This is a genomic window from Lysinibacillus sp. NPDC097162 (genome assembly GCF_044762185.1).
Classification (GTDB): domain Bacteria; phylum Bacillota; class Bacilli; order Bacillales_A; family Planococcaceae; genus Lysinibacillus.
Map to the genome: position 1 here is coordinate 172,310 of NZ_JBIWDT010000006.1, position 54,252 is coordinate 226,561.

Below are 54,252 nucleotides of genomic sequence, written 5' to 3' on the forward strand. Positions count from 1 at the left end.
GTCCAATGACAATTCCTAGTATGATAGAAACCACCGTCAGCTCTAATGTTAATAGCATTGCTTTGAAAAATATTCCTTTTGTTTCCATTAGTATGTTAAAAAAATGCGAAAAACTTGGCAAAGTACTACTTCCTTTCTTTCTATAGCATTGATTTATTCTGGTTTTTCGGTAATGTCCTCACCAAAATATTTGATACTGATTTGAGTCAGTGTCCCATTTTCCCGGAGGTGTTCCAAAGATTCATTTACTCGCTTCAATAGTTTTGGATTATCCTGGGGCAGCACAATCGCCTGTTCACTGCGATTAATTAATTGCTGTCCTTTAATCTTAAATCCTTCTTTTTCAGCTGTTTTTCCTGTAACAAAATCTGTAATGACCGCATCGTGACGTCCGGTGCTCAACGCCTTTAAAGCTGTAATATCGCTGTCATATGTTTTTACATTGTCTGTATACTCGGAAGCTGTATCGGCATATGTCGATCCTTTTGCAACAGCTACTTCCTTTCCCTTTAAATCTTCGACAGTCTTAATTTTACTGTCAGGTCTGGTGAAAATTTTCGGTCCAGAATAGTAATACGGTGTAGAGAAAGAAACATGTTTACTTCGCTGCGGGTTAATCGTGTGGCTCGCAACCGCTGCATCCGCTCGGCCTGTTTTTACCCCTTCTACAATCCCTTTGAACTTGATTCGTTTCTGAACCGGCTCAAGGCCCATTTCCTTTGCAATCGCTTCCCCAACCTCAATATCAAAGCCCGACATTGTGAGATCGTCATTCATATAACTAAATGGCTTAAATTCACCAGAAGTAGCAAAAACAAATTGGTTTTTATTTATCAGTTCAGAACCATCCTCAAGCTGCTTCTTCTCTGTACAACCAGACAAAAAGCAGACTACGATTATACTAAAGACCAATAGTAACTTTTTATTCAACAACATGTTGGCTATGACTCCTTTTCCCTTTCGATTATTCCTACAATGCCTGTTACTATGTAACTTGCTTATGATAGTTAATACCCTGTCCACTCCTGATAAAACAAAAAAGTGTCAAGCACTGTTAATAGTACCCGACACTTTTGAAACATTTTTAATTTATATACATCTCTTTCAAGTGTTCTCTCTCCTCAAATATTGATGCTTTTTAGACGTTAAAAAAAGATTATTCATTGGTGAATTTAATATAACATTTCTCATCAATATAAACTGACTGTTCAAATACTTTGTTTATATAATTGCCCAAATGCTTTAGTACTCACTATGGAAGACAATTTTATAAGCAAATGGTGTGGTACAAATATGTCTTTGAATCGTTAAACCTTCTTCTCTACAACTGTCTACTAAAAAAAACAGCACCAATATAAAATTGATACTGCCTTAATTAACCACACTTACTTGTGATATGGTTCACCGTTGCACCTTTAATGGAGGTTATTAATTTTCTAAGTCGCTGCTGAGGAAGCAGCTGCGTCAGCCTTCACACAATCAATTGCAACAACGAATGCAATAATGATTTCCTCCATCTCCTCATCCAATATTTGAACTTTATAGCTATCTCCCCAAGTGAACCATTCCTTGTTCACTTTACCGATGACTTCACCATGCTGTAAGACCTGAAACTCCATATCCCACCAGTTACCGTGTATCTCCATGTCTGCCCCATCAATCGTATAGCGTGCTTTAAAGAAAGAAAACTCTTTCTTAATCGTTAACACCTCTCGACCATTTACCTCAATAAAAAACTTCGGTAAAAAGCTGAACACCTTTTTCGTAATAAGGGCTACTTCATCTCTTGTTTTATTCATAATGGAGAAAGTCTTTGGAATTTGCATAAAACTACCTTCTACGTAATAAACATCCTTTTCCTGCTGATCCTTTATTGTGAATTTGCCACTTAGACTGAATACCTTTTGCTTTATATAAAGTTGCTTCATTCTATACCTCCTTCGAAATAGCATATCAATATAGCGCAGATTTCATCATAGCTATTAATAATTATCAAAATAGTTTATTGAAAGACTTATAAATTTATTTATTCAGAGCATCAAATGTCAATACCTTACAACACTAAAGAAGCGTTTCATCTTTTCATATATAAGTAAATTTTATAAAAAAAGTAGTTCCTTCAGATCCTGTTTGAAATTCAATTTTTGCGTTATGACGGGCAGCAATTGCATAGCAGATACCTAGACCTAAGCCAGTGCCATTATCTTTGGTCGTGTAAAATGGAGTACCCAATTTCTCTACTATCGCAGGACTGATACCTTCTCCTTGATCCTGTACTGCAAGAATTACACAATTCCCATCCCCTTTGTAGGTACTGATGGATAGAACCTTACCTATGTTCATTGATTCTAAGCCATTACGGTATAGATTTATTATCAATTGTCGTATTTCGTTACGATTTAAAAGTAAATCTGGAATGTCATTCAGATTAAATTGAATAATTTTATTTTGATTAAATGCATCTATCTCTATTAAAGGCGTAATATCGCGAATAATAGAATTTAAATCTAACATCTGTAAATCGGATGTCTTAGTATTACCTATAGAAAGAAATTCAGTAATAATAGAATTAGCACGGTCAAGCTCTTCGATCATGACATTAAAGTAATCATTATGTTTTTCGAATTCGCTCTCTTTTTTTAATAGCTGCAAAAATCCTCGTACTGTTGTCATAGGATTTCTAATCTCATGGCTAATACCTGCTGCCATCTGACCTATTAAGTCTAGGTTTGATAATCTTTTCAATTCCTTCTCATATTTCTTTTTTTCAGTTATGTTTTTTAAAAGGCAACAGATTCCCTCATCATATGGGTACGCAACTGCTTCGTACCAATAATCACCATAAGCTGAGGTCATTTCGAAATGTACTGCTATTCGCTCTGACATCGCACGATGAAATTCTTTATACATGACCGTATCTACACATTTCGGGAAAATTCCCCATATATTTTGTCCTAATACATCCTTTGCCGTTTTCCTTTGCGGCAAATATTGATGTTTATTCATGTAAAGAAATTCCCACTCTTTGTTCAATGCAAAGAATCCATCCGTTATACTTTCAATAACACTTGTAACCTTTTCATTAGCAGCAGCTAGTTCCCTTGTTCGCTCTTCTACCATATTTTCAAGTTGGTCCATATATAACAAGTTTGAAATTGTAGGCGCTGTGGCTTCAACTATCGATTTTGCTAATTGAATTTGAGATTCATGGAAATTACATGTTTCCCCTCCTAAATTGACAACTGTTAAAACCCCTAATACTTCCCCCATTGAAATCAGTGGCATCATAAAAAGACTCATACTATCTATATTTGGAGTGAGAATTATACTTTTTGTTTCAATAATCTGTTGAATCATAGCTTCGTAGCTTTGGTTCATTCCTATGCTTTTTAGATTCTCCATCCAATCGGCTTCTGTCCAATCACAGTCTGTATTAAATTTCATGAATGTCATTGTGTTTTTTCCCAATGGATCCAGGAGGTGGGCTGCACTTTTTTCGCTACCTAAAACCTTTCCTAAGTAGTAAAAACATTTATCAAGACTTTTCTGCACGGAGGAACACATCGACAAATCACGTGTAACATTGAGTAACAATTGTTTTTCTGCAATAAGGTTTTCCTTTTGCTTTAAATTATTTGCGTTTTGAATTGCAACTGCAGCCATATTTACATATGCTTCAACACTCTGAATTTCTGATTCTGTTAAATTCATCGGTGTTCCATAATCAAATAAAAAAACTAAACCAAATATCTCTTGCTCATATGAAATAGGCAGTGCTAATAAGGATTTAATTTTGAAGGCTTCTACCGATCTCGGGTCCGGCCGATTATCCTTTGAGGTATCAGAGATATAGATGGTTTTTTTAGTTTCAATAACCTCTTTGGCCAGTAAGTCTGTTTCAACATCAATTACCTGTGTATCGAGGGTTATGCCATTCATATCTTCTGGCTTTCCCACAAATCCTCTAAATGTTCCATCTTTTTCTGGTAAATAAATACCCACCGAGTTACATTGCACGATTTCCTCGGAAATTGCCTGCGTTACACGCTGTAAAACTTCACGTAGTTCTAACTTTGTATTAATTACTTTGGTTATACTCGCGAGCCTAGAATATCTCGTCTGTTCACTTAACATTCACAATGTCTCCAATCAAAACCTACTAAAAGTAAAAGTATAATTTCTAGCTAACAGTCTAGTTCTAAATTAGTTTATATTATATCTGTATCCTATTATACATGGAAAACCTCTATTACTTATGATACGGTTTACCGTGATAGCGCTAGTTTGTTTCGACCCGATGATAGGAACGACCATAAGGCTTCTAATAACTCCAATTCGCTTTTGTTAGTTCCTGCTATTATTCCATTGCCAGTCACCTTCAATTACTCTATCCCCTCAATAGCTACATTCTCCGAATGATTTTTATTGTCATTTGTTCCCTTTCAGCTGCAATATTTAACACTCGCGCCAAGACAAATTTAAAAATATAAGAAACATTTTGATTCATAAATCTACTATATTCCCATTTTATTCTTAAACTCAGTTTTGAGAAAAAGGACTATCCAACAAATTCTTAAATGGAAACAGGTATACTTTTTTAGTTGGTGATGGATTGTAGCGAAGGCAGTTTTTTCTATACTCAACTGGACATAAACCATCCAGTTTTTCTTTTATTCTTTTTTTATTATAGTATCCAATGTAATCATTTAATTGCTTTAATCGTATGGCTTTTCCAAATATTGTATGATTAAATCTAAGCTCGGACTTTTAGAAATTGAATAACCAACGATTTCTCGATGAAAGACATCAAAAAACGCAGATAAATAGCGTTTGACTTAGGAGAAGTTCCCTTCAAAAACCGCACTTACTTATGATACGGTTCACCCTTCATAATTCTAAAGCTTCGGTAAATTTGTTCAATCAATACGAGCTTCATCAACTGGTGTGGCAATGTCATCTTGCCAAATGATTGTTTTTCGTCAGCTCGTTTGAGGACATCGTCGTGCAAGCCGAGGGAACCGCCTATAACAAAGGCAATTTTACTTTTTCCATAGGTCATTAATGATTCGATATCTGCTGCCATTTCTTCAGAAGATTTCATTTTGCCGTTTATCGCAAGGGCAATAACGTATGTGTCTGGGCTAAGTTTGGAAAGGATGCGCTCGCCTTCTTTTTTCTTCACAATTTCCATTTCTGCATCACTTAGCTGCTCAGGTGCTTTTTCATCAGGTACTTCAATTACGTCCATTTTTGCGTAGCCACCTAGGCGTTTTACGTATTCGTCGATCCCCATTTTTAAGTACTTTTCTTTAAGTTTTCCGACTGATACAATTGTTATATTCACACGTTATCCACCTTTACATTTCATTTACAAACAAATTATCCACAAAAGTTATCAACATATCCACAAGCATTTTCTATATATTGTGTAAAGTTATTTACTTGATACAATATATTCTGCTGACTGTTCACAGTAACTACATTTTGTGGATAACTTTTTTTCCTCTTCTACTTTATCCATAATTGGGAATACTTTTTGCTCCGCGACAAACATGTCTAAAGCGTGATCTATATGCTTTTCACAACTGTATTTTTCCATTTAATAGTCTCTCCTTATTTTCCGAAATTTCCACAAACTTATTCACAATTCCGTCTATGTTATCCACAACCTATTGTAACAAAGGAATAGCGAGTAGGGAAGGAAGGCTTTATACCGCTACTCGCTGTGTAAAGTTGTTATTCACAAATTTCTAGTTATCCACACCTGTATTTAATTTATTTCCTAATCGTTAGGGAGCTTTTTATCCTGATTTATTTAAAAAAATCGGTAGTAGATTATACATCTACTACCGATACTGTCATTACAATGAATCGCTATTTGTTAATGTTAATGTTACATCAACTAATTTACCTTGGCGATAAACTTTCATTGTTAATTTATCTCCGATTTTTTTATCGTTATACAAGTGTTTACGTAAATCAATTGATGTTTCGATTTTTTCTCCATCCATTTCAACAATAATATCGTATTGTTGCACGCCCGCTTTTGAAGCTGGTGAGTTGCCCATAACATCTGTAATGACAACGCCTGTTGTGATGTCTTTAGGCAGTTTTAATGTTTGTTGTTGATAGAATGCTGGTACGTCTGTTAAATCAACTAATGTAATACCCATTGTTGGACGTTTCATTTCTCCGTTGCGTTCTAGTTCCTCAATAATTGGTATTGCTGAGTTAATTGGAATCGAGAAGCCTAAACCTTCAACAGATGATTCAGCAATTTTCATGGAGTTAATGCCTACTAATTCACCAGCTATGTTCACTAGTGCACCACCACTATTACCAGGGTTAATAGCCGCATCTGTTTGCAATACTTCTTGTTGCCAATCTGCTACTTTGTCGCCATTTAAATCAACTGGTACAGAACGATCTTTCCCTGAAACAACACCTGTTGTAACAGAGCCATAAAATTCTAATCCTAGTGGATTCCCGATAGCAATAACTGTTTCCCCTTGTTTTAGTACATCTGAGTTACCAAATGTCGCAACTGTTTTAACATTTTTCGAACTGATTGAAATAACTGCTAAATCTGTCCAAACATCGCTACCGACTAATTGTGCCTCTTCTTTTGAGCCATCTTGCATTGTTACTTCTAATTGTTTTGCCCCTTCAATTACGTGGTTATTTGTTACGATAAAGGCTTTATCACCCTCTATCTTATAAATAACACCTGAGCCACTTCCTGTTTCTGTATCTTGTGTCGTTTGCTGATTCCAAAAACCGCCGCTTGCGACTTCTTGAATATTGGTAATCCCTACAACAGCACCTGATGCTTTATCGACTGCACTTATGACATCGTTCTTTACTTCTGTAGCTACTTGGTTGATGGTTGTATCATTTTTGCCAGTACTACTTGTTGTTGTCCCCGGCATTTGATTAACAAGTCCAGGAAGCATTAGCCAAACGAGTAAAGCACCGATGATTACGCCAACTAGTCCACTAAAGAAATAGCCCCCTTTACCGCCACCGCTTCCGTTGCCTCCACCTTTCTTTTTCGAACGCTTCTCTTGCATTTCTTTTTCCTCACGTTCAAGTCTCTCTTGTAGAGGTGATTTCTGGATTTCATCATTATTTAGAAAATCACTGTTTTTATCATCTTCATTAAAATAACTCATGTTCCTCATCCTTTCGTGCGACTGCTCTATCTATTAATTCTTGCCTTTATCATACGATTCAAACATTAAAATTACATGAAAAATAAATAAAATGGGTATAAAAAATAGCTGTTCAATGCATTAATAATAAATGCAATTGAACAGCTTATCTTTTTAACTATATAGACTCTATTTATTTTTGCAGATAAACAAGCAAGAAATCTCTCATAGCCTTTATGCTAACTCGATACTCACTCTTGTCCTATTTTTAAACCGTTACTAGCTTTGTCGGCTCCTCAGCATCCGTATCTAATAAACGGACATACTCACCTGCAATAATCCCACAAGATTGCAACGTTTGCGAAACGCTCATGCGCGCAAGCTCTTTCATATTATTATCTTTACTTAAATGTGATAAGTAAATATTCGTTGGCTTTTCAAACACAACCTCGCTCATCGCAATAGCTGCATCTTCATTTGATACATGTCCTACATCACTCAAAATACGACGCTTTATGGACCAAGGATAACGTCCCATTTGTAGCATATTGACATCATGATTACTTTCGAACACAAAGGAATCTGCGCCGCGAATAATACCCTTCATACGGTCGCTAACATAGCCTGTATCGGTAATAATCACGAGTTTACGACCATTCTCATGAAATGTATAAAACATCGGATCTGCTGCATCGTGGGAAACGGCAAATGATTCAATTGATAGTGTGCCAAAATGCTTCACCGTCTCCATTTCAAACTCAAAACGTTGCTCTACAGGAATATCTCCTACGAGTCCGTCCATTGCCTGCCACGTTTTTGCATTCGCATATATCGGTACATTATATTTACGCGCTAATACGCCAATTCCTTTAATATGATCACTATGTTCGTGAGTAACTAAAATGCCACTTAGCTGTTTCATATTGCGGTCGATTTTTGCAAAGAGCTGCTCCATCTTTTTTCCACTAAAGCCAGCGTCGACAATAAATGCATGATTATCGTTCTCTACATAAATCGAATTGCCTGTACTGCCACTTGCTAAAACACTAAATCGCATCATTAAACTCCCCAGTCTTCTTCTTCAACCTCTTGCTTTTCCTCTTGTATTTCAATAATCTTACCTTCCACAGCATCGACAAAATACTCTTCAATTTCACCGTCTGATAATTTTACGCGTACTTCCCATGTTGGCAATAATACTTGTGTTTGAGTTAAATAAACAAGTGTTGAATAGCCTAGCTGCATATGCTCAATACGTGAATCTGGCTTTAAAAGCCCTTTTGCATATAATGCCTGAATCACCTGAATCGGCGGAAGTACACTTTCTTGTTGCTCCACTTCCTCAATATTATCAAGCATCGTTTGCTCATACATGGTTACTTCATTGTCCGCATTCCATTGTATTTTTAACAGACCACTCTTATTGTAATAGAGCATTCGATTATTTGTTTTTTGAAAGAAGATGGCTATACGTTCATCACGATTGACCTTCCATAATCCGTAGGAACCACCTTCTTTAATATTTGTCTGCACAAACTCTGTGAAGCTTGCATCATCATTCACATTTCTCAATTTCACAGGACTTAGTAAAATTACCCGCGCCTCTTTTGGATCGGTAGTATTTGCTTGATGATTTGGATCGGTAAAATCAGCAGCCGTAAACGTATGAACTTTACCTGAAATATACGTAGCTGATTCGACGCCACTCGGCAGGACACCATATGTAATATTGTCCTCTTTCAAACGAGCATCTGTCGTTTTCTCACCTGGAACCTCAACGCTTTGTGCCTCATTGTAACGATTCACATACAATGAGTATAAGAAAATATTTAAAATTAAAAAGACGACGATAAAAATGGATTTTGTTCTATTCCAATCCATTTTTTACACCCCCAAGCATTTCAGGTGTCAGTAAAATCCATGAACCATTTCGGATAATAAACCAGCTCGGTTCTAACGTAAATAATCTTAGATTTTCATCTTGCGTTAAATAATATCCAACGGCAATTTCATCGATATCTGATAATACAATATTATTTAGCTTATGAATTTTTTCAACTATTTCCGCTCCAGATGGCAGTTCTTTAATCTCTTTTTCCGATATGTCTAAAGAAAAATAAGGACGTTTATAACGGAAAATGCGGTTATCTCCCCATACCGTTGAAATACGAGTTGTCGCTTGATCACTATAGACAGGGAACCCTTGTAAATAAAGCTGATAATCTATTTGATTTTTACTCGGATTGCTTGATACATATCGGTAATCCGCTGTGAAGCCCCCATGTTCATTAATAAATTCAAAGCTATCCTGGAAGAGCTTCGATGGCTCAATTCGTTCGCTACTTTCTGCAGCTGGATATACATATGTTAATGATTTAGCCCTTGTGTCGACCGTCATAAGAGACAATCCATCTGTATATTTTTCAAATGTCGCACTTTCAACATTGCGTTGTACAACGTTTGGCTCTGAGAATAAGACATTTTTAAATAGCTCTGGTGATAGTTCATTCATATAATACGTATATTTTACAGACTCAATTTTATCGCTAGGAACGTAAAGGGAAGTATAGCCATCACGCTCTACTTCTTTATACGCACTTTGCAATTTTGACGGTTCAATAATATCTTTAGCAAATTCATTGGCATTTGTAATACTTACATGTGAGCGTAACAGTGATTTATTAGAGCTACTAACGAAATACATCTGTACTTCTTTATTCGAGTAATTGGTCCAATCTATAATAATACGATTGAAAGTTGTCTCTGGTAACTCTTTTTCATCAAAATTGAAAATTGTATTAAGCTCTGAGAAAGGTATTTCTCCAGCGAAAAACACAGTCATACGATTATTAGTACGTATCATTTCATTGATATAGGTTGGTGAAATATTATTATTCACTCGAACTAGATCAAGAATGTTCCAGCCATCAAAGATATTCATAATATCTTTCATTGTGCCATTTGATACTGTACCTGTTAATTCATCGTCATTGCTATAAATTGCTTTATACGGCTTTATGACGTCTTCCACTTTCTTTTGTGTGCCAATTAAAATTTCCTTGCCCTCTGTTTGCTCAATTACTTTGTAATCAGGAGTATAGGTCCAAATAATGAAGGTTAGCACAACACTTAGCATGACGAGTAGAAATAAAACAATCGATTTTACCGGTTCTATATATTTCATCCCCACTCACCTGCCTCGTCAAAATCATCTAATTCAAATGGTAGTGTAAAGAAGACTGTTGTACCATATCCTTCTTCACTCTCAGCCCAAATCTTCCCACCATGCGCTTCAATCATTTCCCGTGCAATGGCTAATCCAAGGCCTGTACCCCCCATAGAGCGTGCTCTTGCGCGATCAACTCTATAAAAACGATCAAAAATTCGACCTACATTTTCTTTTGGAATACCCATCCCATCGTCTGAAATCATTACCTTGAGCATATTTCCTTGTACAGTAAAACCAAAACGGACATTACCGCCATCTGGAGAATATTTAATGGCATTCGAAATAACATTGTCAATTACTTGCGTCACCTTATCCGTATCAATTTCAACGTAATACGATGTCTCCGGAAGTAATCGTTCAAATGTTACATTTTCTGATTTAGACATTTCAAAGCGATCAATAATTCGATTAAAGAATGAATTAAATAACACAATGTCCTTATTCAATTTATAATTACTACTATCCATTCGAGATAATTGAAGTAGGTCATTCACTAAACGAATCATACGCTCGGTCTCCGTTTGGGTAACGTTTAAAAATGTTGGTGCAATATTGTCATCCTTCCATGCACCATCCATTAATGCCTCCAAATAACTATGCATCGTTGTTAATGGTGTACGAAGCTCATGTGATACATTTGATACAAACTCTCTACGTTCCATTTCGATCTTTTCCTGCTCTGTAATATCATGAAGGACCGTAATTAAACCATTAATAAACCCTGTTTCTTTTTGAATAACCGAAAAATTAGCACGTAAAATATACGGAGCCTCTGACGTACTAAAATCCAAGTTAATTGCATCATTCATATGGATTAAATCTTCAAAGCTATATTCCTGATCAATTCCTAAAACGGATGCGATAGGACGTCCTAACGTAATATCTCTTGAAATATGCAATAACTCTAATGCTGGATCATTAATAAGGATAATACGTCCTTTGCGATCTGTTGCAATAACGCCATCGGTCATATTACTAAGAACAGAATCGAGTTTTCGCCGTTCTGCCTCTGTCGTTGATTGAGACTCTTGCAAACGATTGGTCAGATGGTTAAAGGTCGTGGCAAGCTGCCCAATCTCATCTGTTCCGTAAACCCGTACTTTGCGAGAAAAGTTTCCTTTCGCCATTGCTTGCGCTTGTTTACGCATATCAGCAATAGGTTGCGTAATTGTACGTGCCACTAAAATGCCTAAGAAAATAGTAACTACTAACGATACGGCTGTACCACCTAGGAAAATACGGTTAATATCATTCATCTGTTCAAAAACAGACTCGATATTTGCTTCAATATAAAGCACCCCGATAATTTCATCGTCAGGGCCTGCTCCATCACGGATTGGCGTTGCTAGCACCCATACTCGGTTTCTTGTTTTATTATCCAGTTTTATAATATCAAATAATGTTTCTGCTGATATCGCTCGCCGGACGAGGTCTGTATTCGAACGCTGTCCAATTAAACTTTGATTATCTACTTCTGAAGTTGCAAGTATACGCTGTCTACTATCAATTACGCGAATTTCTAAAATATCACCTGTCGATACATCCTTCAATCCTGTTGAAAATTCCTTTACGATGGATTTTAGACTTTCCTCAAGTGAAGGCATACTTTCATCGCGTTCTTTCAAAATTTCTTCACGAATGCTATATTGCATCAAATCTACACGCTGAAAAATAGACTCTTGAAAATTACTTTTCAAATTCCGCTCTAATTCCTTTGCGAAATAGATGCCTATAATTTGTAATGCTAACATGATCAACAAAATATAAATTAATACAAGCTTGACATGAATTGATTTAAAGAAGCTTACTTTCTGCATTTCCTTTACTCCTGTTCAGGATTTCGTAAATAATACCCTACACCACGTCGAGTGACAATCCATGCCGGATGACTTGGATTATCCTCTATTTTTTCACGAAGTCGACGAATCGTTACATCGACTGTACGTACATCACCAAAATAATCGTAGCCCCATACTGTTTGTAAAAGATGCTCACGAGTCATCACTTGACCAATATGTTTACCTAAATAATGTAGCAATTCAAACTCTCGATGTGTTAGCTCAATTGCTTCATCACGCTTCATCACTTGATAAGCGTCAGGCTGGATAACAAGAGATCCTACTACAATTTCATTTGATGCTTCTTCTTCTTCCTCAGCTGCAGGAGCCACTACTTGAAGGCGACGCATATTAGCCTTTACACGTGCAATAAGTTCACGCGTACTAAATGGCTTCGTTACATAATCATCCGCGCCCATTTCTAAGCCTAACACCTTATCAATCTCTGAACCTTTAGCTGTTAGCATAATAATAGGGAAATCATATTTTTTTCGAATTTCTCTACAAACTTCCATACCATCTCTTTTTGGTAGCATTATATCTAATAGCATTAAATCTGGTTGCTCTTCCTCAACCTTTTCTAATGCTTCATCTCCATCATAAGCACAAATTACTTTGTAGCCTTCTTTAATTAAATTAAACTGTAAAATATCTGCGATTGGTTTCTCATCGTCAACAACTAAAATTGTTTTGCTCATACATTCTCTCCCTTTCGCTATTCATCTATTCTAAACAATGTGTATTTGTAAAGTTACTACTCTTAACTCTAACATGCTTTTAGCTTCCATGCATTATTCATGTCCAGTTTCCCTATTTCGACAATTATTTCTCGGGAAATAACTTAACTTTTATGCTTACTATACAAAAAGGCAGCCCACTATTTGGACTGCCATTTACAAAAGATCAATTACGCCTCAGCGTATTTGTATCCAGATTTAAGCTACTTAAAAAGCTCCTCATAAAAATCTGTGACATCCGCTAGGGCCTTTAACTTGATACAGCTTGGGGTTAAATCCCCACTGAATTCAATGCATCTCTGGCATCCTCTACTTAATAGAAGTAAAGGATGTTTGCTGAAGCAATTTAATTACTGACCTACATATGATAATGGATTGACAAGCTCTCCATTTTTCTCAACTTCAAAGTGTAAATGTGTACCTGTTGAATTTCCTGTAGAGCCCATAATCCCAATAACCGAACCTTTTTCAACTACTTGTCCAACGCTAACTTTTATAGAAGATAAATGTCCATAAAGCGTCGTATAGCCATTTTTATGATTAATAACAATGCGATTACCATAGCTGCCAGAAACACCAGCTGCTACAACTACACCATTATCTGAAGCTAGTATATTGTAGTTACTAGGACGAGCAATATCAATCCCACGATGGTTGGCACCCCAACGTTGCCCCATTCCACTTGAAATATAGCCCCCTACTGTTGGCCATGAAAACTCTCCCGTTCCACGAGATGAGATAACTTTTGTTCCTACAACTTCAATTTGATCTACTGGCTGTTGTAGTACTTTTTCTTCTAAAGCTACTTTTGACGTTCTTGTTCCATTTTCAGCAGTGATTAAGTAAGAAGTTTCTTTTTTACCGTTAACACCTTGCTGTTTTACAACTGTTTCACCTTTGTACATCGTAGGATCTTCTTCAGTTATTTTTTTATATGGAATTGTATCTGTAATTTTCTTTTCTTGTTTTACTTCTATCGCTACAAATGGTTTCGCAACTGTAACATTCAATGCTTGTCCAATTTGTAATACTGTATCAACTGTAAGACCAGGATTTAATGCAATTAATTCAGCCGTTGTTAAGTCATGTTTTTTAGCGACTGCTCCTAATACATCACCTGATTGAATTTGATATTCCTCTTGCTTAAGGGAGCCTGTCATTAAATACTTAACTGCCTCTTCAGGTGATACAACAGCATCTGGAGCTACCTTTTGTGTTACCCCAGAAATGCCTTGTTTAAACGTAATATTTAAAAGGCGTGATTCACCAGACTGTAAAGCTGGTAAATTATTTATAGATTGCTGGTTAGCAAGCGAGTCTAACTCTTGTTGTGAAACATATTGTAGCTTTAACATACGAATTGTTTCTTCGTAGGCATCCGCATCTTTTAAATAGGCGATTGGCTTATTATCTACTAATAATGCAAAGGCAGGCGATTGAGCTACTAATGATTGCTCAAGCTTCGCTAAAGTTTCTGCGTCCTTTGTTTCATTACTAAACACTTGCTCTGGTATTATTTTCACCGCTGAGTTAGCATCAATTAATAAGTCTTTATACTGATTACTTGCTTGTTGTTCTTTTGAAACAATAATTTCATGAACAGCTTTGTCATCAGATACAGCACCCATATATTCATTATCTACATATACATGATAGATTTTATTTAATGCTTCTTTATGATTATTTTCTTTTGTAAAGCCCACGTTTATTGCGAAACTTGCCATTAAAACTGCAATAATTGATACTTTCTTAAAAGAAGAAAAATTGTAGGTGAATCGATTGCTTCCTTCTTTTTTATTCCAAGACGAACTCATTCAATAAAGCCCCTTCCAACTTTAACCTAACATAGGTTTAATTACCCACAAAGAATTTTGCACCACTATAATGTACCATAAAGAAAATGTTGTTTGAATAATTTATCCTTTTTGTAATGAAAATGTATTATTTCTCTACTAATTGTTACATAATACCTATAATTTACAGTACTCATTCCTACTCCTCTTTTTTAAAAATTAAGAAATATTATCCTTAATTTTTTATTTCAAAACAGATTTAGAACTTATTACTTTTTAGTTTTTAAATATTTCGATAAAATAGAGTAAGAGACTAGTTGATTGGAGCGATTGAATTGAGTGATTCACAGACCTCATTGAAGGTAGCGAAAGCAAAACAACAAAAAAAGAATACAGTGCGGAAAATTACCACCAGAACGATTATGGTTGCAATAGGTGCTATCATTATGGCAGTAGGACTTGAGCTATTTTTAGTACCCAACCATATTATGGATGGTGGCATCGTTGGTGTTTCCATTATCGCCTCACATTTATTAAGCTTACCCCTAGGCATATTCATCTTCGTTTTAAACTTACCTTTTATCTTTTTAGGATATAAACAGATTGGTAAAACATTTGCACTTTCTACAGGGCTCGGCATTACAGTGCTCTCTGGAACAACAATCTTCTTACATAATCTTCAGCCATTTACAACAGACACATTACTCGCCACAGTATTTGGTGGTATTATTTTGGGCATTGGTGTTGGTATCGTTATACGTTATGGTGGTTCTTTAGACGGTACTGAAATTTTAGCCATTTTATTTAACCGAAAATCCCCCTTCTCGGTCGGAGAAATTATTATGTTCTTTAACCTTCTTATTTTCACAATTGCAGGTTTTGTTTTTACGTGGGAGCAGGCAATGTACTCTATCATGGCCTATTATATTGCCTACAAAATGATAGATATTGTGATACAAGGGATGGAAGAATCAAAATCTGTATATATTATTAGCGATGAAATTGATGAAATTGGGCAAACAATTATGGATCGGCTTGGTCGTGGGGTTACGTTTCTACATGGTGAAGGAGCCTATACTGGGAATGACAAAAAAGTTATTTTTACAGTCATTACGCGATTAGAAGAATCAAAATTAAAATCAATTGTCGCTGAAATTGACGACCATGCATTCCTTGCAATAGGGAATATTGCAGAAGTAAAAGGTGGTCGCTTCAAGAAGAAGGACATTCACTAAAAAAGAGCAGCTCGGACAAAAGAGAAAAAGGTGTTAGATTGATTACAATCAATCTAACACCTTTTTGCTTTGCCGTTGATGTTCGCTACGGCGGTTGCTTTCCGCGGGCACATCGTAAGCCGCAACCGTCGCTGTCGCGCCGCCTGTTACGTCTTACGTATTGTGCTGTTCCCGCAGGAGTCACCGCCTCCGCTACCATCAACTAGTGCTCTCTTCTAATTTTTCATTTATTACAATAGCAAGTATAACTAAGGTTTCATACATTTTAAATTGTGAGGAAATACGAACACCTTTGTTCCTTTTTTAAAATTTGTACATGCCTCTTTTTTATACTTCCCAAATATCTACTAACACATTTGTTTGTTCACGACCAGGGCCGACAGAGAAAGTAGCAATTTGAATGCCCGTTAATTCACTTACACGTTCAACGTAACGGCGTGCATTCTCTGGTAGCTCTTCTAATGTACGGCAGCTTGTAATATCTTCTGACCAGCCTGGTAGCTCTTCATAGATAGGTTCACATTGTTCAATTATATGAAGATTCGCTGGGTACTCCGTAATTGTTTCATCTTTATATTTATAAGCAGTACAAATTTTTACTGTCTCTAAGCCAGATAAAACATCAATTGAGTTAAGTGATAGATGTGTAATACCACTTACACGACGTGAATGGCGAACTACAACCGTATCAAACCAGCCAACACGGCGAGGGCGTCCAGTCGTTGTACCGTATTCGCGACCAACTTCACGGATTTGTTGACCAACATCATCAAATAATTCAGTTGGGAACGGGCCATCTCCTACACGTGAAGTATAGGCTTTACATACACCAATAACACTTGATACTTTAGATGGGCCAATACCTGCACCAATCGCTACACCACCAGCAACAGGGTTTGAAGAAGTAACAAATGGATAAGTTCCTTGATCGACATCAAGTAAAATACCTTGTGCGCCTTCAAATAATACTTTGCCACCCTCATCTAACACATCATTTAAAATTTTTGAAGTATCAGTAACATATTTTGCGATTTCTTGTCCGTAACCATAAAACTCTTCGAAAATATCTTCGAATGTTACACCTTCAACTTCATAAAACTTCTCAAACAATTTATTTTTAATTGCTAAATTATGACGTAGTTTTTCTTCAAATACTTCTTTATCTAATAAATCAGCCATGCGGATACCGATACGTGCCACTTTATCTTGATAGCAAGGACCAATTCCTTTACACGTTGTACCGATTTTATTTTCGCCACGGCTTTCTTCATCTGCGATATCTTGTTTAATATGATATGGAAAAATGACATGGGCACGATTTGAAATACGAAGATTATCCGTATTAATGCCTCGCTCTTGAAGTCCTTTTAGCTCTGTTACAAGCGACTTCGGATTAATAACCATCCCATTCCCCATTACAGAAGTTTTTTCTTTGTAGAAAATACCTGATGGGATTAAATGGAGTTTATATGTTTCTCCACCAATTTTAATGGTATGTCCTGCATTATCGCCACCTGCAAAGCGAGCGATTGCATCTGCCTTTTGTGAAAGAAAATCTGTAATTTTACCTTTTCCTTCGTCTCCCCACTGTGTTCCTACAACTACAACTGATGTCATAATCAGCACCTCCGTTAGATACGTATTGTATCTCATTAATCAAGCCGTAAATTATTGTAACAATGATAGAAACGACTCGTCAACAAAAAACAGTTAAAAATACGAACATAAAATCAATTACTATGATTTAACGTTCGTGTTTAATGACGGAATGGTATGAATATTATCTCTATTTTAGATAAATATTACTAATCACGTGGAGGTGGTGGTGGCATTTGTGACCAATCCACGTTTATAAATTTATTGAATTCCTTTTTAAAAGCAAGTGTAACTGTTCCAGTTGGACCGTTACGTTGTTTAGCAATTATAATTTCAATCATATTTTTACTCTCGGACTCTTTATCGTAATAATCATCACGATATAAGAAGGCAACAATATCGGCATCCTGCTCAATACTTCCTGATTCACGTAAGTCACTCATCATTGGTCGCTTATCCTGACGTTGTTCCACGCCACGTGATAACTGTGATAATGCAATAACAGGTACCTTTAATTCACGCGCTAATTGTTTTAACGAACGTGAGATTTCTGATACTTCTTGTTGACGGTTTTCACCTGGCTTACCACTACCTTGAATAAGCTGTAAGTAATCGATTAGAATCATTCCAAGTCCATGCTCTTGTGCTAAACGTCTACACTTTGCTCTAATTTCATTGATACGTACACCTGGTGTGTCATCAATAAAAATACCCGAATTCGATAAACTTCCCATTGCCATCGTTAGTTTACCCCAATCTTCGGTTGTTAAAGCACCTGTACGTAAAACTTGTGCATCAATATTTCCTTCCGCACATAGCATACGCATGATTAGTTGCTCTGCACCCATCTCTAATGAGAAGATGGCAACATTTTCACGTGCTTGTACAGCAACACTCTGTGCAACATTTAGCGCAAAAGCTGTTTTCCCTACAGAAGGTCGTGCCGCGACTATAATTAAGTCATTGCGTTGGAAGCCAGCTGTAATATGGTCTAAATCACGGAATCCTGTTGGAATACCCGTTACATCACCTTTACGTGATTGAAGCTGTTCAATATTATCGAATGTCTCTACTAAAACGTCTTTTACATGTTTAAAGTCGCCAGCATTTTTGCGGTTGGCGACCTCCATCATTTTCTTCTCTGCCTCGCCAAGTAATGCCTCTACCTCATCCTCACGTGTGTAGCCATCTTCTACAATTTTTGTAGCTACACGGATTAAACGACGTAAGAGCGCTTTTTCCTCAACGATTTTTGCATAGTGAGCAACGTTTGCTGCCGTAGGGACAGCATTGGCGAGCTCTAGTAAATACGATAGCCCGCCAACATCCTCAATCTCTTTTTTTGCTGATAATTCCTCAGTAACTGTTACAACATCTATCGCTTTTCCTAGATCACTTAAACGCAGCATCGTTTCAAAAATCTTCTTATGTGCGTTTTGGTAAAAATCATCGGCTAGCAATATTTCTGATGCCGTGATTAATGCCTGTGGTTCTAGAAAAATCGCACCGATAACCGATTGCTCCGCTTCCCGGTTATGCGGTGGAACGCGGTCTATCATCGGTTCGTTCATGGATAGTCGCCCCTTATTCTTCCGTTACTTGTACTTTTAATGTTGCTGATACTTCGTGATGTAGTTTTACAGGTACATTTGTAAAGCCTAGTGCACGGATTCCTTCAGGTAAAGTCATTTTACGTTTATCTATTTTAATGCCATGTACTTTTTGAAGTGCTTCAGCAATTTGTTTTGTAGAAACCGAACCAAATAGGCGACCGCCATCACCTGATTTTGCTTTTAGCTCAACAGTTAATGCTTCTAGCTTTTCTTTTAAAGCTTTTGCTTCTGCTAATTCTGCTGCTGCATTTTTTTGTTCTAATTTCTTTTGGCCTTCTAATTGACTCATTGCTTGGGCATTCGCTTCTGCAGCATAGCCGTTTTTAATTAGGAAGTTTTGTGCATAGCCATCTGCTACATTTTTTATTTCCCCTTTTTTTCCTTTACCTTTAACATCTTTTAAAAATACTACTTTCATAATTCAGAACTCCCTTCGAGTACCTCATATATGGCCTCTTCTAAATATTTTTTTACTTCATCAATGGAAAGTGCTTCTATTTGGCAAGCTGCATTCGTTAAATGCCCGCCACCGCCAAGCCTTTCCATGATAAGCTGTACATTTACTTCCCCTAGCGACCTTGCACTAATACCGATTTTACCGTCAGCACGATGCGCAATGACGAAGGATGCGTTAACGTCTTTCATCGTAAGTAAAATATCAGCCGTTTGTGCGATTAATACGGAATCATAAATTTTCGATTCTTCACCTACAGCTACTGCTACGCCAGGCTTCACGAATTTTACCGTTTGCACAATTCTTGAACGTTCGATGTACGTAATGATGTCTTCCTTTAATAACCGCTGCACTAACACTGTATCGGCACCATTTGTTCGTAAATATGAAGCTGCCTCAAAAGTACGTGCACCTGTACGAAGTGTAAAACTTTTTGTATCAACAATAATCCCCGCTAATAATGCTGTCGCCTCTAACATATTAATTTTTGCTCGCTTTGGCTGATACTCTAGCAATTCAGTTACAAGCTCTGCTGTGGACGAAGCATACGGCTCCATATAAACGAGTGTCGGATTTTCAATAAAGTCTTCGCTACGACGATGATGGTCGATAACTACTACCTTTTCCGCAAGCTTTAATAAGTATGGATCGATTACTAAATTAGGCTTATGTGTATCCACAATAATCAGTAACGATTTTTCAGTCATTTTCGCTGCAACTTCTTCTGGCGTTAAGAAATGCTCATAGAAGTCAGATTTACTTTCAATTTCATGCATTAAACGTGTTACGCTACCGTTTAATTCATCAAAATTAATAACTACATAGCCCTTTACATCATTCATTTGTGCCATTTTGCGGACCCCGACAGATGCCCCTATAGAGTCCATATCAGGGTTTTTATGTCCCATTACAAACACTTGGTCACTGTCTTGTATTAAGTCACGTAATGCATGTGAGATAACACGCGCTCTTACACGAGTACGTTTTTCTACAGGGTTGGTTTTACCACCGTAAAATTTAAGCTTTCCAGTAGGCTGCTTGATGGCTACCTGATCCCCACCCCGACCTAATACAAGGTCCAAGCTTGATTGGGCTAACTCACCAAGTTCCACTAATGAAGAAGAGCCTGCTCCAACGCCAATACTCAGCGTTAAGGAAAGGTTTTTTTGTGCTGTCTTTTCACGGATCGTATCTAAAATAGCAAATTTCTTCTTTTCTAGTTCCGTTAAAATGGACTCATTTAAAACCGCTAAAAAACGGTCCGATGAAATTCGTTTTACAAAAATACCATGCTCCGCTGCCCAGTCGTTGACAATGGATGTTACCATCGTATTTGTTAAGCTACGTGGTTGATCGTCCATTGCTTGCGTAATTTCATCATAGTTATCAACAAATAAAATTGCAATGACTGTGCGATCTGCGAAATATTGTTTTTCAATAGCGATTTGTTCAGTAATATCGAAGAAGTATAGTAAACGCTCTTCTTCTTTGTAAAAGACACGATATTTCCGATCACGCAGCGTAATCGTAGCTTCTTTTGTCTCCTCGGTCTTCATCAGTACATAGATGTCGTCGGATATATTAACGATCCCCTCACCCACTAATGCCTCATTGTCTAACACATTTTGCATATATGGATTGGACCATTCTATTTCATATTCCTCATTCACCAGCAAAATCCCAATTGGCATTTCTAGTAATGCCTCTTCTCCAACCTTTTTCATACGGAAGGAAATGGATTCAATATGCTTTTCTGTCTCTTCAAAAGTAGCTTTTTCAATTTTCCATGTATAGGCCATTAATATAGCGAAGCCTATTCCATAGCCAATACCAATCCCAATATTCCATATACATAGAAGCACAAACGTCACAATGCCAAAAATGGAAAGAACAAAAAGCGGATAGCGGATTGGTCGTCTTCTAAAAGTCCCCATTACATCAGCCCCTTATTCCTTAGTCTTCCCTTTCACAAGTGAACGCACGTCGAAACCTAAATCTATAATACCGAGTAAAATAATGAATGATGCAAGTGGAATGGCTAAAATCGTAGCGATCCATTTTACAATACTCGGCATTCCTTTTGTTGTAATGAAATAATGTATAAATGATATCCCTTGAAGGATTAATAAAAGCCACAAAATATAAGACACATTTAATACGATAACATCTAGCATAGAGCCTGCTTCTGGACGTAAAAATAGATTAATACACAATATAATCATGTAGTACCATAACACAGAACGTGGAAGTCGCATATTTTCAAACGGTGAGAATTTAGGAACTTTTATACCTAATCGTTTTAAAATTGGTAAATTTAGTGTAATAACAATAAAAGCTATTGAAAATGCTAAGATTGTCACCGTCGAAGGTATTGTTAGCTCAATAGTTTTAAGCAGAACCTCCATTTGTTCAGGTTGAATTGCAACTTGACCCGTTACACTTTTAGCAAGCTCGTTGGATTGCTCATAACTGTCCCGAGCAAGATCTAAACTCATTTCAATCACGTTAATTCCCGCTAATTGCACATAGGCTAGATACACAAGTGCTGACGATAAAAGTACCGCGATACCTGATGACATGAATAAATAAAGTTTGCTCTTCTTCAATTGAATTCCATTACCTATGACTACTCCAAGCAACGCCATAATAAAGGCAAATGGCAGCATAAATAGTCCACTCGTTAAAACTGTTAAAATACAGCCAACAACTGCAACGAGTATTGATGAGGAACGCTTGTAACTTGCGCTATACCAAGCAATCGGTAATGGAGTAAATAATAAGGCTACCATAGAAATGATTGGTACATACGCTGAAGCAATCATTAAGATTGTAAAAATTGCAACCATCATCGAGCCTTGTACAAGCGCCTTTGTTTGATTATTCGGCATTGAAAACCTTCCTTTTTGTCAGTCAAACTTACTAAACTTTATTGTACCATTTTTTCACCTTATTGAACAAAAAACGCTAAGAACGTCTGTATGCTTTATGATCAATTGATGTCAAAAGTAAAATTTCTTAATAAAAAAAGGTAAATCGTATGGCATTTTACTGTTTTAATCAGTAAAAAGAAAATGGATGAAGAAAAAATTAAAAATGAGTCCGGCGCAATACCGAACTCATTTTTATAACCCTCGCGAAATAACAGACGTGACTTTAAAGATAATGGCTATTGATCGCGCACAGTTCAACCTTTAGAGTTTTGGGTGTTCAAGAGAATCCCCTCAGAACTCATAACATACTCTTTATCAACATACTGAGAACTTAAGTGACTATGAGTAGCCATAACGATAGTCGTTTCGTTCTCGCATAGCCTTTTAAAAAGGTTGAACACTAACATCGTCGTATCGTCATCCAATGATCCAGTAGGCTCATCTGCTATTAACAATTTAGGCTTTTTAATTAATGCTCTAATGACCCCTACCCGTTGTCTTTCTCCTCCAGATAACTTGTCGATTTTCTTATTAAGTAAATGGTTAATTTTTAAATCCGCACTCAGCTCATCAATACACGCCGTGGTTTGCTTTTTATCATATTTACCTAATAATAACGGTGCTACTATATTTTCTCGAACTGTGAGGTTGCGTATCATTGGATTGTATTGTGAAATGTATCCGATTTGACTGCCTCTTATATTCGAAAGTTCGTTAAGATTTTGCTCATGCATTATTATACTATCCATAACATACTGACCACTATCTGCTTTTTCAAGTCCAGCTAATATATTTAGAAGCGTGCTTTTACCGACACCGCTTGGCCCTTTTATAGAGATGAATTGATTGTCGGCAACTTCTAAATTAATGTTGGTCAATATCGTTTTTTCTTTATACGCTTTTACTATGTTAACTAATGATATAAAGTTTATAATTTTAATCACCCTTTAACTTTTCAATGACATTCGTTGTTGCTAATAAGTTATTCACTAACATGTAAACAACGACATTGAATAACAACCAAACCAAGAACCCGGCAATTATTAAAATGGATATAATCGAAATGTCTTGCATGAATAGAACGGTGCACAACAATGCTAATCCTATACTCATGCCATTGAGGATTGAAAATTCAAGTTGTATATTTTTTTTGATTTTATGATTTGCAACCCCACTCATAATGAACACTAAATACGTATCAAATTGTCTTTTTATAAAGCTTTTAACGAACAAATAGAAGGCACACAAAATAAAAATAAATACAACACCCGATATTGTAAAAATATGTGTTTGATTGGCATCAATCATTTTATATAAGAGATCAACTGATAGCGAATTCGCACCAATAATTTGATAATCAGTGAAATTCGTCGCTTTTTCTATCTCTCCAATTTCCTTTCTTACTTCAAGCGCGTTTAAGTTGGTCATTAAATGGCCACCCATTTTACTTAAAAGAAGTGCCCTAAAGAATACTTCATCTACATCCGTTTTTTGTAACAACTTAGTGGGCTGTTCAGAAAGCGACATGGAAGGTAATAGAATATAACGATTGAGTACTTGTTGCGGTTCAAGGTTAGTGAAAATAGATGAATTTTCCTTAGCAAAGCCTACTACTCGCCCAATAAATTTTTCAAAATAATAATGAATCTCTAATTGGTCATTTAACTTATAGTATGGACGATAGTCAGAGCCAAGAATAACTGGTATTTCCTTTCTTCCTGCTACGTAGACATAAGCGGAATCATCAAATGGCTGTCCTTCCATCAGTTCAACGATATTATAATCAAATACAGATTTAGTCACTTGTATCGATTTAGTAGTTTGATATAACTCACCTTCGTACTCATATATATCATTATTAGAGCCCCATTCATAATAGGCGGAGAACTTCTTATCAGGAGGATATTCTTTTAAACCTATTTGTTGCGATACGGCATTATAAAAGACAACTTTACTATTTTTAAATACCCCATTATTAAAATCATTGAGTATATCGTAGTTTTTTACATCTTTGAAAAATTCAATTTCCCTTTCACCTATTAAATCATCCGAAATCTGATAGATGTTGTAGTTATGAAATTTACTTGCTGAACGTATTTCTATTTTGGAAATATTTATATTTACTAACAGAACAAATAAAACGAGAGAAAATATAAATGAAAGTAGCACAGTTAACAACGTAAACAATTTTTTATTTTTCAATAAAAGTCTAGTTGTATTCAAAACGATCTTACTCCTTTTTTAATCAAGGACTTTGTTACAAGTAGACAGGCGAAAAAATATCCTATAAATGTTATGAACATATAGAAAACCGATACGTAGTACCAATCATTCCCCCAAATCGCATAGAAATGGTTAACGGCTATTAATACTAAAGATTCCAATAACATTATCACGAATAGCGCAATGAATTCTGATTTAAAAACTTTAACAAATATGATTTGCAATTTCCCGCCTGCTAAATACAATATTTGAACAATTGATTTTTTCCTTTGAATTGAATAATGGACTGTAACAGCTTGAGTGATGATTACAAACAGTAAAGAAATGATTAAGAACCCTTTCAAAAAAATATTTGACTTCAATATGGAAGTACCTCTATCCTCGGTTTCAAGAAGCTTATAACTCGTATTAGGAAACATTTTTTGCATCAATTTATGTGGATTTCCACTTTCTACATTGAGAATAAACTTTGTCCCATTTTGTAAGTTGATTTGTTGAGACTCTGATATATACCAAGCCTCCCTATTCAAATAAGAGCCTGATGTGTCAAATTGGCCAATAATGAGGCTTTTCAAATTTTTTGAAAGTGAACCTTCTGGAAAAACGGTACCTGTAATTATATAGTCTGTTGATAGTGGTTGTTTTTTATAGTTTATAGGTGGCAACTTTACCGATTTGTTAATATAGATATATTTTAATTGTGGATTATCTAGTTTATATTGCATTAACAAATAGGGCTCTTCTAAGTCGATGTCTAGAGAAGACTCTTCTGTATTGATAATGAATTCAACAGCGTTTTTGTCGATATAGCCATTGTTAATCATATTGGTATAGCTAACAGAGTCCATTATATAAAGCAGGGCAGCGGCACTAGCAAACAATAGTACAGTTAGTAACACAAATTTGCTGGATACTATATATTTTTTCATCATGTTTATTCCTTCATTGCAAGAAAGAGATAATCAATTGATTATCTCTTCATGTATGTTATTTTTCATAGTAAGTTTTCGCAACCCAGTCTAAGTCCCCAGGGTGCCAACCGCTAATTGCTTGTGTTGTACCAAAACCCCATACACGGCCGCTATCTGCTTCTGCACGACCAGAAATAGCGGATTCGTAACGAGCTCTAGAATAATGGTATACACCTGGCCATGTCGTGTCTGCAATGACCCGCTCATAAACAGCTGAACCTCTTCTAGTGTAATCTTTTGTTGCCCTATGTATCGGGTTACTAGCAGCAAATGAAGAAATATCACTATCTTGTCGTACAGTAAAATAGCCCGTATCTTCACTCCACCCACCATAAATCGTTGGGTCATCTAGTGTTACTGCATTTGCTGAAGATAAAATTGTGCCGCTTAAACTTAATGTAAGTGCACCTACCAACATCCATTTTGTAGTTTTCAATTAAAACACCCCTTGATTTACAAAATAAATTTGATAATTTTCAACATTATAATAAATCGATATTTATTTATTTGTCAATTTTCATAATTAAAAAAATGTGATAGTTTTATACTAAGATTTTTGTTCAAGCATTTATGTACATCCGCTACCGCTTCTCGAATTGTAACCTCTATTTTCAAACAAAAAAAAACACAACAAGGTATAAACCTTGTTGTGTTTAGCAATCTTATTTATCTTCAGATACGAATGGAAGTAATCCCATAATACGAGAAACTTTGATAGCTGAAGTTAATTTACGTTGGTACTTAGCGCTAGTGCCAGTTACGCGACGTGGTAAGATTTTACCGCGCTCAGAGATGAATTTTTTAAGTAAATCCACATCTTTATAGTCGATATGTGTAATGTTATTAGATGTAAAATAGCAAACTTTACGGCGTTTGCGGCCTCCGCGACGTGGTGCCATAGTGATGTCTCCTCCTTATAAGTTTATAGTTTTTGTAGATTGAAGATTAGAATGGAAGATCGTCTTCAGATACTTCAATTGGTCCCTTGCTGTTAGCAAATGGATCTTCATCTACTCGTGTATAGTTCGGCTGATTCATTGGTGGTTGATTTTGCTGATAAGAATTACCGCCGCCAAATGAACCTTGCTGAGGCATCGCGCCACCATACTGTTGCTGTGGTTGACCACCGCCATATGACGGTTGGCTATTTGCGTAAGATTGTCCACCGTATTGGTTTGATGCAGGAGCACCTCCACCACTACGAGGCTCTAAAAACTGTACGCTATCTGCCACAACATCAGTTGTATATACACGCTTACCATCTTGTCCTTCAAAGCTACCTGTTTGGATACGACCTTCTACTCCAATCAAACTTCCTTTTTTCATGAAGTTCGCTAAGTTTTCAGCCTGTTTACGCCAAGCAACGCAGCTAATGAAATCTGCTTCTTTTTCACCTTGTTGGTTTGAGAATGTACGATTTACAGCTACTGTAAAACGAGTAGACGCAATACCATTCGGTGTGTAGCGCAGCTCAGGGTCTTTTGTTAGTCTTCCAACTAATACGACACGATTTATCATCAGAATGCAACCTCCTTTTCAGCATTTTGTTTAAAATTATTTTGCTTCTTCACGTACTGCAATGTGACGAATGATATCTTCGCTGATGTTAGCAAGACGTGTGTATTCGTTGATTGCTTCTGAAGGAGCGTTTACTTTTACGATTTGGTAGTAACCTTCGCGGAAGTCTTGAATCTCGTAAGCTAAGCGGCGTTTGCCCCACTCTTTTGCTTCGATGACTTCAGCACCGTTAGAAGTTAAGATTTCGTTGAAACGTTCAACTAAAGCTTTCTTCGCTTCGTCTTCAATGTTTGGACGTACAATGTACATTAATTCGTATTTTCTCATCTGTTTACACCTCCTTATGGACTCAGGCTCTCCTGTTTACAGGGAGCAAGGAGTAAGCAATAAATATTACTCACATCAATGAATTGTAACACATTGGCATCTGTCTTTCAAGTCGCAATCAAATAATTCATTCGATATAATAAAGACCATAATTAATTTTATAAAGGAGAACTATTTCTATGCTACCAGATCAAGAACCTAATGTAATTGAATTAGATATTAAAAAGCTAATGATGGATAGTGTCGTTATTACTAGTGGTCTCTCTATATTATTTATTGCCATACAATATATTTGTCTAAAAGATTTTCAATTTTCGTTATGGAGCATGCTAAGCGGATTTGTCCTTTTTGTCATACTTTATATTGTGCTTATCGTCCTGCATGAAGCTTTTCATTTGATAGGCTTTATGATTTTCGGGGGTGTGCCCTACAAATCGTTAAAGTACGGTGTTAATTTAGAGCTTGGTATTGCCTATGCAACGACTGACCAGCTACTCCCTAATCACGCAATGAAAAAAGCGTTGCTATTACCATTTTGGACAACTGGAATTGTACCAACGATTGCTGGCTTTTATTTTAACAGTACTGTTTTATTACTTGCTGGTGCCTTTTTAATAGCGGGAGCAGTAGGAGATTTCGCCATGTATAAGGCATTACGCAAATATCCAAAAAACGCCCTTGTGCAAGACGATCCTCAGTTACCAAAGCTCTATGTTTATTCTCCACAGAAAAAGAAACTATCTCAAAAGTAATTACATCTTTTCTATGGTGTTAAAAATCCGTGTTGTGCAGCTGTACATAAATTTCTCCAAATTCGATTAATAGTGGCTGTTTCAATAATAGCGTCCATTCCAAGACTACGAATGATATTATTTGCAATATCCACACAGACAGCTGCACTTTCCTTGCTCATTTGCGTAAATTGTTGTAATTCTTGCTCTGTCAATTCAACCCCAAGTTTATGTTTTTGCCAATAGTCTGTTAGCATAGCGTAAAATTGTTCTTCAACTTGTAAAAAGCGCTTTTTTTGCTGCATAAATAAAAATTGCAATGCGCCTATACGGTCACTATAAGAGGATTTCTTATTTTTTTGTTCCATTAGGGAAAAAGCTTCATCTAAAAAATTCTCTGTAATTCCGAGACAAACACTTAAAAAAGAAGCTTCTGCAAAAGTAGCGAACGGAAAACTATGGACTACATTATTAAATCTATTTTTACTAATGCCTAATTGGAATGTTTTATCGAACGGTATCCATACATCTTGAAGACGAATTGTATGGCTTGCTGTAGCCTTTAAACCCATCGCTTGCCAGTCATTTAGGATTTCCACTTGCTCACGACTTACCGCACAACTAATGATTTTATCTGTCATAATACCATCTTCTTTAATAAAGCAATTCATTGTAAAGGTTGTTGCATAGTCAGCACCACTACAAAACTTCCATTGCCCTGTTACAGTATAGCCGCCATCCTTTTTTACGGCCGTGCCATTAGGATAGCCACTTCCCGCTATGACAGCATCACTTGGTGAAAAAATCTTTTCTCCTATTTCTTGATTTAACGTAGGAATAAATAAATTACCACCTGTTCCAATTGTCACAAGCCATCCGAAGTTTCCATCAATAGCAGACATACGCTGAAACACTTTTATTCCTTCTAGTAAATCTAAATCTTTGCCACCTAAATCCTTTGCTATAAACAATTTAAACAATTGTTGCTCATAAATAACCTCTAAAATATCTTGTGGCAACTTTCCTAACTGTTCGATTTCTAATGCACGTTCTTTTATTTCTATTATGTTCATAATATCCCCCTGTGGAAATTGAAAATTCTGATATTATATAACCAAAAATAGGCTTTTCCAAACGTCCAAATACTACGCTAGGAGAAGCCTATTTTGTTTGTATAACTTTTCGTAAAAACCGCATAGAATCCCACAGAAAAGACAAATGTACATTGTACGGCAGAAAGCACTCGATAACGATGTAATTAACATCACACCTATGGGTAGCACAGCAGTTTGTATTTTATTTAGACGTTAAAGCGGAATAACATGATATCGCCGTCTTGTACAATATATTCTTTACCTTCAAGACGTACTTTACCCGCTTCTTTAGCAGCAGCTTGTGAGCCAGCCTCTACTAAATCATTGTAAGCAACTGTTTCTGCACGAATGAATCCGCGCTCAAAGTCAGTATGAATGATACCAGCACATTGTGGTGCTTTCATGCCTTTACGGAATGTCCATGCACGTACTTCTTGTACGCCAGCAGTGAAGTAAGTAGCAAGACCTAATAAATCATAAGAAGTACGGATTAGTTGATCTAAGCCTGATTCTTTAATGCCTAATTCCTCTAGGAACATCGCTTTTTCTTCATCGTCAAGCTCTGAAATTTCTTCTTCGATTTTTGCACAAATTGTAATTACTTGAGCACCTTCAGCCGCTGCATATTCACGTACCTTTTGAACATATTCATTATTATCTGCATCTGCAACTTCGTCTTCTGAAACATTTGCAACGTATAGCATTGGTTTAATAGTTAATAGGTGAAGACCTTTAATGACTTTGAACTCGTCTTCTGAAAGCTCTGCTGCACGAGCAGGTCTGCCATTTTCTAATTCAGCTTTGATTTTAAGAAGAATTGGTTCTTCAACCATCGCTTCTTTATCTTTTTGCTTCGCCATTTTGCTCACGCGTTGTAAACGTTTATCAACTGATTCTAAATCAGCTAGTGCAAGCTCTAAATTAATGACTTCAATATCATCAATTGGATCTACTGCGCCAGATACGTGTGTAATATTTTCGTCTACAAAGCAACGTACTACTTGGCAAATTGCATCAACTTCACGGATATGTGCAAGGAATTTATTTCCTAGCCCTTCTCCTTTAGAAGCGCCTTTTACGATACCAGCAATATCAGTAAATTCAAATGCTGTTGGAACTGTCTTTTTTGGTACTACTAATTCTGTAAGTTTATCTAAACGTGCATCTGGTACTTCCACGATACCTACGTTTGGATCGATTGTTGCGAATGGATAGTTTGCAGCCAACGCGCCTGCTTTTGTAATTGCGTTAAATAGTGTTGATTTTCCAACGTTAGGTAAACCAACGATTCCAGCTGTTAATGCCATAAATGGACACAACCTTTCTATGATCAGTTCAATTTGTTGTTTTTATCCTATATTATTAGGTGCTAAAATTCTTACTTCAAACAGCATATCTGCGTAAGCCGTCTAAGCAGTACTGTTCAGTCCAACATTCGTTCATTACTTCTTCTTAGCCGATGTGACGCTCTTAGTCCATATGCCGTCCATAAATCGGTAAGATTGAAGTAAACCACACACAATCAATTACGTCCCCGCGTAATTGCATCCAGATTTCTTTGCGAACCTGTCCGAAAATCTTTTTGAAAATCTGTGACATTCGCAGGGGTATTGAATTTGATTCAACTGAGGTTAGAATGCTCAATGAATTTAAGTGCATAGTTGATATTCATCCCTTTGAGGACTTTTGAAGCAAGTTAGAGATTTCTGTATAACCCTATCTATTATATTGATTCGCCCATAAAAAGTCTAATACGCAAAAAGCTAGGCTTCACTTGCATGCTTAAGGACCTTTTTCATTTTTTTCTCAAATTCTCGACGTGGAATCATCACACTGTGCTGACACCCTTCACATTTAATGCGCACATCCGCACCCATCCGAATAATTTTCCACTCATTCGTGCCACAAGGATGCTGTTTTTTCATTTCGACAATATCATTTAGTTCAAACTTTTTCGCTTCCATATTATTCACTACTCCCATCTTCTTTTCCATTTCCACCATATAACATCATATTAGGATACGCCATAGGAATATTATGTTCCTCAAACAGTTTTGTTACATCACGACGAATTGTTCGTGCCACACCATATTGTTGCTGTGGTAATGTCTCTGCAGCAATACGAATGGTTACTTCGGTACCTTTTACATTTTGCACACCTAAAAAGATAGGTGCTGCTACAAGCTCATTATGAATTTTCGGAAGCGAATCTAAATACCGTTTAATAAGCGCTTCCGCTTTTTCAAAGTCTGCATCTGTAGTCATTTGTAAATCTATAAAAATTTTCGAGTTATTGATAGAGTAATTAATCACTTCTCCAATTGAACCATTTGGAATAATAAATTGCTCACCAGTAGAACCTTTAATTTTTGTTGTACGTAATCCAATTTCTACAACAGTTCCTTCTGCTGCGTTTATTTTAATATAATCCCCTACACCAAATTGGTCTTCAAAAATAATAAAGAATCCTGTAATGACATCCTTCACTAAACTTTGTGCACCAAAACCGATAGCTAAACCGACAATTCCAGCCCCTGCAAGTAAACCAGCGACTTTAATGTTTAGCGAAGATAGGATAGCTATAATAGCTGAAAAATAGACAACATAGGAAATAACACTTTGTAGTAATCTTGCAATTGTTCGTTGCCGACGCTCTGAGTGATTTAATGGTGAGCGCATACGTATTAAGAATACTTTTTTAATGAATTTTTTACCAAATCTCACTGTTAACCACGATGCAATAAGGATTATCGTAATCTCAAATGTTGCATCAATTATCTGATCCCAAAATGTCTCGGACGTCACTATATCCCATTTTTTCCTTATCCATCTAGCGTTAAAATCCATTATTACCACCTCTTGAATAACTTGTTAAAAATTTGCGTATACTGCATAAAAATTGAGCACTTCCAACAAATAAAAATGAAAGTGAGTTTTTTTATGAATACTATACCTAATTTAGTACTACCCTATTCTCTTCATCATGAAAGTAAAAATGCCGTTTGGCAATTGAGTACATTATTTTTAGAGTATATCCCTTTCCATCATGAACGTCTTGTTTTTTGCTGTATCGGAAGTGATCGTTGTACTGGCGATACACTCGGTCCATTAACAGGTAGCTTTTTGAAAAAGTCTGTTAGTTTTCCTTATGAAGTTGTAGGAACTTTGGAAGATCCATTACATGCCCTCAACTTAGATACTTCAATACAACAGCTACACCATCATACTACGAAACCATTTATCATTGCGATTGATGCATGTCTAGGTAGTGAACAAAATGTTGGTCATATTGCCGTGCAGGATGGACCAATATTGCCTGGGAAAGCTGTAAAAAAAGAATTGCCCCCAATCGGTGACATTTCCGTTAAAGGAATCGTCAATATTGGAGGCTTTATGGAAATGCTTGTTTTACAAAATACTAGGTTGCATATATCTTACGCAATGGCTGAAAAGCTTTCAAGAGCTTTACTGCTTGCTGCACATCGTTACTCACTGAAAAGGATAGATGATGGCAACCATAATACCGACAACGACGATACCCGGCAACAAGTTGGCAGCCTTGATCTTTGTTAAGCCAGCTATATTTAAACCTATTGCTAAAATCATAACACCCCCTACAGAAGTCATTTCTGTAATGAACATCTGTAGTGCATCATCTGGGATATAAACACTAATAACACCTGCAAAAATTGCAATAATAGCTTGATAAACAAATACTGGAACGGCTGATAATAGTACGCCAATACCTAAAGTAGACGCTAAAATAATAGATGTAAATCCATCAATAATGCCTTTTGTTATTAGGACGTTATGGTCATGACGAAGACCACTATCGAGTGCACCTATTATCGCCATTGATCCAACAACAAATATTAATGAAGCAGTTACAAAGCCTTCTGCGATATTAATTTGATTGTCGCTATTACGCCTTTTACTAAAAAGTGATTCAATCCACTGACCAAGTCGATTCATTTGCTTATCTAAATCTAACCATTCTCCTATCACAGTTCCTACTACTAAACTTACCACTAAAATAATAAAATTATTACTCTCAAAGCCCATTTTTATTCCTAATAGTGCGACAGATAAGCCAATAATCGATAATACAGAAGTTTTCATCGACTCAGGAATATTTTTGAAAATGCGCCCTACCAATGCCCCTACTACTATTAGTAGTGCATTAATTAATGCTCCTAAAATTACCACTAAAAGGCCTTCTTTCTCTCTAAAAAATAGAGAGCGCCTAGTATGTCGGCGCTCTAATTTACATTAATGGTCCCTTAATCATTTTCTTGAATGTTTAATATTTCCAAAATGCGTTCTAAGTCATCTTCTGAGTAAAATTCGATTTCAATTTTACCTTTATTATTTGCTTTTTTAATTTGGACATTTGTACCAAAATAATCTCTCAACTGAGATTCCTTCGCTACAACAAAAATATCCTTCTTCTTCGGCTGCGATGTTTCACGTGAAACTTCTTCATTTAAATTTTGCACTAAAATTTCAACTTGGCGCACGTTTAAACCTTGTTTTATAATCTTGAGTGCAATTTCTGGAATTCTTCTTTTATTTTTCAATCCTAGTAATGCACGGCCTTGCCCCATTGATAATGTACCGTCATTCATTAAGGCACGAACATCTTCTGGCAAAGCTAACAATCGAACGTGATTGGCAATGTGTGGTCTACTCTTACCTAATCGCTTGGATAGCTCCTCTTGTGTTAAGTGTAAGTTTTCCATTAGACTTTGATATGCTTCTGCCTCTTCAATAACCGTTAAATCTTCACGCTGAAGGTTTTCTAATATTGCAAGTTCCATCATTTGAGAATCTGTTAGCTCTTTAACAATCGCTGGTATTATGTCTAGCCCAGCTATTTGTGCTGCTCTAAAACGACGTTCGCCCGCTACAATTTCGTATTTTCGTGCCTTTTTTCGTACAGCAATCGGCTGTAAAATACCATGCTCTTGAATTGAATCTGCTAATTCTTGCAATGCTTCTTCATCAAATATTTTACGAGGCTGAAATGGATTTGCGACTATTAGCTGTAGTTGTATTTCTTCTACTTGTCCGCTTTGTTCTAACGATTCTCCTGGAAATAGAGCACCAATACCTTTTCCTAAACCTTTAGCCATTTTTAATCACTTCCCTCGCCATCTCTAAATAAACTTCAGCTCCTCTTGATTTTGCATCATAAATGATAATAGGCTGTCCATGACTCGGAGCCTCACTTAATCGCACATTACGAGGAATGATCGTTTTATATACTTTATCTTGAAAATATTTTTTTACTTCATCAATTACTTGCAAACCTAAATTGGTTCTTGCATCAAGCATTGTCAATAATACACCATCAATATAAAGCTGTTGATTCAAATGCTTCTGCACTAAACGTACAGTGGACAATAATTGGCTTAAACCCTCTAATGCATAATATTCGCATTGTACAGGAATAATCAATGCGTCCGACGCAGTTAATGCATTAATCGTTAAAAGCCCTAGTGACGGTGGACAATCAATAATAATATAGTCGTAGTCTTCTTTCACATCTTGAAGTGCGTGCTTTAAACGTACTTCCCGCGAAATAGTTGAAACTAATTCAATCTCTGCCCCCGCTAGTGAAATGGTTGCAGGAACGATTGATAGATTTTCTACATTTGTTTGTTGAACGACATTTTCAACATTTTCATCATCGATTAGGACATCATAAATACAACTTTGTATTTCACCTTTATTAATGCCAAGTCCACTTGTTGTATTGCCCTGTGGATCTGTATCGATTAATAGCACTTTTTTCCCCAAGTATGCCAGACAAGCGCTCAAATTGACCGATGTCGTTGTTTTTCCTACGCCACCCTTTTGATTGGCGATTGCTATAATTCTACCCATTTAAAAGCACCTGCTTTCATCTATCAAAGTTTGCTTTGACAAATCCATTTGTAAAATCATTGTTCAATACCGCTATCTTAATTATCATTCTATCAAAAAAAACGAATAGAGTTGTATAAAATATTAAGAATATATACAAAAAAGGAGGCATCTTAGAAATAATTCTAAGATCCTCCTCTGTACAGAAGATATAATACAGTACAAATTACTTTTTTAGTATAATTAAATATTCATTAAGATTTCTTCTTTTTAGGTATTTTCACTGTAATTTGATAATATTCTTCCGTATCTTCTTCCTCTGTTTTAACCGTTATTCCACTTTTCGTCACCATTGATAGCGATTGCTTAATCGTATTCAAGGCGATACGAACATCTTTACTTATCGCTTTCCTTTTCGGCTTCACCTTTTTAGGAATATCTTCTTCTTGATCCACCACTTCAGGATGCAGCAATGTATAAATGTGCTCTTCTAGTTGACGCACATTCCAATCATTTTCAATGGCTCCTTGCAAAATTTCTAATTGCAAAGGTTGGTCTTTAATTGCGATTAGTGCACGTGCATGTCTTTCAGAAATTTGACGCTTTAAAATAGCTTGCTGTACTTCTTCAGGAAGCTTTAATAGACGTAATTTATTGGCTACCGTGGATTGTCCTTTTCCTAAACGTTGAGCCAGTGCTTCTTGTGTTAGTTCATGAAGCTCTAATAATTTTTGGTAGGCAACCGCTTCTTCAATTGCCGTTAACTCTTCACGCTGAAGGTTTTCGATTAATGCAATTGATGCTGTTTCCTTATCCGTTAAATTTCGTACAATCGCAGGAACTTCCGTCCATTGTAGCTTTTTCATTGCCCGGTAACGACGCTCACCAGCAATGATTTCATATTGATTGTTTGCTGTGCTACGTACAACAATTGGTTGAATTACACCATGAGTATGAATGGTTCTTGATAATTCTTCAATTTTTTCGTCATCAAAAATAGTACGTGGCTGAAAACGGTTTGGTACAATTTGATCGATTGGAAGCTTAATAACCTCTTCTGTTGCACGAACCGCCTCTGCTTGTTCTACTTCATTTTCCACAATAGGCTCTGCTTTATTTCCGCCTCCAAAAAAACGTGAAAAAGGACTTTTCATCCAAGTGGCACCACCTTTAAGTAACTATCTTGCTCTGTCTCATTCTATTATTATTTATTATATTTCCTAAAATGTATATAGTTCATAGATGTCATTTGCGTGAACCATCCATAACTAGTATGTATGCTCAAACTAGAGAAAATATTTTTCCAGTTTGAGAAGTTTCACATGAAACACTAATTATTGAATAGGTGTTTTATTTGGTACACCAGGTTTACGCGGGTATTTTTTTGGTGTTCCTTTTATTTTATCAAAAACATATAAAGTACGTTCACTTTCTTCAACAGGTAAAGAGAAAGAATATTCTTCTTTTAGTGAAACACCTAAAGTGCTCAATGCTTTTTTTGCATCTTTTAATTCTTCAGGACCTGCAGAAGCCTTTAATGCAACAAAATAACCACCCTGTTTTGCTAATGGCACACATAATTCTGATAGTACAGACAAGCGAGCTACTGCACGGGCTGTCACAACATCAAATTGCTCACGATATTTTACGTTTTGACCGAATTCCTCTGCGCGTGCATGAACAAAATTCATATGGTCTAACTGTAATTCATCACTTAAATGATTTAAAAATGTAATTCGTTTATTTAAAGAATCTACAATTGTTACTTGTAAATGTGGGAAGCAGATTTTAATAGGAATACTTGGGAAACCAGCTCCTGCTCCTACATCACAAACTGTTGTTACCTTTGTAAAATCAAAATAAAACGAGGCACTAATTGAATCATAGAAATGTTTTAAATAGACCCCTTCAAAATCTGTGATAGCAGTTAGGTTCATCTTTTCATTCCACTCGACAAGCAGTTCGAAATACTTTTTGAACTGTGCAACTTGCTTTTCAGAAAGCTCGATGCCCTTGTCCTTCAATGCCTCAATAAATTGTTGTTCGTTCATGTAAGGTCTCCTTTTAAAAATTGGCTCAGTATAGTCTATTGCTGATTGTCATGCCTAGTAGGAAGCAATCAACCTTGAGGCATAATATAGCCTAAAAATAGGAAGCGGGCACAATGGTATGCCCGCCTCTTATTCACTTTGCTGTTCCTCTATTATTCGCCACTTACACGCGCGATTTTTCCTTGTTCGATGTAAACAAGTAAAATCGAAATGTCTGCAGGGTTTACACCAGAAATTCGAGACGCCTGTGCAATAGAAAGTGGCGTTACTTGTTTTAATTTTTGTCGTGCTTCTGTTGCAAGACCTGAAATGGCGTCATAATCAATGTTTTCTGGAATTTTTTTATTTTCCATTCTATGAAGCTTTTCAACTTGTTGCAATGCCTTTTCAATATAACCTTCATATTTTAGCTGAATTTCGATTTGCTCTTTTATTTCATCCGAAAATTCAATATCAGCTGGTATTAATGAAGAGACTAAATCATAGTGCATTTCCGTACGTTTTAATAAATCTGCTCCACGAATTCCATCTTTCAGTTCACTACCACCTACAGAGCGAATGGCAGATTGCGTTGCTTCATTCGGTTTAATAATGACTTCACGAAGGCGTGCAATTTCATTTTCAATTAATGATTTTTTCTCCATGAACTTTTCGTAACGTTGCGCTGATAACATACCCATTTTATAACCGTGTTCTACTAAGCGTAAATCTGCATTATCGTGACGCAGTAGTAAACGATATTCAGCACGAGATGTTAGGAGACGATAAGGCTCATTCGTACCTTTCGTTACTAAATCATCGATTAAGACACCAATATAAGCTTCTGAACGGCTTAAAATCAGCTCTTCTTTACCAAGGACATTGGCAGCAGCATTCATCCCTGCCATTAAGCCTTGAGCAGCTGCTTCTTCATAGCCAGATGTTCCATTAATTTGGCCTGCTGTATATAAACCTTTAATGCGTTTTGTTTCTAAAGTTGGCCATAATTGCGTTGGAACAATGGCATCGTATTCAATAGCATAGCCTGCACGCATCATTTCAGCTTGTTCTAAACCTGGAATTGATTTTAGCAAACGCTGTTGTACATGCTCAGGTAAGCTTGTCGATAAACCTTGTACATAGACTTCTCGTGTATTGCGTCCTTCTGGCTCTAAAAAGATTTGGTGGCGCGGCTTATCATTAAATCGCACTACTTTATCTTCGATTGAAGGACAATAGCGCGGGCCAGTTCCTTTAATCATACCTGAGTACATTGGTGAAAGATGTAAATTATCCTCAATAATTTCATGTGTTTGAGGGCTTGTATATGTTAACCAACAAGGAAGTTGATCCATAATGAATTCAGTTGTTTCAAAACTAAATGCACGTGGGACATCATCACCTGGTTGTTTTTCTGTTTTTGAATAATCAATTGTACGGCTATTTACACGAGGCGGAGTACCTGTTTTAAAGCGTACAAGGTCAAAACCTAATTCTTTTAAATTATCCGCTAAGCGAATTGAAGGCTGTTGGTTGTTTGGACCACTTGAATATTTCATGTCACCAATAATAATTTCACCACGTAGGAATGTACCTGTTGTGACGATTACTGCGTTGGCACGATAAATAGCACCAATTTGTGTAATAACACCTTTTACTTCGCCTTCTTCTATAATAAGCTCTTCCACCATAGCTTGGTGAATAGTTAGGTTTTCGTTTTCTTCTAACACGCGTTTCATTTCGTTTTGATATAAAACTTTGTCCGCTTGGGCACGTAAAGCACGTACAGCTGGACCTTTCCCTGTATTCAACATACGCATTTGAATATGCGTTTTATCAATAACTTTCCCCATGACTCCACCTAGTGCGTCAATTTCACGTACGACAATCCCTTTTGCAGGGCCACCAATGGATGGGTTACATGGCATAAATGCAATCATATCTAAGTTAATTGTTAACATGAGCGTGTTAGCGCCCATTTTAGCAGCAGCATAAGCGGCTTCTGCGCCTGCATGACCTGCTCCAATAACAATCACATCAAACGTGCCTGCCTCATATTGTGTTGGCATGCTCGTATCTTCCCTTCTCTAGTAGAATTATTTTCCTAAACAGAACTGTGAAAACAGCTGATTTATTAGGCTTTCTTGCACTGTATCCCCAATAATTTCACCAAGTATTTCCCAAGTTCTTGTTACATCTATTTGCACCATATCAACCGGTACTCCAGCCTGTGCTCCAGCTAATGCGTCCTCTACGGTCGCTTGCGCTTGGTGGAGTAATGCAATATGACGTGCATTTGATACATATGTTAAATCGCCCGCTTCAATTTGACCCTCGAAGAATAATGCTGCAATTGCTTCCTCTAATTCTGTTATTCCTTCTTCTTGTAAAAGAGACGTTGTCACAATACGATGACCACCTGCTAATTCTTTTACACGGTCTAAATCAATTTTTTGCGGTAAATCTGTTTTATTGACAATGACGATATAATCCATCGCCTCAATTGTTTCGAAAAGACGCTCATCCTCAATCGTTAATTCATCCGCATAGTTTAATACAAATAAAATTAAATCTGCGCTTTGTAACGCCTCACGAGAACGTTCAACACCAATTCGCTCTACAATATCTTCTGTTTCACGAATGCCGGCCGTATCGACTAAACGAAGAGGTACGCCACGTACATTTACGTACTCTTCTATAATATCACGAGTTGTACCTGCTATATCTGTCACAATCGCTTTATTTTCTTGCACTAAACTATTTAAAAGTGAAGATTTCCCTACGTTCGGTCGTCCTAAAATAACAGTCGATAAGCCTTCACGTAAAATTTTTCCCTGAGAAGAAGTTTGTAAAAGTTTAATAATTTCATTACGCACCCATGTACATTTTTCAAGCAATACGGGCACTGTCATTTCTTCTACATCATCATACTCTGGATAATCTATATTAACCTCTACTTGCGCTAATGTCTCTAGCAATGCTTGGCGTAAATCACCAATGAGTCGAGATAATTTCCCATCCATTTGACCAAGTGCTACATTCATCGCACGATCTGTCTTCGCTCGAATTAAATCCATCACCGCTTCAGCCTGCGATAAATCAATACGTCCATTTAAAAATGCACGCTTTGTAAATTCACCAGGCTCTGCAAGTCTTGCACCATTCGTTAATACTAATTTTAATACTCGATTAACTGACACAAGTCCTCCGTGACAATTGATCTCTATTACATCCTCACGCGTGAACGTTTTCGGTCCTCGCATTAACGATAGCATGACTTCTTCTACTACCTCATTTGTTTTAGGATCCACTAAATGCCCATAATGAATTGTATGTGAAGCCTGCTGCGTTAAACTTTTCCCACCAGGCGATTTAAATATTTTATCTGCAATGGCTACCGCTTCATCTCCACTTAAGCGAACTATAGCAATAGCACCTTCACCCATAGGTGTGGATATCGCAGCAATTGTATCGAACTCCATTTCATTACCTCCTCAACGTTATCCACATGTGGATAATTAACCGATCAACACTTTCTAACATCTTAGACTAACATATTTTCGATAAAATCTAAAGTAAGGATAATTTCCAATTGTGGATAAGCTTAAATTTTTAATCCTTCATCTATTTCGCTTTGAAACATGCAATATCCGACATATTACGACATTATTTGGCTTATAAGACAGTAAAAAACGGCCACTTTATCTATGATAAAATGACCGTTTTTTTTATAGCATATGTCTGTATGCCTTTTCGTAAAGAGAGCCTAAGCGTTCTTTACTGGTTCAATAACTAAATAGCGATTCGGTTCTGTTCCTTCTGAATATGTTTCAATATCAAGGCGATTCGCTAATTGATTATGAATAATTTTTCTTTCGTATGATTGCATCGGCTCAAATGCCACACGTTGATTTAAACGAAGTGCCTTATCAGCCATACGATCCGCCAGTTGCTCTAAGGCTACTTGGCGACGTTCTCGGTAATTTTCAACGTCTAATTTAACCATTAGGAACTGTTTAGCCGTTTTATTTAATACAAGTTGTGTTAATTGCTGCAGGGAATTTAACGTTTGACCGCGTTTCCCGATAAGCAGCGCTGCCTTCTCACTATTCAATTGAAACATCACATATTTACCTTCGCGCTTTGTTTCAATTTCAAGATCTTGAATGTCCAATTGCTTAGCTATACTTACTAGGTAAGCTTTTGCTTCTTCAATTGGATTTATAGAGTGATCTTCTTCCTCTTTTTTAACTACTTGTTGAATAGCTTCAATATCCATTGGTTGTTCTGAAACTTGTGAACTTATTTTTTCAACGTCATCCACTACCATTTGTTCGTTCAATTGCTCAGTAGCCGTATTGCCTTGCTCAGCTACTATTTCTGTTTCCGTAGTTGGACGAACTTGTACTTCCTTTACAGTCACACGCACTTCTGCAGAACGTGCTCCAAAACCTAAAAATCCTTTTTTACCTTCTTGTAAAACTTCAACATCTACTTGTTCACGGGTTTTGCCAAGTTTCTGTAACGCCAATGAGATCGCTTCTTGTGTTGTTGCGCCTATTTGCGTAAGTTGTTTCACTTTTTAGCCCCTCCATTTTGAGCAGGTTGTGTTTTATTTTTTTGCCAAGGTTTATAAATATACAGGTTTTGAAGAATCGAGATAATATTCCCGATTACCCAATATAGTGATAATGCAGCTGGTAACGCCATACCAAAACCGATAATCATGAATGGCATAATATACATCATTATTTTCATTTGAGGGTTATCCATTGCTGGACCCGTACGTAACACGAAAAATTGCATGATACCAGCAGTTATTGCCAAAGCAGGCGCAGATTCTGCTAATGGGAAGATAAAGAAATTTCCTAAATCAAAAGCGGGTGTAGCATTCATTCGACTAATCGCATGATAGAAACCAATTAAAATTGGCATTTGAATGACTACCGGTAAACATCCAGCAACTGGGTTTACACCGGACTCACTCATCAGCTTCATCATTTCTTGCTGATACTGTTTCTGTGTTTGTGCATCCTTAGAAGCATACTTCTTCTGCAATTCCTTCAATTTTGGCTGAATTTCTTGCATTTTTTTAGAGCTCTTCGTTTGTTTAATCATCAATGGAAGAATTGCTAAACGAATAATAATTGTTACCGCAATAATCCCCCATGCATACGTACCAAGTAAATCAGCAAAATATTTAATTGCTGATACTAGCGGCCAAACAATGAATTCATTCCAGAAGCCTTGGCTTTCTTTGGATATTGGTTCATTAAATTCTGTACATCCAGATAGTAGTAATGCTACTGATACTAGCGACAAAATCACCCAAAGTTGTTTCTTCAACCGTCTTCCCCCTACAATTACTATTCACTTTTCTTAAATCTATATGCGTTGTCTTTATTCAATTTAATCATTTTGACTGAATAAAGTTATCAGTTATTTTATCATGCAAATTAGCTTTCACTCTACTAAATATGCCAATTATTATAGGCTCATGCAGTAAAGTGTTTACTAAATTTACAAAAGTTATCGTGGAATCTTTTATAAGTGTACTTTATCGCCACTTTGGTTGCCGTATGTATTACGATTTCTTCAATACTCTAGCAATTCGTAGTACATGCTGCAAACTTTGTTTCACTTCATGAAAATCCATAGTGGCCGCCGGATGTCTGGCGATAATAACATAGTCCATATTCGGCTTTAGTTCATCTTTTAATTCATGAATACTTTGTCGAATATAACGTTTAATTTGGTTGCGTGTTACCGCATTACCAAGTTTTTTACTAACTGATAAACCTACACGAAATTCTGTTTGTCCCTCTTTTGGGAAAAAATAAACGACAAACTGTCGATTCGCGAAAGATTTACCCTTTTTAAACACCTTTTGAAAATCCTCATTCTTTTTCACTCGTTGGCGTTTTTTCATTACTTTCACCTGCTACTAAATTATACTTTTGATCCTTATCGGCTTCAAAAAATAAAGAAAAAAAAGACCACTGATGTGGCTCAGTGGACTTATTTTATGCTGATAAAACTTTTCTTCCTTTACGACGACGAGCAGCAAGAACTTTGCGACCGTTTTTCGTGCTCATACGTGCGCGGAAACCGTGAACTTTGCTGTGCTTACGTTTCTTTGGTTGGTAAGTACGTTTCATTGTATATAGACACCTCCTGAATGAAAGTTGAATTTTTCAACATACAGACCTGCATATTATATAAAGTAAACAGCTATTTTGTCAATGAATTTTAAAAAATTCTTTTAATCCGTCTAATCTATGTTTTTAATTTCCCTCTTTTAAATTATCCACAGAATACTTGTTTTTTTTACACAGACCTGTGTATAGTATTTTTTGCCTTATTTTTTATCCACAACGGTTATCTACAGCTTTTTCACATAAGCAGTGCTTGTGGACAACTCAATAGTGAGTAATTCAAGGTTGTGTGGATAAGTTTCATAAACTATTGAAATGGCTTTGTTTTTCTGATACGATTACTGTGCTTCACTTTGTTGAAAACTAAAACGAACTATTCTTTTATCCACAACTGTTGATATGCTGTGGATAATTTTTATCACAGCCTTTGGTTAAGTATTATCCACAGCTTGTGATTTTGTGGATTAGTCGTAAAATGAACGTATTTACTTATCACATAAATGCACTATATTTTTTTATTGCTGTATATGTATTGAACTGTAAAGGAGAATAGCAGCTTGGAACATTTAGAAGAATTATGGAATAATGTCCTGGCTCAAGTTGAACAAAAAATTTCTAAACCAAGCTTTGAAACGTGGCTAAAGTCTACAAAATTACTTTCTTACAATGGAAGTGGTTCGACAGTGACAATTGCCGCGCCAAATTCGTTTGCTCGAGACTGGCTTGAAAATCATTATATTCATTTGATTACAGGTATATTAACGGAGCTAACAGGCGAAGACTTGCTTATTAAATTTGTTGTTCAAAAAAACCAGGATTCGGACGATTTTGACTTACCAGCGCCGATTATCCAAGCTAAAAATAACGACCATCATGATATTTCACCAGGAATGTTAAACCCGAAATATACATTTGATACGTTCGTTATTGGCTCTGGAAACCGCTTTGCTCATGCTGCATCATTAGCTGTCGCTGAAGCCCCTGCAAAGGCTTATAACCCTTTCTTTATATATGGGGGAGTAGGGCTTGGCAAAACACATTTAATGCACGCTATTGGCCATTATGTGTTAGAACATAATCCAAATGCAAAAGTCGTGTACTTATCATCAGAAAAATTTACGAATGAATTTATTAACTCTATTCGTGATAATAAAGCACTCGATTTTCGCAATAAATATCGTAATGTAGATGTTCTGCTAATTGATGATATTCAATTCCTTGCTGGAAAAGAATCTACTCAAGAAGAATTTTTCCATACTTTTAACACATTACACGAAGAATCAAAACAAATTGTCATTTCTAGTGACCGTCCACCAAAGGAAATCCCTACTTTAGAGGATCGCTTACGTTCTCGATTTGAATGGGGGCTTATTACTGATATAGCACCACCAGATTTAGAAACACGTATTGCGATTTTACGAAAAAAAGCTAAAGCGGACGGTTTGGATGTACCAAACGAGGTAATGCTCTATATCGCGAACCAGATTGACTCCAATATCCGGGAGCTTGAAGGTGCGCTTATTCGTGTCGTAGCTTACTCATCGCTAGTTAACAAAGATATTAATGCTACATTAGCCGCTGAAGCGTTAAAAGATATTATTCCTAATACGAAGCCAAGAACTGTAACTATTTTAGACATTCAAAATGCCGTAGGAGAGCACTTTAATATTCGTTTAGAAGACTTTACAGCTAAAAAACGAACAAAACTAATCGCCTTTCCTCGACAAATTGCGATGTTTTTATCGCGCGAATTAACAGATTTCTCATTGCCGAAAATTGGCGAAGAATTTGGTGGTCGTGATCATACTACAGTTATTCATGCTCATGAAAAAATATCTTCGTTGTTGAAAAATGACACCCAGTTGCAACAAGATATTAAACAAATTCGTAGCATGCTAGGGAAATAATCTTGTGGACAACTCAAATATTTAAACACAAACTTATACACAGTCTATCTACATGTGGATAGACTGATTTTATTCACATAGAAGCACTTATCCACAAATCCACAGGGCCTATTACTATATCTTTTATATTTAAATAAATAAATAATATAAATATGTGAGGGAAAAGAAATGAAATTTGATATTTTACGTGACCGTTTACTAGAAGGTTTAAATGATGTCATGAAAGCAGTAAGTTCAAAAACAACTATTCCAATATTAACGGGAATTAAAATTGATGTGACAAACGAAGGAATTAGTTTAACTGGTAGTGATGCTGATATTACAATTCAAACATTTATCCCAGTAGAAGAAGATGGACAACAAATTATTCACATTACAGAAACAGGTTCAATTGTCGTACAAGCACGTATGTTCAATGAAATCGTACGTAAATTACCAACAAATGAGGTAGAACTTCAAGTTACAACAGGTTTCCAAACGCATATTCGCTCAGGTAAATCTGAATTCCATTTAATTGGCTCAGATGCAGCTGAATATCCTTTATTACCTGAATTAACCGAAGATCAAAAATTTACTATACCTGCAGACCTACTAAAATCAATTATCCGTGAAACAGTATTTGCTGTTGCTACTTCAGAAAGCAGACCGGTGTTGACAGGTGTAAACTGGCAGATAAAAAATGAAGCATTAATCTGTGTTGCAACAGATAGCCATCGTTTAGCAAGACGTAAAGTACAACTAGAAGACTTACCAGAAGTTGAACATAGCGTTGTCATTCCTGGTAAAAGTTTAAATGAGTTAAACAAAGTGTTAGAAGACTCTACAAACCTTGTCCAAATTGTTATTACAAGTCAGCAAGTTTTATTTAAAACAGGAGATGTATTATTCTTCTCTCGCTTGCTTGAAGGTAACTATCCAGATACATCACGTTTAATTCCAGAAGAATATCAAACAAATGTAACGATTAACGGTAAAGCATTGTTACAAGCAATCGATCGTGCATCACTTGTGGCGCGAGGTGATCGTAATAATGTCGTGCGATTTGAAATTTTAGACAGTCAAGCGGTTGAAGTTTCATCGAATTCTCCGGAGATTGGTAAAGTACAAGAAGAAATACTTGTTGAAGCATTAGAAGGGGAAAACTTAAAAATTTCCTTTAGCGCGAAATACATGATGGAAGCATTGAAAGCAATTGATGGCCAAGATGTAGTGATTCAATTTACAGGCGCAATGAGACCGTTTATTTTACGTTCTGTCCATGATGATGCAATTCTACAATTAATTTTACCAGTACGAACATATTGATCCTCTAATTTTTACTAGTTGAGCAATGCTGAGAAAAGATATTTGTGTTACGTTTACTTTATTTGGATAAACTTTGGGATAGTCGCTAGTTGCGGCTATCTTTTTTTACTTATGATGTATTTTTAGGTATGATAGAGAGATAGACATTCTGTATTTGGAGGGTAACACAGCTATGAAAGACATTGAAATCGACGTAGAGTTTGTCACATTAGGGCAACTTTTAAAAATGACCGATGCTATTAGCTCAGGTGGAATGGCCAAATGGTTTTTACACGAAAATGATGTTTACGTAAATGGCGAGGTAGACGATCGCCGTGGTCGCAAATTACGTAACGGAGATGTTGTAAATATCCCTGGATCTGGCCGGTTCCGAATTGTTGGGCCTATTGGACAATAAATTATGCATATAGAGCAGTTAAAACTTACAAATTACCGTAATTATGACGCATTGGCGTTAAATTTTTCACCGAAAATAAATGTATTTATTGGTGAAAATGCCCAAGGGAAAACAAATGTCATGGAATCTATCTACGTTTTAGCGATGGCTAAATCGCATCGTACGACGAACGATAAAGAATTGATACGTTGGGATTCAGACTATGGTAAAATAGAAGGGGCCGTTCAAAAAAGGCATGGTATTTTACCGATAGAGCTTAGTATTACGAAAAAGGGCAAAAAAGGTAAGATTAATCATATTGAACAAAGTCGCCTAAGCCATTATATTGGTCAAATGAACGTAGTGATGTTTGCGCCAGAAGATTTGAATGTTGTAAAGGGAAGTCCACAAATACGTCGACGTTTTATCGATATGGAGATTGGCCAAATTTCGCCAGTCTACTTACATGATTTATTAACCTTTCAAAAGATTTTAAAACAACGTAATCACTATTTGAAGATGAATCAGGGCAAGGTAATGACTAACGACGTGATGTATGATGTTTATAATGAGCAGTATATTCACGCAGCTACCCAAATTATTCGAAAAAGATTTCAATTTATGGATTTGTTACAAGAGTGGGCAGAACCAATTCATGCAGGAATTTCACAAGGTAAGGAAACTTTAGTTATTAAATACCGCACCGTAGCAGGTATTGATAAAGGACAGACGACTGGTGAAATTGAAGATCTCTTGCTTAAAAAGCTAATAGAGGTTAAGGATCGTGAATTTGATCGTGGCGTCACTATGGTTGGTCCACATCGAGATGATTTGCAATTTTTGGTGAACAACTATGATGTGCAAACATATGGTTCCCAAGGGCAGCAACGTACAACTGCTTTATCATTAAAGCTTGCCGAAATTGAGTTAATTAAACAAGAAACAAATGAAACACCCATTCTACTTTTAGACGATGTATTGTCGGAACTCGACGATTATCGCCAATCGCATTTATTAAATACCATTCAGGGTGAAGTCCAAACCTTTGTAACGACTACAAGTGTTGATGGAATTCATCATGAGACGATGGAACATGCACAGCTGTTCCACGTGAAACAAGGTGCGATTGAAGAAAGTTAGCCAGGGAGTTTTTTAGATTATAAAAGAATGGTAATAGTCAGCTCGGTTGACTGTTCATTCATTTACACACAATGATGTTATGAAGGAGTAGATGGAAGCCGTGGCTATAGAAAACGAAGGTTTACAAGATCAAGCGTATGAAGCCGATCAGATACAGGTATTAGAAGGTTTAGAAGCGGTTCGTAAAAGACCTGGGATGTATATCGGTTCAACAAGCTCTAAAGGACTTCACCATTTGGTGTGGGAAATCGTTGATAATAGTATTGATGAAGCACTTGCAGGATTTTGTACTGATATCTCAGTTACGATTGAAAAAGATAACTGGATTCGTGTAGAAGATAATGGACGAGGAATTCCTGTTAGTATTCAAGAAAAAATGGGTAAACCAGCTGTCGAAGTAATTATGACAGTGCTCCATGCCGGAGGTAAATTCGGCGGTGGGGGTTATAAAGTATCTGGTGGTCTTCATGGTGTAGGGGCGTCGGTTGTAAATGCTTTATCAATCGAGACAATCGTCCAAGTTCACCGTGAGGGACATATTCATGAAATAAAATTCGAACGTGGCAAAACTAAACAAGAATTAACTGTTATTGGCGAAACAGATCATAACGGAACAACTACTCGTTTCAAAGCAGACCCAGAAATTTTCAAAGAAACAACCGTTTATGAATTCGATATTTTAGCACATCGTATTCGCGAACTAGCATATTTGAATCGCGGTATTCGAATTACAATTGCAGATGAGCGTGAAGATGAGATTCGTTCTACTACATATCATTATGAGGGTGGTATTCGTTCTTATGTAGAGCACTTAAATAAATCTAAAGAGCCTATCCATGAACCAATCGATGTTCTTGGTGAAAAGGATGGTATTTCAATTGAAATTGCAATGCAATATAATGCAGGCTTTTCTTCGAATATATTCTCATTCGCTAATAATATCAATACGTACGAGGGTGGTACACATGAGTCTGGCTTTAAAACAGCTCTTACTCGTGTTATCAATGATTACGCACGTAAAAATGGTTTATTAAAAGAAGCTGATGCCAACCTTACAGGTGAAGACGTTCGAGAAGGATTAACAGCTATCGTATCTATTAAGCATCCTGATCCGCAATTTGAAGGACAAACGAAAACAAAGCTCGGTAACTCAGAAGTAAGCCAAATAACGAATGCATTATTCTCAGATGGATTTGAACGTTTTATGTTAGAAAATCCAACTGTAGCACGTAAAATAATTGATAAAGGCTTAATGGCTGCTCGTGCACGTGTAGCAGCGAAAAAGGCTCGTGAATTTACACGCCGTAAATCAGCGCTTGAAGTATCAAGTTTGCCTGGTAAACTTGCGGACTGTTCTTCTACAAATCCTGCAGAATGTGAAATTTACATTGTAGAGGGTGACTCTGCCGGTGGTTCAGCAAAATCTGGACGTGACCGTCATTTCCAAGCCATTTTACCTTTGCGTGGTAAAATTTTGAACGTTGAAAAGGCACGATTAGATAAAATTTTATCGAATGCAGAAATTCGAGCAATGATTACAGCATTCGGTACTGGTATTGGTGAGGAATTTAATTTAGAAAAAGCCCGTTATCATAAAATTATTATTATGACGGATGCCGACGTAGATGGAGCGCATATCCGTACGTTACTTTTAACATTCTTCTTCCGTTTCTTAAGACCGCTAGTAGATGCTGGCTATATTTATATTGCACAGCCACCACTTTATCAAGTGAAGCAAGGTAAGCATGTTGAATATTGCTATGATGATATTGCGCTACAAGAGATTTTAGGAAGATTATCAAGTATGCCAAAGCCTGTTGTTCAACGTTATAAAGGTCTTGGGGAAATGAATGCAGAGCAGTTATGGGATACAACGATGGATCCAGAGCACCGTACATTGTTACAAGTAGAATTAGATGATGCGATTAAAGCAAATGAAGCTTTCGAACGCTTAATGGGCGATGAAGTAGAACCTCGTCGTCAATTCATTGAAGAAAATGCAGTATACGCTAATTTAGATATTTAATTTTTCTTGAGGGGAGGTCTACACTTTGTCAGAACAAGAACGCTCCGGTGTAAAAGGAGTTAATATAACAGAAGAAATAGAAACATCCTTCCTCGATTATGCAATGAGTGTAATCGTTTCGCGTGCATTACCAGATGTGCGCGACGGATTAAAACCAGTTCATCGTCGTATTTTATACGGCATGCAAGAGCTAGGTAATACAGCAGATAAAGCGTATAAAAAATCAGCACGTATTGTTGGGGATGTAATGGGTAAATACCATCCACATGGTGACTCCTCTATTTATGATGCAATGGTACGTATGGCGCAAGATTTTAGTTATCGTTACATGCTAGTTGATGGTCACGGGAACTTTGGTTCTGTCGATGGTGACGGAGCTGCGGCGATGCGTTATACAGAATCACGTATGTCTCGTATTGCAATGGAAATGCTTCGTGACATAAATAAAAACACAATTGACTACACAGATAACTATGACGGCTCTGAAAAAGAACCAATTGTTTTACCAAGTCGCTATCCAAACTTACTAGTTAATGGTGCAGCGGGGATTGCCGTTGGTATGGCAACAAACATTCCTCCACATAATCTTGGGGAAACGATTGATGGAGTATTAGCACTATCTGAAAATCCTGCTATTACAACCGAAGAATTGATGGAAATCATTCCAGGTCCGGATTTCCCAACAGGTGGGATAATTTTAGGACGTAGTGGTATTCGCCGTGCTTACGAAAGCGGCCGTGGCTCAATTATTATTCGAGCTAAAGTAGAAATTGAACAAAAATCTAATGGTAAGGAAACAATTCTTATTCATGAATTACCTTACCAAGTAAATAAAGCAAAACTAATCGAAAAGATAGCTGAGCTAGTACGCGATAAAAAAATCGATGGCATTACAAATTTACGTGATGAATCTGACCGCCGTGGTATGCGAGTAGTTATTGAAGTACGAAAAGATGCAAATGCTAATGTAGTCTTAAATAATTTATATAAACAAACAGCGATGCAATCAAGCTTTGGTGTTAATATGCTGTCGTTAGTAAATGGTCAACCAAAAGTAATGGGCATAAAAGAGATGCTGTATCATTATTTAGAACATCAAAAAGTCATTATTCGACGCCGTACTGAATTTGACTTGAAGAAAGCGGAAGACCGTGCACACATTTTAGAGGGCTTACGTATTGCACTTGACCATATCGATGAAATTATTGCGATTATTCGTGGTTCTCGTAGCGGTGAAGAAGCAAAACCACAATTAATGGAACGATTTAATTTATCTGAACGTCAGGCGCAAGCCATTTTAGATATGCGCTTAGTCCGTTTGAGTGGATTAGAACGAGAAAAAATTGAAGCAGAATATCAAGAGTTGCAAGTGCTAATTGCTGAATTAAAAGCAATCTTAGCTGACGAAGCTAAAATTGTTGAGATTATTCGTACTGAAATATTAGAACTTAAAGAGCGCTTCAATGATGCCCGTCGTACAGAAATTACATCTGGCGGTATGGAAATGATTGAAGATGAGGATTTAATTCCTGTAGAAAATTCAGTTGTTACTTTAACGCATAATGGTTATATTAAGCGCTTAGCTGCCAATACATACCGCAGTCAAAAGCGTGGTGGCCGTGGTGTACAAGGAATGGGTACAAACGATGATGACTTCGTAGAACATCTTATGAATACTTCTACGCATGATACGATTTTATTCTTCACAACTAAGGGGAAAGTATTCCGTGCAAAAGGTTACGAAATTCCTGAGTATGGCCGTACAGCTAAAGGTTTACCTATCGTTAACTTACTCAACATCGATAAAGGTGAAAAAGTTACTGCAATGATTCGCGTTGATTCATTTGATAAGGATGCTTATTTTATCTTTACGACGAAAACAGGTATTACGAAGCGTACACCAGTATCGCAATTTGCTAATATCCGTACAAATGGCTTAATTGCTATTAGTTTACGAGAAGATGATGATTTAATTGCTGTTCGTTTAACGGATGGTATAAAACAAGTTATTATAGGTACACGTGATGGGATGCTTGTTCGTTTCCAAGAAGATGATATTCGATCAATGGGTCGTACAGCAGGCGGTGTCCGTGGTATTAAACTACGTGACGGCGATGAAGTAGTTGGAATGGAAATCGTTGAACCTGGACAAGAAATTTTAGTTGTTACCGCAAAAGGCTATGGTAAACGTACAACCGAAGAGGAGTATCGTTTACAGAGTCGCGGTGGCGTTGGTTTAAAAACAATTCAAATTACCGACAAAAACGGTCCTATGGTAGCTGTTAAAACTGTGGATGGTTCTGAAGATTTAATGCTTATTACAATCAACGGAATGCTTATACGTATGGATGTAAATGATATTTCATTAATCGGTCGTAGTACTCAAGGTGTTCGTTTAATTCGTTTAGGAGATGACGAACTGGTTGCTACTGTAGCAAAAGTAGAAAAAGAAGATGAAGATGTGTCCGACGAAGATGAAGATGAACAAATAGAAGAATAAAAAAAGGCCGATGAAGACAGCCCTTGTTGCTGCTCATCGGTTTTTATTATATATCATGAAAAATAAGTAATAATTTTGAAATTCGTGATAATATATTAATAGACCTTAGTTTAAGTAAGTGAAATAGTAAAGAGGTGTTTAATTTCGTGGAAACGGTACATATCCCAATTTCAGAATTACGTTTAGGAAAAGTTATTTCTGAAGATATTTTTGCTAATACACAATATCCTATTATCTTTAAAGATACAGTAGTATCCCATGAACATTTACAAGTTTTTAGTGCATTCAATATTTCAAGAGCGCCTGTATATAAAGATAATGTGAAGGATGTTTTAGTAGAAACCGAAAAAGAAATAGATTTAGCTATACAACCGGAAGCTATCCCAACCTTTAAAAGAGTATACGACAATTCTGTGGAACAATTTAAAAGGGAGTTCAAAAATTGGGAGGCTGGTGCAAAGGTAGATATTACAAAAGCTCGTACAATTATTTTGCCTTTACTGGATATGGTATTAGAAGATCGTACTGTAATTTTTAATTTAAACGAGTATTCTAGCCCTAAAGATTATTTATATCATCATTGTGTAGCTACAGCTTTGATTTCTTCTGTTATTGCTCAAAAATTAGGTTATGATAAAGGGTTAACGATTCAAATTGCAATTGGCGGTTTATTAGCAGATTGCGGAATGGCTAAAATTCATCCGCGTATTCGAGATAAAAAAACGACTTTAACCGAACAAGAATTTGCAGAGATTTATAAACATCCTATATATAGCTACAACATGATAAAGGATTTAACAATCTTAAAAGATACAATAAAAGAAGCTATTTTCCAGCATCATGAGCGCTTAAACGGAAGCGGCTATCCTAAAGGTGAGAAAATCGCTAATATATCTATCTTTGCACAAATCATTGCTGTTGCGGATGTTTTTCATGCTATGACATGTGAGCGTATCTATCGATCTAAACAATCGTCGTTTAAAGTTATAGAAATGATTAATGAGTCGGAGTTTGGAAAGTTTGATATTAAAGTAGTAAGAGCACTGATTGATTTAGTGGCAGACCTACCTATTGGTACAATTATTGAGCTTTCAAATTTAGAGCGCGGGGAAGTAATGTTCGTTAACAAATATGCTCCAACTCGCCCAATAGTTAAATTAAGTATTACTGGTGAGATTTTTGATTTAGGTAAAAACCGTACTTTTTATATTTCACGAATAATTACAAATGAATAGCGTCGACAAAGTATTAATAAGGCAGTCATTAAGGTTCTGATTGCCTTATTAACTTGCTGTAATATAAGAGTGAATTAATGTTATTAAAAACTATTTTAATTTTTTTAGAGAAAGTGTTGACATAGATTATGAAACTTGATATTATTAATGAGTCGCCAAGAGGTGACACACAAAACGAAACAAAATGAACCTTGAAAACTGAACAAGCAAAACGTAATCAATATAGTTTTTACTAGCTAACTTCGTTAGTGAACGAAACAAAATTTTGGACAT

General features: G+C 36.5%; 51 protein-coding genes (1 of these 51 running past the window's edge). 10 read left to right on the plus strand and 41 right to left on the minus strand.

Annotated features, from left to right (window positions below; translation table 11 throughout):
* From ACIQXW_RS20300 to ACIQXW_RS20365, 14 genes are all read right to left on the minus strand, one after another.
* On the minus strand, positions 1-121 hold the beginning of the coding sequence (locus ACIQXW_RS20300) for an amino acid ABC transporter permease (RefSeq protein ID WP_401020928.1). 545 nt of this gene lie to the left of the window's left edge; 121 of the gene's 666 nt are visible here — the first part of the coding sequence; the start codon lies at positions 119-121; its stop codon lies off the left edge, out of view.
* Positions 122-153: 32 nt separating this feature from the next.
* Positions 154-936, minus strand: a complete 783-nt coding sequence (locus ACIQXW_RS20305; RefSeq protein ID WP_402765057.1) for a transporter substrate-binding domain-containing protein — start codon at positions 934-936, stop codon at positions 154-156.
* A gap of 500 nt (positions 937-1,436) precedes the next feature.
* Entirely contained in the window at positions 1,437-1,928 is a 492-nt protein-coding gene (locus ACIQXW_RS20310; RefSeq protein WP_139860068.1) for an LURP-one-related/scramblase family protein, read from the minus strand.
* A 154-nt stretch (positions 1,929-2,082) separates the two neighbouring features.
* The gene (locus tag ACIQXW_RS20315; protein ID WP_402765060.1) at positions 2,083-4,134 is read right to left on the minus strand and encodes a GAF domain-containing sensor histidine kinase; all 2,052 of its coding nucleotides are present in this window, start codon (positions 4,132-4,134) and stop codon (positions 2,083-2,085) included.
* Positions 4,135-4,539: 405 nt separating this feature from the next.
* Entirely contained in the window at positions 4,540-4,740 is a 201-nt protein-coding gene (locus ACIQXW_RS20320; RefSeq protein ID WP_402765127.1) for an IS3 family transposase, read from the minus strand.
* Between the two features lie 124 nt (positions 4,741-4,864).
* Positions 4,865-5,344, minus strand: coding sequence for a 23S rRNA (pseudouridine(1915)-N(3))-methyltransferase RlmH (gene rlmH / locus ACIQXW_RS20325; RefSeq protein WP_401012291.1), 480 nt, complete (start codon positions 5,342-5,344; stop codon positions 4,865-4,867).
* 90 nt (positions 5,345-5,434) lie between these two features.
* Positions 5,435-5,599: a CxxH/CxxC protein gene (locus ACIQXW_RS20330; protein ID WP_340821556.1), complete on the minus strand. Its 165-nt coding sequence runs from the start codon at positions 5,597-5,599 to the stop codon at positions 5,435-5,437.
* A 262-nt stretch (positions 5,600-5,861) separates the two neighbouring features.
* Positions 5,862-7,172: a S1C family serine protease gene (locus ACIQXW_RS20335; protein ID WP_402765065.1), complete on the minus strand. Its 1,311-nt coding sequence runs from the start codon at positions 7,170-7,172 to the stop codon at positions 5,862-5,864.
* A gap of 247 nt (positions 7,173-7,419) precedes the next feature.
* On the minus strand, positions 7,420-8,208 hold the full coding sequence (locus ACIQXW_RS20340) for an MBL fold metallo-hydrolase (protein WP_401021127.1): 789 nt from the start codon (positions 8,206-8,208) through the stop codon (positions 7,420-7,422).
* Between the two features lie 2 nt (positions 8,209-8,210).
* Positions 8,211-9,032: a two-component system regulatory protein YycI gene (locus ACIQXW_RS20345; protein WP_401020915.1), complete on the minus strand. Its 822-nt coding sequence runs from the start codon at positions 9,030-9,032 to the stop codon at positions 8,211-8,213.
* Positions 9,019-10,335 (minus strand): YycH family regulatory protein, encoded by a 1,317-nt coding sequence (locus tag ACIQXW_RS20350; protein ID WP_401020914.1) that lies wholly within the window; start codon positions 10,333-10,335, stop codon positions 9,019-9,021. Before ACIQXW_RS20350 ends, ACIQXW_RS20345 begins: the two co-directional genes overlap by 14 nt.
* A complete protein-coding gene (gene walK / locus ACIQXW_RS20355) occupies positions 10,332-12,197 on the minus strand; it encodes a cell wall metabolism sensor histidine kinase WalK (protein WP_401020913.1) in 1,866 nt (621 codons plus the stop codon). The genes ACIQXW_RS20350 and walK overlap by 4 nt, the downstream gene beginning before the upstream one ends.
* Positions 12,198-12,202: 5 nt before the next feature.
* Positions 12,203-12,916 (minus strand): response regulator YycF, encoded by a 714-nt coding sequence (gene yycF, locus ACIQXW_RS20360; protein WP_173479152.1) that lies wholly within the window; start codon positions 12,914-12,916, stop codon positions 12,203-12,205.
* Between the two features lie 389 nt (positions 12,917-13,305).
* Positions 13,306-14,769, minus strand: a complete 1,464-nt coding sequence (locus ACIQXW_RS20365; RefSeq protein WP_402765070.1) for a peptidoglycan DD-metalloendopeptidase family protein — start codon at positions 14,767-14,769, stop codon at positions 13,306-13,308.
* Positions 14,770-15,170: 401 nt separating this feature from the next.
* Here ACIQXW_RS20365 and ACIQXW_RS20370 point away from each other — a divergent pair, with 401 nt between their 5' ends.
* The gene (locus tag ACIQXW_RS20370) at positions 15,171-15,983 is read left to right on the plus strand and encodes a YitT family protein (protein WP_340826390.1); all 813 of its coding nucleotides are present in this window, start codon (positions 15,171-15,173) and stop codon (positions 15,981-15,983) included.
* A 327-nt stretch (positions 15,984-16,310) separates the two neighbouring features.
* Here the strand turns inward: ACIQXW_RS20370 and ACIQXW_RS20375 are convergent, their stop codons facing one another.
* The 12 genes from ACIQXW_RS20375 to rpsF all read right to left on the minus strand — a co-directional run bounded on the left by ACIQXW_RS20375 (position 16,311) and on the right by rpsF (position 27,615).
* Positions 16,311-17,600: an adenylosuccinate synthase gene (locus ACIQXW_RS20375; protein ID WP_402765074.1), complete on the minus strand. Its 1,290-nt coding sequence runs from the start codon at positions 17,598-17,600 to the stop codon at positions 16,311-16,313.
* A gap of 188 nt (positions 17,601-17,788) precedes the next feature.
* Positions 17,789-19,150, minus strand: a complete 1,362-nt coding sequence (gene dnaB, locus ACIQXW_RS20380) for a replicative DNA helicase (protein WP_173479150.1) — start codon at positions 19,148-19,150, stop codon at positions 17,789-17,791.
* Positions 19,151-19,163: 13 nt separating this feature from the next.
* Positions 19,164-19,610 carry a 50S ribosomal protein L9 gene (gene rplI / locus ACIQXW_RS20385; RefSeq protein ID WP_340821548.1) on the minus strand — a complete coding sequence of 149 codons (447 nt, stop codon included), beginning with the start codon at positions 19,608-19,610 and terminating at the stop codon, positions 19,164-19,166.
* Positions 19,607-21,580 (minus strand): DHH family phosphoesterase, encoded by a 1,974-nt coding sequence (locus tag ACIQXW_RS20390; protein ID WP_401020905.1) that lies wholly within the window; start codon positions 21,578-21,580, stop codon positions 19,607-19,609. The genes rplI and ACIQXW_RS20390 overlap by 4 nt, the downstream gene beginning before the upstream one ends.
* Positions 21,581-21,592: 12 nt before the next feature.
* A complete protein-coding gene (locus tag ACIQXW_RS20395; RefSeq protein ID WP_402765078.1) occupies positions 21,593-22,534 on the minus strand; it encodes a YybS family protein in 942 nt (313 codons plus the stop codon).
* Between the two features lie 296 nt (positions 22,535-22,830).
* Positions 22,831-23,520, minus strand: a complete 690-nt coding sequence (locus ACIQXW_RS20400; protein ID WP_402765081.1) for an ABC transporter ATP-binding protein — start codon at positions 23,518-23,520, stop codon at positions 22,831-22,833.
* The gene (locus ACIQXW_RS20405; RefSeq protein WP_402765083.1) at positions 23,513-24,799 is read right to left on the minus strand and encodes a hypothetical protein; all 1,287 of its coding nucleotides are present in this window, start codon (positions 24,797-24,799) and stop codon (positions 23,513-23,515) included. The genes ACIQXW_RS20400 and ACIQXW_RS20405 overlap by 8 nt, the downstream gene beginning before the upstream one ends.
* Positions 24,796-25,731: a hypothetical protein gene (locus ACIQXW_RS20410; protein ID WP_402765086.1), complete on the minus strand. Its 936-nt coding sequence runs from the start codon at positions 25,729-25,731 to the stop codon at positions 24,796-24,798. Before ACIQXW_RS20410 ends, ACIQXW_RS20405 begins: the two co-directional genes overlap by 4 nt.
* Before the next feature lie 55 nt (positions 25,732-25,786).
* Entirely contained in the window at positions 25,787-26,206 is a 420-nt protein-coding gene (locus ACIQXW_RS20415) for a hypothetical protein (RefSeq protein WP_402765089.1), read from the minus strand.
* A 226-nt stretch (positions 26,207-26,432) separates the two neighbouring features.
* A complete protein-coding gene (gene rpsR / locus ACIQXW_RS20420; RefSeq protein ID WP_024364646.1) occupies positions 26,433-26,669 on the minus strand; it encodes a 30S ribosomal protein S18 in 237 nt (78 codons plus the stop codon).
* A gap of 46 nt (positions 26,670-26,715) precedes the next feature.
* Positions 26,716-27,288 carry a single-stranded DNA-binding protein gene (ssb, locus tag ACIQXW_RS20425; protein ID WP_173479143.1) on the minus strand — a complete coding sequence of 191 codons (573 nt, stop codon included), beginning with the start codon at positions 27,286-27,288 and terminating at the stop codon, positions 26,716-26,718.
* A gap of 36 nt (positions 27,289-27,324) precedes the next feature.
* Positions 27,325-27,615 (minus strand): 30S ribosomal protein S6, encoded by a 291-nt coding sequence (gene rpsF, locus ACIQXW_RS20430; protein WP_024364644.1) that lies wholly within the window; start codon positions 27,613-27,615, stop codon positions 27,325-27,327.
* A gap of 179 nt (positions 27,616-27,794) precedes the next feature.
* Here rpsF and ACIQXW_RS20435 point away from each other — a divergent pair, with 179 nt between their 5' ends.
* Positions 27,795-28,367, plus strand: coding sequence for a DUF3267 domain-containing protein (locus ACIQXW_RS20435; RefSeq protein WP_402765093.1), 573 nt, complete (start codon positions 27,795-27,797; stop codon positions 28,365-28,367).
* An 11-nt stretch (positions 28,368-28,378) separates the two neighbouring features.
* On the opposite strand, the gene ACIQXW_RS20440 is transcribed toward ACIQXW_RS20435, so the two are convergent.
* From ACIQXW_RS20440 to ACIQXW_RS20455, 4 genes are all read right to left on the minus strand, one after another.
* Entirely contained in the window at positions 28,379-29,419 is a 1,041-nt protein-coding gene (locus ACIQXW_RS20440) for an acyl-CoA dehydrogenase family protein (protein WP_401020888.1), read from the minus strand.
* Positions 29,420-29,646: 227 nt separating this feature from the next.
* Positions 29,647-30,747: a redox-regulated ATPase YchF gene (gene ychF / locus ACIQXW_RS20445; RefSeq protein WP_340821536.1), complete on the minus strand. Its 1,101-nt coding sequence runs from the start codon at positions 30,745-30,747 to the stop codon at positions 29,647-29,649.
* 456 nt (positions 30,748-31,203) lie between these two features.
* Complete coding sequence (locus tag ACIQXW_RS20450) at positions 31,204-31,404, minus strand: DUF951 domain-containing protein (protein WP_340821535.1); 201 nt, start codon at positions 31,402-31,404, stop codon at positions 31,204-31,206.
* Position 31,405: 1 nt separating this feature from the next.
* A complete protein-coding gene (locus ACIQXW_RS20455) occupies positions 31,406-32,287 on the minus strand; it encodes a mechanosensitive ion channel family protein (protein WP_402765098.1) in 882 nt (293 codons plus the stop codon).
* Between the two features lie 93 nt (positions 32,288-32,380).
* Here ACIQXW_RS20455 and yyaC point away from each other — a divergent pair, with 93 nt between their 5' ends.
* Positions 32,381-33,013, plus strand: a complete 633-nt coding sequence (gene yyaC / locus ACIQXW_RS20460) for a spore protease YyaC (RefSeq protein WP_340821533.1) — start codon at positions 32,381-32,383, stop codon at positions 33,011-33,013.
* Here the strand turns inward: yyaC and ACIQXW_RS20465 are convergent.
* From ACIQXW_RS20465 to rpmH, 11 genes are all read right to left on the minus strand, one after another.
* Positions 32,930-33,646, minus strand: coding sequence for a DUF554 domain-containing protein (locus ACIQXW_RS20465; RefSeq protein ID WP_340821531.1), 717 nt, complete (start codon positions 33,644-33,646; stop codon positions 32,930-32,932). The two genes, yyaC and ACIQXW_RS20465, sit on opposite strands and share 84 nt — an antisense overlap.
* A 74-nt stretch (positions 33,647-33,720) precedes the next feature.
* On the minus strand, positions 33,721-34,572 hold the full coding sequence (locus ACIQXW_RS20470; RefSeq protein ID WP_402765102.1) for a ParB/RepB/Spo0J family partition protein: 852 nt from the start codon (positions 34,570-34,572) through the stop codon (positions 33,721-33,723).
* On the minus strand, positions 34,565-35,326 hold the full coding sequence (locus ACIQXW_RS20475) for a ParA family protein (protein WP_173479136.1): 762 nt from the start codon (positions 35,324-35,326) through the stop codon (positions 34,565-34,567). The genes ACIQXW_RS20470 and ACIQXW_RS20475 overlap by 8 nt, the downstream gene beginning before the upstream one ends.
* A gap of 233 nt (positions 35,327-35,559) precedes the next feature.
* Positions 35,560-36,459, minus strand: coding sequence for a nucleoid occlusion protein (noc, locus tag ACIQXW_RS20480; protein WP_340821526.1), 900 nt, complete (start codon positions 36,457-36,459; stop codon positions 35,560-35,562).
* Between the two features lie 180 nt (positions 36,460-36,639).
* On the minus strand, positions 36,640-37,356 hold the full coding sequence (gene rsmG / locus ACIQXW_RS20485) for a 16S rRNA (guanine(527)-N(7))-methyltransferase RsmG (RefSeq protein WP_340821525.1): 717 nt from the start codon (positions 37,354-37,356) through the stop codon (positions 36,640-36,642).
* Between the two features lie 152 nt (positions 37,357-37,508).
* Positions 37,509-39,404 carry a tRNA uridine-5-carboxymethylaminomethyl(34) synthesis enzyme MnmG gene (gene mnmG / locus ACIQXW_RS20490; protein ID WP_402765107.1) on the minus strand — a complete coding sequence of 632 codons (1,896 nt, stop codon included), beginning with the start codon at positions 39,402-39,404 and terminating at the stop codon, positions 37,509-37,511.
* Positions 39,405-39,431: 27 nt separating this feature from the next.
* Positions 39,432-40,817 (minus strand): tRNA uridine-5-carboxymethylaminomethyl(34) synthesis GTPase MnmE, encoded by a 1,386-nt coding sequence (mnmE, locus tag ACIQXW_RS20495; protein WP_401020874.1) that lies wholly within the window; start codon positions 40,815-40,817, stop codon positions 39,432-39,434.
* A 284-nt stretch (positions 40,818-41,101) separates the two neighbouring features.
* A complete protein-coding gene (gene jag / locus ACIQXW_RS20500) occupies positions 41,102-41,914 on the minus strand; it encodes an RNA-binding cell elongation regulator Jag/EloR (protein ID WP_340821519.1) in 813 nt (270 codons plus the stop codon).
* On the minus strand, positions 41,911-42,681 hold the full coding sequence (yidC, locus tag ACIQXW_RS20505; protein ID WP_340821518.1) for a membrane protein insertase YidC: 771 nt from the start codon (positions 42,679-42,681) through the stop codon (positions 41,911-41,913). Before yidC ends, jag begins: the two co-directional genes overlap by 4 nt.
* Positions 42,682-42,919: 238 nt before the next feature.
* Positions 42,920-43,264 carry a ribonuclease P protein component gene (rnpA, locus tag ACIQXW_RS20510; RefSeq protein WP_340821516.1) on the minus strand — a complete coding sequence of 115 codons (345 nt, stop codon included), beginning with the start codon at positions 43,262-43,264 and terminating at the stop codon, positions 42,920-42,922.
* A gap of 94 nt (positions 43,265-43,358) precedes the next feature.
* Positions 43,359-43,493 carry a 50S ribosomal protein L34 gene (rpmH, locus tag ACIQXW_RS20515; RefSeq protein ID WP_004233310.1) on the minus strand — a complete coding sequence of 45 codons (135 nt, stop codon included), beginning with the start codon at positions 43,491-43,493 and terminating at the stop codon, positions 43,359-43,361.
* A 554-nt stretch (positions 43,494-44,047) separates the two neighbouring features.
* On the opposite strand from rpmH, the gene dnaA reads away from it, so the two are divergent.
* The 7 genes from dnaA (at position 44,048) to ACIQXW_RS20550 (ending at position 53,979) form a co-directional block, all read left to right on the plus strand.
* Positions 44,048-45,397, plus strand: coding sequence for a chromosomal replication initiator protein DnaA (gene dnaA / locus ACIQXW_RS20520; RefSeq protein ID WP_340821514.1), 1,350 nt, complete (start codon positions 44,048-44,050; stop codon positions 45,395-45,397).
* A gap of 168 nt (positions 45,398-45,565) precedes the next feature.
* Positions 45,566-46,702 (plus strand): DNA polymerase III subunit beta, encoded by a 1,137-nt coding sequence (gene dnaN, locus ACIQXW_RS20525; RefSeq protein WP_340821512.1) that lies wholly within the window; start codon positions 45,566-45,568, stop codon positions 46,700-46,702.
* A gap of 172 nt (positions 46,703-46,874) precedes the next feature.
* Positions 46,875-47,099 carry a S4 domain-containing protein YaaA gene (gene yaaA / locus ACIQXW_RS20530; protein WP_340821511.1) on the plus strand — a complete coding sequence of 75 codons (225 nt, stop codon included), beginning with the start codon at positions 46,875-46,877 and terminating at the stop codon, positions 47,097-47,099.
* Positions 47,100-47,102: 3 nt separating this feature from the next.
* Complete coding sequence (recF, locus tag ACIQXW_RS20535; RefSeq protein WP_340821510.1) at positions 47,103-48,218, plus strand: DNA replication/repair protein RecF; 1,116 nt, start codon at positions 47,103-47,105, stop codon at positions 48,216-48,218.
* A 91-nt stretch (positions 48,219-48,309) separates the two neighbouring features.
* A complete protein-coding gene (gene gyrB / locus ACIQXW_RS20540; RefSeq protein WP_340821509.1) occupies positions 48,310-50,244 on the plus strand; it encodes a DNA topoisomerase (ATP-hydrolyzing) subunit B in 1,935 nt (644 codons plus the stop codon).
* A 25-nt stretch (positions 50,245-50,269) separates the two neighbouring features.
* Complete coding sequence (gene gyrA, locus ACIQXW_RS20545; protein ID WP_402765116.1) at positions 50,270-52,744, plus strand: DNA gyrase subunit A; 2,475 nt, start codon at positions 50,270-50,272, stop codon at positions 52,742-52,744.
* 146 nt (positions 52,745-52,890) lie between these two features.
* On the plus strand, positions 52,891-53,979 hold the full coding sequence (locus tag ACIQXW_RS20550; protein ID WP_340821507.1) for an HD-GYP domain-containing protein: 1,089 nt from the start codon (positions 52,891-52,893) through the stop codon (positions 53,977-53,979).
* Positions 53,980-54,252 lie beyond the last annotated feature (273 nt).

Coding starts and splice junctions, on each gene's coding strand:
- noc (WP_340821526.1), bottom strand. CDS start 36,459: ATGAAAAGTCCTTTTTCACGTTTTTTTGGAGGCGGAAATAAAGCAGAG.
- ACIQXW_RS20395 (WP_402765078.1), bottom strand. CDS start 22,534: ATGCCGAATAATCAAACAAAGGCGCTTGTACAAGGCTCGATGATGGTT.
- dnaN (WP_340821512.1), top strand. CDS start 45,566: ATGAAATTTGATATTTTACGTGACCGTTTACTAGAAGGTTTAAATGAT.
- ACIQXW_RS20370 (WP_340826390.1), top strand. CDS start 15,171: ATGGTTGCAATAGGTGCTATCATTATGGCAGTAGGACTTGAGCTATTT.
- yycF (WP_173479152.1), bottom strand. CDS start 12,916: ATGAGCAAAACAATTTTAGTTGTTGACGATGAGAAACCAATCGCAGAT.
- ACIQXW_RS20455 (WP_402765098.1), bottom strand. CDS start 32,287: ATGGATTTTAACGCTAGATGGATAAGGAAAAAATGGGATATAGTGACG.
- ACIQXW_RS20335 (WP_402765065.1), bottom strand. CDS start 7,172: ATGAGTTATTTTAATGAAGATGATAAAAACAGTGATTTTCTAAATAAT.
- rpsF (WP_024364644.1), bottom strand. CDS start 27,615: ATGAGAAAATACGAATTAATGTACATTGTACGTCCAAACATTGAAGAC.
- ACIQXW_RS20350 (WP_401020914.1), bottom strand. CDS start 10,335: ATGAAATATATAGAACCGGTAAAATCGATTGTTTTATTTCTACTCGTC.
- rsmG (WP_340821525.1), bottom strand. CDS start 37,356: ATGAACGAACAACAATTTATTGAGGCATTGAAGGACAAGGGCATCGAG.
- rnpA (WP_340821516.1), bottom strand. CDS start 43,264: ATGAAAAAACGCCAACGAGTGAAAAAGAATGAGGATTTTCAAAAGGTG.
- mnmG (WP_402765107.1), bottom strand. CDS start 39,404: ATGCCAACACAATATGAGGCAGGCACGTTTGATGTGATTGTTATTGGA.
- ACIQXW_RS20375 (WP_402765074.1), bottom strand. CDS start 17,600: ATGACATCAGTTGTAGTTGTAGGAACACAGTGGGGAGACGAAGGAAAA.
- yyaC (WP_340821533.1), top strand. CDS start 32,381: ATGAATACTATACCTAATTTAGTACTACCCTATTCTCTTCATCATGAA.
- dnaB (WP_173479150.1), bottom strand. CDS start 19,150: ATGAACGAACCGATGATAGACCGCGTTCCACCGCATAACCGGGAAGCG.
- rpmH (WP_004233310.1), bottom strand. CDS start 43,493: ATGAAACGTACTTACCAACCAAAGAAACGTAAGCACAGCAAAGTTCAC.
- ACIQXW_RS20435 (WP_402765093.1), top strand. CDS start 27,795: ATGCTACCAGATCAAGAACCTAATGTAATTGAATTAGATATTAAAAAG.
- mnmE (WP_401020874.1), bottom strand. CDS start 40,817: ATGGAGTTCGATACAATTGCTGCGATATCCACACCTATGGGTGAAGGT.
- ACIQXW_RS20340 (WP_401021127.1), bottom strand. CDS start 8,208: ATGCGATTTAGTGTTTTAGCAAGTGGCAGTACAGGCAATTCGATTTAT.
- ACIQXW_RS20330 (WP_340821556.1), bottom strand. CDS start 5,599: ATGGAAAAATACAGTTGTGAAAAGCATATAGATCACGCTTTAGACATG.
- yaaA (WP_340821511.1), top strand. CDS start 46,875: ATGAAAGACATTGAAATCGACGTAGAGTTTGTCACATTAGGGCAACTT.
- ACIQXW_RS20305 (WP_402765057.1), bottom strand. CDS start 936: ATGTTGTTGAATAAAAAGTTACTATTGGTCTTTAGTATAATCGTAGTC.
- ACIQXW_RS20410 (WP_402765086.1), bottom strand. CDS start 25,731: ATGATGAAAAAATATATAGTATCCAGCAAATTTGTGTTACTAACTGTA.
- rpsR (WP_024364646.1), bottom strand. CDS start 26,669: ATGGCACCACGTCGCGGAGGCCGCAAACGCCGTAAAGTTTGCTATTTT.
- ACIQXW_RS20440 (WP_401020888.1), bottom strand. CDS start 29,419: ATGAACATAATAGAAATAAAAGAACGTGCATTAGAAATCGAACAGTTA.
- ACIQXW_RS20390 (WP_401020905.1), bottom strand. CDS start 21,580: ATGGGGACTTTTAGAAGACGACCAATCCGCTATCCGCTTTTTGTTCTT.
- rplI (WP_340821548.1), bottom strand. CDS start 19,610: ATGAAAGTAGTATTTTTAAAAGATGTTAAAGGTAAAGGAAAAAAAGGG.
- ACIQXW_RS20315 (WP_402765060.1), bottom strand. CDS start 4,134: ATGTTAAGTGAACAGACGAGATATTCTAGGCTCGCGAGTATAACCAAA.
- ssb (WP_173479143.1), bottom strand. CDS start 27,288: ATGATAAATCGTGTCGTATTAGTTGGAAGACTAACAAAAGACCCTGAG.
- ACIQXW_RS20450 (WP_340821535.1), bottom strand. CDS start 31,404: ATGGAAGCGAAAAAGTTTGAACTAAATGATATTGTCGAAATGAAAAAA.
- ychF (WP_340821536.1), bottom strand. CDS start 30,747: ATGGCATTAACAGCTGGAATCGTTGGTTTACCTAACGTTGGAAAATCA.
- ACIQXW_RS20310 (WP_139860068.1), bottom strand. CDS start 1,928: ATGAAGCAACTTTATATAAAGCAAAAGGTATTCAGTCTAAGTGGCAAA.
- ACIQXW_RS20365 (WP_402765070.1), bottom strand. CDS start 14,769: ATGAGTTCGTCTTGGAATAAAAAAGAAGGAAGCAATCGATTCACCTAC.
- ACIQXW_RS20475 (WP_173479136.1), bottom strand. CDS start 35,326: ATGGGTAGAATTATAGCAATCGCCAATCAAAAGGGTGGCGTAGGAAAA.
- recF (WP_340821510.1), top strand. CDS start 47,103: ATGCATATAGAGCAGTTAAAACTTACAAATTACCGTAATTATGACGCA.
- walK (WP_401020913.1), bottom strand. CDS start 12,197: ATGCAGAAAGTAAGCTTCTTTAAATCAATTCATGTCAAGCTTGTATTA.
- ACIQXW_RS20470 (WP_402765102.1), bottom strand. CDS start 34,572: ATGGCTAAAGGTTTAGGAAAAGGTATTGGTGCTCTATTTCCAGGAGAA.
- ACIQXW_RS20345 (WP_401020915.1), bottom strand. CDS start 9,032: ATGGATTGGAATAGAACAAAATCCATTTTTATCGTCGTCTTTTTAATT.
- gyrB (WP_340821509.1), top strand. CDS start 48,310: ATGGAAGCCGTGGCTATAGAAAACGAAGGTTTACAAGATCAAGCGTAT.